Below are 57671 nucleotides of genomic sequence, written 5' to 3'. Positions count from 1 at the left end.
GCTGTGGATAAAGTTTTTGCAGCCCAGTGCCAAGCACGGCAATCGTCTGCCCTCCGACCTCCAGCGCCGCCCGATGAGCGGCACCATCAACGCCCAGCGCCAGGCCACTGGTGATGGTGAAACCCGTTTGCGCAAGGGCACGCGAAAATGCCCGAGCGGTGTCCAGAGCCGGAGGTGAAGCACGTCTGCTACCCACAATGGCCAGCTGCGGTTGCTCCAGGCAAGCGGGGTCGCCTGCGACGAACAACAGGGGCGGCGGGTCGTCCGTTTCCGCCAGCAACGCGGGGTAACCGGCACCGTCCCACATCAGTAAATGCTGGCCTGGACGCTCTAGCCAGGCCATTGCAGCCAAAGCACCCTCGCGTACCTGCGCACAGCGGCGCGCATCGATACTGGCTTGCGCAAGGCCAAGGGCACGCCAGGCACTGGCCGGTGCACTCAGCGCCGAAGACGCCGTTCCGAAGGCCTCCAGAAGGCGCTGAAAGCGACGCAGTCCTATCTCGGGCAAGCGGTGCAGACGTAATCGCGCCTCCAGTTCGGCAGGCGGACAATTCGATGAATGGTGAGTCGACATGGGGATCATCCTTGATCGGAAGAGGGCCATAAACGTGGCACAACCTGTGGATAAGTTTGTTGATAATACTTTGACAACCTGTCCATCGAATGACGTTGAAGTCGTCTCCTGAAACCGTAGCCGAGCTTTGCCAGGTGCCGAATCCCCCGATTCCCTTTATTATGTGTGCTCAGTTTTCAACCGAACGCACAGTGACTGCCTGACCCTATGGCCATCTTGAACATTCTCGAATTCCCGGACCCGCGCCTGCGCACCATTGCCAAACCGGTGACGGAGTTCGACGACGCCCTGCGTCAGCTGATCGACGACATGTTTGAAACCATGTACGAAGCGCCTGGCATCGGCCTGGCCGCCACCCAGGTCAACGTCCACAAGCAAGTCGTGGTGATGGACCTCAGCGAAGACCGCAGCGAGCCGCGGGTCTTCATCAACCCCACGGTCGAAGAGCTGACCCACGACATGGGTCAGTATCAGGAAGGCTGCCTGTCGGTACCGGGCTTCTACGAGAACGTCGACCGTCCGCTGCGTGTCCGGGTCAAGGCCCAGGACCGGGATGGCAAGCCCTACGAGCTTGAAGCCGAAGGCTTGCTGGCGGTGTGTGTCCAGCATGAATTCGATCACCTCAACGGCAAGCTGTTCGTCGACTACCTGTCTCAGCTCAAACGCGACCGGATCAAGAAGAAACTGGAAAAGCAGCACCGCCAGCAAGCCTGATCCATTCCTTCCAGAAGGCTTGCTCCGGCAAGCCTTTTTCTTTTTTGAAGCGAGAACTCCATGCGCATCGTCTTCGCAGGCACTCCAGAGTTTGCCGCCGAACACCTCAAGGCCCTGCTCGACAGCCCCTATGAAGTGGTGGCCGTCTACACCCAGCCCGACCGCCCTGCTGGCCGTGGCCAGAAGCTCATGCCGAGCCCGGTCAAGCAGCTGGCCGTAGTCCACGACATTCCGGTGTTCCAGCCGCCAACCTTGCGCAACGCCGAGGCCCAGGCGGAGTTGGCGGCACTGCAGCCAGACCTGATGGTGGTGGTCGCGTATGGCCTGATCCTGCCGCAAGCAGTGCTGGACATCCCGCGCCTTGGCTGCATCAACAGCCACGCCTCCTTGCTGCCCCGCTGGCGAGGCGCCGCGCCGATCCAGCGCGCCGTGGAGGCTGGAGACGCCGAGAGCGGCGTGACCGTGATGCGTATGGAAGCGGGCCTGGACACCGGCCCGATGTTGCTCAAGGTGGTTACCCCGATCAGCGCCGACGACACTGGTGGCAGCCTGCACGACCGCCTTGCCGAAATGGGACCGCCGGCCGTGGTGCAGGTCATCGCAGGCCTGGCCGACGGCACCCTGCAGGGTGAAGTACAAGACGATGCCCTGGCCACCTACGCTCACAAGCTGAACAAGGACGAGGCCCGCATCGACTGGAGCCGCCCAGCCGTCGAGTTGGAGCGCCTGATTCGCGCGTTCAACCCATGGCCGGTGTGCCACAGCACCCTGGATGGCGAGAGCGTCAAAGTGCTGGCCGCCAACGTGTCCACAGGCAAAGGCGCCCCGGGTGAAATCCTTTCCGCCAGCAAGGACGGCCTGGTCGTCGCCTGTGGCGAGCAGGCCTTGAGCCTGACCCGCCTGCAATTGCCCGGCGGCAAGGCCCTGGCCTTCAGTGACCTGTTCAACAGCCGCCGCGAGAAGTTCGCCAGCGGCAAGGTGTTGGGCCAATGAACCCACGCCTGGCCGCCGCCCGCGCCCTGGCCGCTGTCCTGAGCGGCAAGGCCTCGCTGAACAGCTCGTTGCCGGCACAACTGGACAAGGTCAATGAGCGCGACCGAGGCCTCACCCAGGACCTGGCATTCGGCACCGCCCGCTGGCAGCCTCGCCTGGACCTGCTGGCTGCGCAGTTGCTGCAAAAGCCGTTCAAGGCCGCCGACTGCGATGTGCAGGCATTGTTGCTGGTCGGCCTGTACCAGCTGTTCTACACCCGCATTCCGGCCCATGCCGCCATCGGGGAAACCGTTGGCTGCGCCGATAAGCTGAAAAAACCGTGGGCCAAGGGCCTGCTCAACGCCGTGCTGCGCCGCGCCCAGCGCGAAGGCGAAGAACTCCTCGCCGGCCTGGAGCGCGATCCGGTGGTGCGCACCGCTCACCCGCGTTGGCTGCAGAAATCGCTGAAAGCCTTCTGGCCCGAGCAGTGGGAAGCCATTTGCGCCGCCAACAATGCCCATCCGCCGATGATCCTGCGGGTCAACCGCCGTCATCACAGCCGTGATGCCTATCTTGGCCTGCTGGCCGAGGCGGGCATCGCCGCCACCCCGTGCCGGTTCAGCCGCGACGGTATCCTGCTGGCTGAAGCCTGCGATGTTCGCCAACTGCCGGGCTTCGCCGAAGGTTGGGTCAGCGTACAGGACGAGGCCGCGCAGCTGTCCGCCGACCTGCTGGAACTGGCCCCAGGCCAACGCGTGCTCGACGCCTGCTGCGCCCCTGGCGGCAAAACCTGCCACCTGCTCGAAGCCGAAGCGGGCCTGGCCCATGTCGTGGCCATCGACCTGGAAGCCAAGCGCCTGACCCGTGTGCGCGAGAACCTCGACCGTCTGCAACTGGACGCCGAGCTGATTGCCTGCGACGCCCGTGACACCGCCAGTTGGTGGGATGGCAAGCCGTTCCAGCGAATCCTGCTCGACGCACCGTGCTCGGCCACGGGCGTGATCCGCCGTCACCCGGACATCAAGCTGACCCGTCAGGCCGACGACATTCCGGCCCTGGCCACTCTGCAAGGCGAATTGCTCGATGCTCTGTGGCCGACGCTCGAAGTGGGCGGCATCCTGCTCTACGCCACCTGCTCGAGCCTGCCGACGGAAAACACCGAAGTGATCGACGCCTTCCTCACCCGCACCCCAGGTGCCCGTGAACTCGACCTGGCGACCGAGGCCGGCCTGCGCCAGCCTCACGGGCGCCAGCTGTTGGCCCAGGAAGGCGGCCATGACGGCTTCTACTATGCCAAGCTGATCAAGATTGCCGCCTCGCGTGGCTAAGTGAAAAAAGGTTAGGGAGTAGCGGATGAAGATCATCATCCTCGGCGCAGGGCAGGTCGGCGGAACGCTGGCCGAACACTTGGCCAGCGAAGCCAACGACATCACCGTGGTCGACACCGACGGCGAACGCCTGCGTGACCTGGGCGACCGCCTCGATATCCGCACGGTGCAGGGTCGCGGCTCGTTACCCACCGTGTTGCGCCAGGCCGGAGCCGACGACGCCGATATGCTGGTGGCGGTGACCAACAGCGACGAAACCAACATGGTGGCCTGCCAGGTCGCCTACTCGCTGTTCCATACCCCGACCAAAATCGCGCGGGTGCGTGAGTCTTCCTATCTGACCCGTGAAGAGCTGTTCGACAACGACCATATCCCGGTGGACGTGCTGATCAGCCCAGAACAGGTAGTGACCAACTACGTCAAACGCCTGATCGAACACCCCGGTGCTCTGCAGGTGATCGACTTCGCCGAAGGCAAGGCGCAACTCGTTGCGGTGAAGGCCTACTACGGCGGCCCGCTGGTGGGCCAGCAGTTGCGACAGATCCGCGCGCACATGCCTAACGTCGATACCCGCGTGGCGGCGATCTTCCGCCGTGACCGGCCGATCACACCGAGGGGCGATACCGTGATCGAGGCTGACGACGAAGTGTTCTTCATCGCGGCACGCAAGGACATTCGCGCCGTCATGGGCGAGCTGCGACGCATCGACGAGACCAACAAGCGCGTGGTCATCGCCGGCGGCGGCCAGATCGGCGAGCGTCTGGCCGAAGCGATCGAAAGTCGCTACCAGGTCAAGATCATCGAGATGAGCCCGGCACGTTGCCGACACCTCTCCGACACCCTGGAAAGCACCGTGGTGCTGCAGGGCAGCGCATCGGACAAAGACCTGATGCTGGAGGAGAACATTGCTGACGCCGACATTTTCCTGGCCCTGACCAACGACGACGAGGCCAACATCATGTCGTCGTTGCTGGCCAAGCGCCTGGGTGCGCGCAAGGTGATGACCATCATCAACAACCCGGCCTATGTCGACCTGGTGCAAGGCGGCGAAATCGACATCGCCATCAGCCCTCAGCTGGCCACGATCGGGACCTTGCTGGCCCACGTGCGCCGGGGCGATATCGTCAGCGTACACTCACTGCGCCGTGGCGCGGCCGAAGCGATCGAGGCGGTTGCCCATGGTGACGCCAAGTCGAGCAAGGTAGTTGGCAAGGCCATCGAAGACATCGCCCTGCCGCCGGGTACCACCATCGGCGCGATCATCCGGGACGAGGAAGTGCTGATCGCCCACGACGACACCGTGATCGAGACGGGCGACCATGTCATCCTGTTCGTTGTGGATAAGAAACACATCCGTGATGTGGAGAAGCTGTTCCACGTCGGCTTGACCTTCTTCTAAGGAGAAACGGCATGCGCGAATCGCTGGAAAAAATGCTGGCCAAGGGTGTGGATAACCCGTTGCTCAGGTTTGGCCTGGGCAAGGCTTGGCTGGACGAAGGCAAGGGTGCCGAGGCGGCGGTTCATTTGGCGCGGTGCGTGGAGCAAGACCCGAAGTATTCTGCAGCCTGGAAGCTGCTGGGCAAGGCGTACCAGCTGCAGGGTGACCTGGCGGCTGCGCGCAAGGCCTGGGAGGAGGGGATGGTGGCGGCGCAGGCCCATGGCGACAAGCAGGCCGAGAAAGAGATGGCGGTGTTCCTCAAGAAATTGAGCAAAACATCGGCTTCGTAACCGTGCGGGCGGGGGGTCACCCGCGAACGCGCCAGCAAATCCAAGACCGCATTCGCAGGTAACCCTATCCACAGGGAGCGCCTTCTCAATACCAGCGCGCTTCCCCGGCCGGGCGCTTCTTGAAGCGCTTCATGCTCCACATGTACTGGCTCGGGTACTCGCGCACATAACGCTCGACCACCTTGCTCATGGCCGCCGCCGATACGGCCACATCCTCGCTGTACATCTCCTCCGGCGCCGCCTCGAGGAAGACCTTGAACCCGGAACCGTCCGGTAGCCGCAGTGCATGCAGGAATACCCCGACTGCCTTGCCACCGGCCAGCATGTTCGGCACGAATTTGCTGGTCAGCGCCTGGGTACCCAGGAACGGCACGAAGACACCGGCAGACTCGGCGGGCTCCGGATCGGCCGGAATCCCCACCTGTCCACCACGGCGTACTTCCTTGATCACGCTCAGGATGCCTTCCTTGGTCGAAGGCGCCACACGGTTGCCCATCTGCACCCGCTGCTCGCGCAGCAGGTCATCCACCGCCTTGAGCTTTGGCGGGCGGTAGAAGATGATCGGTTTGCACTGGTTGCAGTAGAAGTGGTTCAGCACCTCCCAGTTGCCCAGGTGGCTGGTGATGCCCACCACGCCCTTGCCCGAGGCCAGGGCCTTCTCAAGCACTTCCAGGCCGTGGACTTCCTTGACCAGCTCCAGCGAACGCTGCGGCGGCCAGATCCACGCGCAGGCGCTTTCGACGAATGACTTGCCAATGTCTTTCAACGCTCGGCCAACCAGTTGCTCACGCTCGACCGGGTCCATCTCCGGAAAGCACTTGGCAAGGTTGATACGCACCACGTTGCGCGACCCATTGGGGATTTTCCACATCAGCCAGCCGATACCGGCGCCGACGCGTTGCACAGCTCCCCAAGGCAGCTTGGCGAACAGTCGCAGCACCCCGACCATCAGGGCGCCCTTGAACTTTTCCACAGGCAGATTCCTTATTTCAGCAAGGCGCGCATTGTAACGCTCAACGCAGCAGCGCGGCGTAGCGATCACAATCGGTGGTGTGGTCCATGACCATGCCAGTGGCTTGCATGAAGGCGTAACAAATGGTCGGGCCAACGAAGGTGAAGCCGGCTTTCTGCAGGGCCTTGCTCATGGCCTTGGCCTCGTCGGTCACGGCCGGGATTTCCTCACGGGCCTGGAAATGGTTGATCCTGGGCGCACCACCGACGAACGACCAAAGCCACTGCGCCGGGTTATCCACAGCCAGCCAGGCCTGAGCATTGCGCCGGGCCGCCTTGAGCTTGAGACGGTTGCGAATGATGCCGGTATCGAGCATCAGTTCCTCGATCCGCTCGTCGCTCATCTGCGCCAGTCGAACCGGGTCGAAACCGTACATCACCTCCCGGTAGCGCTCGCGCTTCCTCAGAACGGTGATCCACGACAGCCCAGCCTGGAACCCTTCGAGCAAAAGCATCTCGAAGAGCAACGCCGGGTCGCGCTGCGGTGTCCCCCATTCCTGGTCGTGGTAAGCCTGGTACAACGGATCGTCGGTACACCAAAAGCAGCGTGGCATAAGGCTCCAATTGAGTAGAGGGAGAGGCGAATCAGGTTATACTCCCGCTCTTTACATCCGCATCCCCAGATACAGGTGAATTTCGTGAGCCAGCCTACGCCAGCCGTGCGTACCTTCCAAGACCTGATCCTCGCCCTGCAGAACTACTGGGCCGAGCAAGGTTGTGTGGTGCTTCAGCCCTACGATATGGAAGTAGGCGCCGGCACTTTCCACACCGCTACATTCCTGCGCGCCGTCGGCCCAGAGACCTGGAACGCCGCCTATGTGCAGCCTAGCCGTCGCCCTGCCGACGGGCGGTATGGCGAAAACCCCAACCGCCTGCAGCACTACTACCAGTTCCAGGTGGTGCTCAAGCCGAACCCGGCCAACTTCCAGGAGCTGTACCTCGGCTCGCTGAAAGCGATCGGCCTGGATCCGCTGGTCCACGACATCCGCTTCGTCGAAGACAACTGGGAATCGCCAACCCTGGGCGCCTGGGGCCTGGGCTGGGAAATCTGGCTCAATGGCATGGAGGTGACCCAGTTCACCTACTTCCAGCAGGTCGGTGGCATCGAGTGCTACCCGGTCACCGGTGAAATCACCTATGGCCTGGAGCGTCTGGCCATGTACATCCAGGGCGTAGACTCGGTGTACGACCTGGTCTGGGCCGACGGCCCGTTCGGCAAGGTGACCTACGGCGACGTGTTCCACCAGAACGAAGTGGAGCAGTCGACCTACAACTTCGAACACGCCAACGTCGAGAAGCTGTTCGAGCTGTTCGATTTCTACGAAAGCGAAGCCAACCGCCTGATCAAGCTTGAGCTGCCGCTGCCGACTTATGAAATGGTCCTGAAGGCATCCCACACCTTCAACCTGCTGGACGCCCGCCGCGCCATCTCGGTGACCGAGCGCCAGCGTTACATCCTGCGCGTACGTACCCTGGCTCGGGACGTAGCGCAAAGCTATCTGCAAGCCCGTGCACGCCTGGGCTTCCCGATGGCCACCCCTGAATTGCGTGACGAAGTGTTGGCGAAGCTGGAGGCTGCACAATGAGTGCTCAAGATTTCCTGGTAGAACTGGGCACCGAAGAGCTGCCACCGAAGGCCCTGGCCTCGCTGGGCGACGCCTTCCTGGCGGGCATCGAGAAAGGCCTGCAGGCTGCGGGCCTGAACTACACCGGCAAGCAGGTATACGCAGCGCCGCGCCGCCTGGCCGTGCTGATTCGTCAACTGGACGTGCAGCAGCCGGACCGCAGCATCAACATCGACGGCCCGCCCATTCAGGCGGCGTTCAACGCTGAAGGCCAACCGACCCAGGCTGCTCTGGGCTTCGCCAAGAAGTGCGGAGTAGAGCTGTCGGAAATCGACCAGAGCGGCGCCAAGCTGCGTTTCTCCCAACACATTCCAGGCAAGGCCACTGCCAGCCTGCTGCCGACCATCGTCGAAGACTCGCTCAACGACCTGCCCATCCCCAAGCGCATGCGCTGGGCGGCCAGCCGTGAAGAGTTCGTCCGCCCGACCCAGTGGCTGGTAATGCTGCTGGGCGACCAGGTCGTCGAGTGCACCATCCTGTCGCAGAAAGCCGGCCGTGAATCCCGTGGTCACCGCTTCCATCACCCGGAAAACGTGGTCATCACTACCCCGGCCAACTATGTCGAGGACCTGCGCAAGGCCTATGTACTGGCCGACTTCGCCGAGCGTCGCGAGCTGATCAGCAAGCGCACCGCCGAGCTGGCCATGCAGCAGGAAGGCAGCGCCATCGTACCGCCAGCGCTGCTGGATGAAGTCACCGCGCTGGTGGAGTGGCCGGTGCCGCTGGTCTGCTCGTTCGAAGAGCGCTTCCTCGAAGTGCCGCAGGAAGCCCTGATCACCACCATGCAGGACAACCAGAAGTACTTCTGCCTGCTGGACAGCGAAGGCAAGCTGCTGCCGCGCTTCATCACCGTCGCCAACGTCGAGAGCCGCGATCCGAAGCAGATCGTGCAAGGCAACGAGAAGGTCGTGCGCCCGCGCCTGACCGACGCCGAGTTCTTCTTCAAGCAGGACAAGAAGCAGCCGCTGGAAACCTTCAACGAGCGCCTGAAGAACGTGGTGTTCCAGGCTCAGTTGGGCACTGTCTTCGACAAGGCCGAGCGCGTTTCCAAACTGGCCGCATTCATCGCACCCAAGATTGGCGGCGATGCCGCGCGTGCCGGTCGCGCCGGCCTGCTGTCCAAGTGCGACCTGGCCACCGAGATGGTGGGCGAGTTCCCTGAAATGCAGGGTGTCGCCGGTTACTACTACGCGCTGAACGATGGCGAGCCGGAAGACGTCGCCCTGGCCCTGAACGAGCAGTACATGCCTCGTGGCGCCGGCGCCGAACTGCCGCAGACCCTGACCGGTGCAGCCGTGGCCATCGCCGACAAGCTCGACACCCTGGTCGGCATCTTCGGCATCGGCATGCTGCCAACCGGCAGCAAGGACCCGTATGCCCTGCGCCGTGCCGCCCTGGGCGTGCTGCGCATCCTGATCGAGAAGCAGCTGGACCTGGACCTGAATGCCGCCGTCGAATTCGCGGTCAAGCAGTTCGGTGCCAAGGTGAAAGCCGCCGGCCTGGCCGAACAGGTGCTGGAGTTCGTCTTCGACCGTCTGCGTGCGCGTTACGAAGACGAAGGCATCGACGTCTCGACCTACCTGTCGGTGCGTGCCCTGAAGCCGGGTTCGGCCCTGGACTTCGACCAGCGCGTACAGGCCGTGCAGGCCTTCCGCAAGCTGCCGGAAGCCAACGCCCTGGCTGCGGCGAACAAGCGAGTATCGAACCTGCTGAGCAAGGCCGAAGGTGCTATCGCCGACCACGTCGAACCGAAGTACTTCGACAATGCCAACGAGTTCTCCCTGTACTCGGCCATCCAGCAGGCCGACCAGGCCGTGCAGCCGATGGCTGCTGCGCGTCAGTACAGCGAAGCACTGGCCCGCCTGGCTGCCCTGCGTGACCCGGTCGACGCCTTCTTCGAGGCCGTGATGGTCAACGCCGAAGACGCCAAGGTCCGTGCCAACCGTTATGCCCTGCTCAGCCGCCTGCGTGGCCTGTTCCTGGGCGTTGCCGATATTTCGCTGCTGGGGTAAGCCTTGAAACTGCTGATTCTCGATCGTGACGGGGTGATCAATTACGACTCCGACGCCTATATCAAGTCGCTGGAGGAGTGGATTCCGATTCCCGGCTCGGTCGAGGCTATCGCGCAGTTGAGCAAAGCCGGCTGGACGGTGGCCGTGGCCACCAACCAGTCCGGCATTGCCCGCGGCTACTACCCGTTGGAAACCCTTGAAGCCATGCATGCCCGCCTGCGCGCGCTGGTGGCCGAACTGGGTGGCGAAGTGGGTCATATCGTGTATTGCCCGCACGGGCCGGACGAAGGCTGCGATTGCCGCAAGCCCAAGCCTGGCATGCTGCGGGCGATCGCCGAGCACTACCAGGCCGACCTGCGCGGCGTCTGGTTCATCGGCGACAGCAAAGGTGACCTGGAGGCCGCCCTGGCCGTCGGTGCACAACCCGTGTTGGTGAAAACCGGCAAGGGCGAGCGGACCCTGGAAAAGGGTGTGCCGGAAACTACACTGATTTTCGACGATCTGGCTGCTATCGCCAGAGAACTAATTTAAACAGTGCGCCTTCGGGCGCATTTTTCTCAGGCGGGCGCGCCCCGCAACGGTACATGCCACTATGTCGATCCTGCAGGCGATCAGAATCTTTCTTTTTTACCTGCTGCTGGGCACCAGTTCGCTGTTGTGGTGCTCCCTGAGCTTTTTCATCGCGCCATTTTTGTCGTTCCCCAAGCGCTATCGCTTCATCAACGTCTACTGGTGCCGTTTCGCCGTGCTGCTGGCGCAAGTGATCCTGGGCATTCGCTACAAGGTCACCGGTGCCGAGAACGTGCCGAATGAGCCCTGCGTGATCCTGTCGAACCACCAGAGCACATGGGAAACGTTCTTCTTGTCCGCCTATTTCTCGCCACTGAGCCAGGTGCTCAAGCGTGAGCTGCTGTACGTCCCGTTCTTTGGCTGGGCCATGGCCATGCTGCGGCCGATCGCCATCGACCGCGACAACCCCAAGGAAGCCTTGCGCCAGGTTGCAAGCAAAGGTGATGAGCTGCTCAAGCAGAAGGTATGGGTGCTGATCTTCCCGGAAGGGACCCGCGTGCCCTTCGGTACGGTCGGCAAGTTCTCCCGTGGCGGCACCGCACTGGCGGTCAACGCAGGCCTGCCGGTGCTGCCGATCGCACATAACGCCGGCAAGTTCTGGCCGAAGGAAGGCTGGGGTAAACGCTCGGGCACCATCGAGGTGGTGATTGGCGAGCCAATGTATGCCAATGGCACCGGCCCGCGTGCCATCGCCGAGCTCAATGACCGCGCAGCCGCGTGGAATGAAGCGACCCAACGTGCCATGGGTTCACTGCCGCCAGCAGATGAAAAAGCCCAAGAGCAGATCGCCTGACGATCTGTGGATAACTTGTGTGCAATTTTTGGATGGAATGCTTCAAATAGATGCTAAGTGATTGAATTAGCTAATTATTTCTGTGTATGACATTTTTCTGAAAATCGTGCATAAGTTTTTTCGAGGTATAAGAAAACCGGCTTTTACAGCCGGTTTTTTTATGAGCCTTGCAGGCCAGCCGTCTTGTCAGCGGCAGGGCCCGTGAAACACCTCAGACCTTGTCGATATCCACATCCTTAGTCTCTTTGAGGCAGAAAATCCCCACGACCAGGCTGATCCCTGTCACCAGTACCGGGTACCAAAGGCCGTAGAAGATATCCCCGGTGTATACCACCAACGCGAACGACACCGTGGGCAGGAAGCCGCCAAACCAGCCGTTGCCGATGTGGTAGGGCAGGGACATCGAGGTGTAGCGGATGCGGGTCGGGAACAGCTCGACCATCACGGCTGCCAGTGGGCCGTAGGTCATGGTCGCGATCAGGATCATCGCCACGATCAGCACCACGACCATCACCTGGTTAACATTGGCTGGATCAGCCTTGGCCGGGTAGCCCGCCTGTTCGACCGCAGCACGCATGGCCGCTTCGTCGAAGCCGCTGATGGTCTTGTCACCAATGCTCACCACCACCTCGGTACCCTGCGCATTCACCGAACTGTAGGGCAGGCCTTGCTTGACCAGGAAGGTCTTGACCTTGTCGCATGGGCTGTCGAAACGCGCCTTGCCGACCGGGTCGAACTGGAAGGTGCAACCTTTCGGGTCCGCTGTGACCACAATCGGCGCCTGGCGGCTGGCCGCGTCGATTTGCGGGTTGGCGTAGTGGCTTAGCGCTTTGAACATCGGGAAGTACAGCACCGTGGCCAGCAGCAGGCCCAGCATCAGGATCGGCTTGCGCCCAACCCTGTCCGACAACCAGCCGAAGAACACGAAGAATGGCGCACCGATCACCACGCTGATGATCAGCAGGGTATTGGCCTGAGCAGGGTCCATCTTGAGCATCTGCGTCATGAAGAACAGCACGTAGAACTGCGCGGTGTAGAAGGTCACCGCCTGGCCCGCGTTGATGCTGAACAAGGCTGTGAGCACCACCTTGAGGTTTGGCCAAGAGGTGAACGACTCACGAATCGGCGACTTGCTGACCTTGCCCTGGGCCTTCATTTTCACGAAAGCAGGCGACTCGTGCATGCTCATGCGAATCCACGTGGAAATGGCCAGGAGGAAGATCGACAGCAGGAAGGGCAGGCGCCAGCCCCAGGTCTCGAACTGATCCCCACTGATGTAACGGCTAGCCAGCACCACCAGCAACGACAGCAGCAGCCCAAGGGTGGCGGTGGACTGTATGAAACCGGTGTGGAAACCGCGCTTGCCAGGTGGCGCGTGCTCGGCCACGTAGGTGGCTGCACCACCGTACTCGCCGCCCAGGGCCAGGCCCTGGAGCATGCGCAATACCACCAGAATGATCGGGGCAGCGATACCGATGCTGGCGTAGGTGGGTAGCAGGCCGACAGCGAATGTCGACAAGCCCATTAGCACGATGGTGACCAGGAAGGTGTACTTGCGACCGATCATGTCACCCAGACGGCCAAACACCAGCGCACCGAAAGGCCGAACGAGGAAGCCGGCGGCAAAGGCCATCAAAGCGAAGATAAAGGCGGTAGTGTCGTTCACCCCAGCGAAGAACTGCTTGCTGATGACCGCTGCCAGTGCACCATAGAGAAAAAAGTCATACCACTCGAACACCGTCCCGAGGGATGACGCGAAAATGATCTTGCGTTCCTCACGGCCACTGGAGCTGCTGGCCGCCGCACCCTGCTCTTGAATGTAATCCGACATCGTTGCTGTCCTCGGCCCGAAGGCCACAGTGATTATTCTTGTTGTTCCACTGTCGGCAGCCTCTGACCGCAAGCTGCCGGTACTGCACGCACCCGGGTCAGGGCGTCGGTATTGCGTCTTCGTTGAAGCTGGTCTGGGTGGTAGCCCCCTTGAGAATGAGTTGGGCCGCCTTCTCGGCGATCATGAGAGTGGGTGAACAGGTATTGCCGGAGGTGATCTGCGGCATGATCGACGCATCCGCCACGCGCAGCCCGGGGATGCCATGAACGCGCAACTGGTTATCCACAACGTCCAACGGGCCATTGCCCATGCGGCAGGTACCGACCGGGTGGAAGATGGTGGTGCCAATCTTGCCAGCGGCTTCGAACAGTTCTTCTTCGGTTTGCAAGGCCGGACCGGGCAGATACTCGCGGGGTTCGAATGCGGCCAGGGCAGGGGCCTGGACGATGCGCCGGGTGAGGCGAATGGCATCGGCGGCGACGCGCAGGTCTTCGGGGTCGCTGAGGTAGTTGGGGTCGATCAGCGGCGTCGTGTTCATGTCGGCAGAGCGGATGTCGATGCGTCCACGGCTTGCTGGGCGCAGGTTGCACACCGACGCGGTGAAAGCCGGGAAACGGTGCAGCGGCTCGCCGAAGCGCTCCAGCGAAAGGGGTTGCACGTGATACTGCAAGTTGGCGGTGGCCTGCGCAGGACTCGAGCGTACGAAGGCCCCCAGTTGGCTCGGTGCCATGGCCAACGGGCCACTGCGGTCGTAGAGATAGCGCAAACCCATACCCAGCTTGCCCCAAAGGCTGTTGGCCATCTGGTTGAGGGTACGGGTATTGCGGATCTCGTAGATCAGGCGCAGCTGCAGGTGGTCCTGCAGGTTGCCGCCGATGCCAGGCATATCGTGGCGAACTCCGATACCGAGGCTTTCCAGCAGCTTGCGCGGGCCAATTCCTGAGCGCTGCAGGATGCCAGGAGAGCCTACGGCACCGGCACAAAGAATGATCTCGCGGCGTGCGGAGAACTCGTGCCAGGCACCCTGCCATTGCGCTTTCACCGCCCGAGCACGGGTATTGTTCAATAACACCTGGTCGACCTGCACATCGGTCAGCACGGTCAGGTTTGGGCGATCCTTGATTGGCCGCAGAAAGGCCTTGGATGCATTCCAGCGCACACCACTGCGCTGGTTGACTTGAAAGTATCCACAGCCTTGGTTGTCGCCGGTATTGAAGTCATCGACCTTGCCGATGCCGCTCTGCTCAGCCGCATCGCGGAAGGCATCGAGGATAGGCCAGCTATAGCGCTGGCGCTCGACGCGCCACTCACCGTCGGCACCATGGTGATCAGTGCTGCCGGCAAAATGGTTTTCACTGGCCTTGAACAGTGGCAGCACATCCTTCCATGCCCAGCCTTCGTTGCCTTGATCGGCCCAGTGGTCGTAGTCGGCGGCTTGGCCACGCATGTAGATCATGCCGTTGATCGAGGAACAACCACCCAGCACCTTGCCGCGAGGGTAACCCAGGCTGCGCCCCCCCAGGCCGGACTGCGCCTCGGTCTTGAAGCACCAGTCGGTGCGCGGGTTGCCGATGCAGTAGAGATAACCGACAGGGACGTGGATCCAGGGGTAGTTGTCGCGCCCACCGGCTTCAAGCAACAGCACTCGGCAGGAGGGGTTGGCCGACAAACGATTGGCCAGCAGGCAACCGGCAGGACCGGCCCCAACGACCACGTAGTCGAAGACAGAATCGGCTGATGGCATGTGAAACCTCGCCTGATTATTGTTCTTGTCGTCCTACATCTTATTGATTAATTTCGACGAGGAAACACGAGATTTCACGCAGCGGTTGTGCGTTTTCGTTCAACGCAATGCCTGTGCGGGTCGCTTGCATTGCCCCGAAAAGCACCGCTGTATCCGTGGGAGCGGGTTCACCCGCAAATAGGCCACAACGGACGGCCTGAAAGGACAAGCATGTTCGACTGGAATGATCTGCGGTTTTTCCTCGAGTTGCAGCGCAGCGGCCGGCTGCTCACCGCCGCCAAGCGTCTGAACACTACCCACAGCACCGTGGCCCGGCATATCGAAAGCATCGAGAAAAGCCTTGGCACGCCGCTGTTCGTGCAGCACGCCCAGGGCTATGAACTGACCAGTTCCGGCCAGGCCCTGCTCAAGCACGCCGAAGCCATGGAGAATGTCGCCTTGCTGGCGCAGGAAGAAATCACCCAGGCCATTACACCGTTGGGCAAGATCCGCCTTGGGGTGACTGAGGGCATCGGCATCATGTTCTTCACCCCACGCATGAACGCGTTGTTCGAACGATACCCAGGCCTGGAAGTTGAACTGGTGGCAGTACCGCGCTTTGTCAGCATCCTCAACCGCGAAGCTGAAATCAGCATCCACCTGGAGCGGCCCAATGCCGACCTTCTGATTACCCGCAAGCTCACCGACTACCGCTTGGCCCTTTACGCCAGCCAAAACTATCTCGACCGGGCGCCACCGCTGCGAAACCGCGATGACCTGGCTCGTCACAGTTGGATTGGCTATGTCGATGACTTGCTGTTCAGTCAGGAACTGCTGTTCCTCAACAGCTTCTGCCGGGCGCCCAACGTGGTCTTTCGCAGCACCAGCGTGATCGCCCAGCAGCATGCCGCCCGCGCAGGCTTGGGCATCGCCGTGCTGCCCAATTACATGGCCCGCCACGACCCGACGCTGGTCCGCCTATTACCCACCGAGACCATCCAGCGCAGCTACTGGATCTGCACGCGCAGGGAGCTGCACAAGTCGGTGCGCCTGCGGGTGGTCTGGGACTACCTGCTGGCGCTGTGCGCTGCGGAACAAGCCGAGCTGTTAGCCGAGTAGCGCCTTACCGGCCAACAGCAGGGCCGCGAACCAGCCGGCCACGGCAAACATCTGCTGCAGGCGCGGCCCGGCAAGCCTGGCCGCCATTGGCCGCGCCAGCAACAAGCCAAGTACCGCACCGATGGCGAACGGAGCACCGATCCGCCACTGCATCACCCCTGCCAGGCTGGCGCTGACAACGCTTGCCGCGGACACCAGGGCGATTACCGCCAGCGATGTCGAGACAATGCTCTTCATGCGCAGATTGGTGTAACGGTTCAAGGCGGGAATGATCACGAAGCCCCCGCCCACACCAAGCAGGCCCGACAGCAGCCCGGACAATGCCCCCGTCATGGCCAAGGCACGGGCGCACGGCAGCGTCCAGCGCAAGCGGCCCTGCAATGGGTTGAGCACGCACGGTTCGATGTATCGATGAGCATCATTGTGCTCGCCACGCAGTTCGTTGCTGGCCTTGCGCCAGATGCGCAGGCAGGCGTACACCAGTACCCCGGCGAAGGTCAGTGCCAACGGCGTGTTGGGCAAGCGATGCGCGAGCATCAGCCCAAGGGGTGCAGCAGCGATGCCGATCAGGGCAATGAACAGTGCGGCGCGATAACGCACCAGCCCCTCGCGCAGGCCGAGCACGGCCCCCACGGATGCGGCGAGCCCTACGGCAAGCAAGCCGATAGGCGCGGCCTCGACCATCGACAGGCCAAGGCCGAACACCAGCAGCGGCACCGCGAGGATACCGCCGCCCGCGCCGGTCAGTGCCAACACTCCACCGATGATTGCGCCCAACCCAGCGCCCAACAGTTGATGCTCGATCACCGCGTACCCTCGACCACCAGCGGCTGAGGCCGTGCCAGCCATTCACGCCCCTTGAGCATGCCTTGCCAGTAAAGAGGCGGCAGTACCCTTGCCTTGAGCAGCCAGGCCAGACGGGTTGCCTGACGACCATCGAGCAGCCAACGGGGGAAGCTTGGAGCAACCTTGCCCCCGTAGGTGAATTCGGCAAGCACGATCTTGCCGCGTTCGACGGTCAATGGACAGGAGCCGTAGCCGTCGTATTGGGCAAGGGTGCCGAGCCTGCCCAACGCTACCAGAACATTGTTGGCCACGACCGGCGCCTGCTTGCGGGCGGCGGCGGCAGTCTTGGCGTTGGTGGTGTTGGCGACATCGCCAAGGGCGTGGATATTGCCAAACGAGCGGTGACGAAGGGTATGGGGATCGACATCGACCCAACCCGCCGCATCCACCAACGGACTGTTGCGAATGAAGTCCGGAGCGACCTGTGGGGGCACCACGTGCAGCATGTCAAAGGCTTCGGTGCGCCTTTCGCTGCTACCGTCAGGCAATGTGCGAATGAAAGTGGCGCGCTTGTTCGGCCCGTCCACCGCCACCAGTCGATGCGAGTAATTGAGATCAACGCCGTACTTGTCGATGTAGGCCATCAGCGCAGGGACATAGTCGGCGACCCCGAACAGCACCGCGCCAGCATTGAAGAAGCTGGCTTTCACATCACCCAGCTGCCCATTGCGAAGCCAATGGTCACAGGACAGGTACAACGCTTTCTGCGGCGCGCCGGCACATTTGATCGGCATCGGTGGCTGGGTGAACAAGGCACGACCTTGCTTGAGGTTCTGCACCAGCGACCAGGTGTAGGGAGCCAGATCGTATCGGTAGTTGGAGGTCACCCCATTTCGACCCAAGGTTTCGCTCAGCCCTTCGATGGCACTCCAATCGAGTTTCAGGCCTGGGCAGACAACGAGTTGTTCGTAGCTGACGGCACGGCCGTCTTCGAGAATGACCAGCTGCGCCTGAGGGTCGAAGCCTTCGACTCGCGCCTTGATCCACCGCACACCTCGGGGGATGGTCGAAGCCATGGTGCGCGCGGTACTGGTCGACTTGAATACACCAGCGCCCACCATCGTCCAACCAGGCTGGTAGTAGTGAACATCGGCGGGGTCGATCAGGGCGATATCCAGCGATGGGTCGCGGCTGATGAGACTGGAGGCAGTGGCGATACCGGCAGCTCCGGCACCGACGATCACCACTTTGTGGTGATCCGCATTGGATGTTTTGGCGGGGGACAGCAAGGCAGGCATGGCGGTACGTCCTGGAAATCTGGTTATGGGCAAAGACGATCAGAGCTTGTTCAGCGGAATCTTCAGGTAGCTCACCCCGTTGTCTTCGGGCTTGGGAAAATGGCCGCTGCGCATGTTCACCTGCACCGAAGGCAGGATCAGCACAGGCATTTCCAGGGTTTTGTCGCGGGCTTCGCGCATGGCGACGAAGTGGTCCTCATCGACCCCCTGGTGAATGTGGATGTTGTGGGCGCGCTGTTCAGCCACGGTAGTGACGTAGCGCATTTCCCGCCCCCCCGGCAGGTAGTCATGGCACATGAACAGGCGGGTCTCATCTGGGAAGGCAAGCAGGCGGCGAATGGAGCGGTACAATGTACGTGCGTTGGCACCTGGAAAATCGCAACGCGCTGTCCCGTAGTCCGGCATGAACAATGTGTCGCCGACGAACAATGCTTTCTCACCCGCGTCCTCGACCAAGTAGCTCATGCAGGCCGGGGTATGCCCAGGGGTGTGCAGAGCGTGCGCTTGCAAGTTGCCGATGCGAAAACCTTGTTCGTCCTTGAACAGCACATCGAACTGGCTACCGTCCCGGGCGAAATCCGATTCGGCATTGAACAGCGCACCGAAGACTTTCTGCACCTGGGTAATGTGCGCACCAATGGCGGTATGGCCACCGAGTTTCTCTTTGAGGTAAGCCGCCGCGGAAAGATGATCGGCGTGCACATGGGTTTCCAGAATCCACTGCACCTTGGCATTCAGTGCTTTTACCCGGTCGATCAAACGGTCGGCCGACGCCGTGCTGGTACGTCCAGACTTCGGGTCGTAGTCCAGAACGCTGTCGATCAACGCGCACTGAAGCGTCTCGTTGTCCAGGACCAGATAGCTGATGGTCGAGGTCGCCTCATCGAAGAAGGCTTCCACGTGAAGGTTGTTGCCGATGATCATCACGTTCTCCAAATAATCCACCGCGCCTTATATGAGGCGTAGGCAGTGATTGGAGGTTTATCAAGATGCATGCCAGAAGATTTGGCCCTGGTTTTGTGGTCGATCCCGCGTATTCATTGGGTTTGCGGGACTGGCAGACGAACGGGTGACAGTGGTTGTGGCAGTCGACTGTCAGCTAATGGCAGTATTTGGCAGACCTCGCTACTCTGCGGCAGGTCAATCCATCGGTGCCCCCATGTCTGAGCTTCACGCCACAGCCTCCCATCCGGCTATTCTCGCGCTGGTGTCCTACCTCGAACACGATGTACTGCCAACCATCGTGCTGGGCACCGACTACAACATTCTCGCCGCCAACGCAGCCTATCGCCGTCAGTTCGGCGGTGACGGGCAGGCGCCGGTCGGCCAGAAGTGCCACCGCGTCTCGCATCACTATGCCGTGCCCTGTGACCAAGCCGGTGAACACTGTCCGATGCGCAAGGCATTGGACAGCAAAGTGCCAGAGCGTGTGCTGCACATCCATCACACGCCGCGTGGCCCTGAACACGTGGATGTGGAGCTGCGCCCGATCCTCGACGAACAGGGCAATGTCGTGGCCTTCGTCGAACGGCTCACCACCATCACGCTGGCATCTGCACAACCTCAACAACAGGGGTTGGTCGGCCGAGCGCCAGCCTTCAAGGCCGCCTTGGCCAGCCTGCAGCGTGCGGCCCCTGCGCAAATTCCGGTACTGCTGCAGGGCGAGTCGGGTACTGGCAAGGAATTGTTCGCACGGGCCATACACATGGGAAGCCCGCGCGCCAATGGCCCGCTGGTCGTCGTTGACTGCACCGGTCTGACCGAATCACTGTTCGAAAGTGAGCTGTTCGGTTACGAGAAGGGCGCCTTCACGGGTGCCAATCAACGCAAGATCGGCTTGGCCGAGGCGGCCCACGGTGGCACGCTGTTCCTCGATGAAATCGGCGAGGTGCCGTTGGCGATGCAGGTCAAACTGCTGCGCTTGATCGAGTCGGGGAGCTTTCGACCGGTCGGCAGCCTGCGCACCGTGCATTCAGATTTCCGCCTCGTGTCGGCGACCCATAAACCGCTGAAGAAGATGGTGGCGGAGGGTACGTTCAGGGAAGATCTTTATTACCGCATCAGTGGTTTCCCGATCCGGCTGCCGGCGTTGCGCGAACGTGTGGAGGATTTGCCTCTGCTGGCTGAGAGCCTGCTGCAGCGCATGAGTGGCAAGCCGACAAGTTTGACCGAGCAGGCGCTCAAGCAGCTTGGCCTGCATGCGTTCCCGGGCAACATCCGCGAACTGCGCAACATTCTGGAGAGGGCCCGGTTATTTGCCGATGATGGTCTGATCCGACCTGAGCACCTGCCAGAGGATGTGGTGCCGCAGCAGGTCAATGTCAACAGTGGGCGAGGGCGCAACGACCTGAGTGAAGTGGCCCAAGCGCTGGAACAATTCAAAGGGCCACGTAGCGAACTGGCCCGTCATCTTGGCCTGAGTGAGCGAACCTTGTATCGACGGTTGAAAGCGCTCGGCCTCAGTTAGGGCGAGGCGAACTTTACCGGATCTTTACCACTGTCCTGACATTAATTGGAACAAACCATGGTCTGATCAGTTAACCGCACCAGGCGCACAGCAGGTCATCGCCGGGCGTTAACCAGCAGAGAATCCGCACATGAAGAAAACCCTGACCGCAGTCTGCGCCGCGCTTGCGTTCAGCGCATCCTTGGCCAGTTTCGCTCAGCCGGGCCCACCTGGCCCTGACCGTCACGACGGTGGCCCTGGCCCATCCCATCAGTTCGATCCGCACCACGGCCAACCCGAACGACATGACCAACATGACAATGGTCGATACCCGGCCTACCACAACCCGAACTTCCGACCCGATGCAGGCATGCCGATGCCACATCGCCAATGGCATCGTGGCTATGTCGTAGAGCCACGCTACCGCGACGACCGCTATTGGGTAACCGACTGGCGTGCACGTCACCTGTACGCGCCTCCCCGCGATCACCGCTGGTTGTATGTGAACGGTGACTACGTTCTGGTAGCGATCGCCACGGGCGTGGTCGTCAGCGTTCTTTCAGGCTACTGATTTTGCGGGCATACAAAAGCCCGCATCAGCGGGCTTTTGTAGTTGGCAATGTCATAAGTTCCACGTGGAACATCGCGTGCTCAAAGCACGACCTGCGCCGTGTCGCCGCTCACCTCGAGACGCGTATCGAAGCCTGCGCACAAGGCAGCAAAGCGCTGCAAAATGGCCCTGGCCTGCTGTCCTGAGGCCAATCGCGGCCGCCCCCGACGGTGGATGGCTTCGCCAAACCCCAACTGCACTGGATGCAACTCGATGCGTGTAAGGGTGCGGCCATCGAAGGTGCAGATCGGCACAATGCTCTCCCAGAATCGCGCATCGGACGGGAAACTGCGCGTGCCATTATGGGTACGCTGCAAGAACACCTTGGACGGGGTCTGCTGGCGGTCTACGCGGAACTGCTCATAGCTGTCCACCGGCAGACGTTCGACCAGTTCGTTCTGGCCGATGAAGTTACCCAGGCTGTAGAAGATAGGTTTGCCTTGGTAAATCTCCATGCCTCGCAACAGGTGCGGACCATGGCCTACGACGATATCGACGCCAGCGTCGATCAGCTTGCGTGCCACCGGCTGGATGAATTCGGCAGGTACTTCCAGGTCCCATTCCCCCGCTGGGTTGTAGCCCAATTCATGAGCATGAAGGCTGACCAGCACAATGTCCGAGGTCAACCGTGCTTCTTCGACCCAACGCAAAATGCCATCCAGGTCTCTTTTTCGGGCGAGCGTACGCAGCCGGGTATTGGCACCTTCACGGAACAACAGTGGGGTGAATGGCCCGAATATCGCGAGCGACGGGTCAGGCAGGGGATGGGCGAAACCGAGGTCCACCGCCCCCTGGTAAAGACGATCCAGTCCCAGGTCGGCAATCAGCTGGCGTACCTGTGCCATCTGCTCGGTACTGACCTCATGCAGAGTGTCGTAACCCAATGGGTTGAGGCCCGGACGGCCAGGCATGTCTCGACTCTGGTCGCTGGCCTCCTGACCCTTGCCGTAGGTCGAACTGCACGCCAGCAACGCGACAGTACCCGCCGGTTTGCTGCAGTACACCGGTCGGCGGGCCTCTTCCAGGTTGCGCCCGGTGCCAGCGAACAGCAGCTCACGTTTGCGTAATTGCTCATGGGCCGCATGAAGCCCGCTGATGCCGTAGTCCAGGCTGTGATTGTTGGCCGTGGAGAACAGATCGAAGCCACCTTCGACCAGTTCATCGAGCACCCAGGACGGGGCACCGAAATGCGAGCCACCGCATTCTAGCGCGGGATCACCGGCGAAGTCGTTGGGCAATACCTCAAGGTTGGTGAAGCTCACGTCTGCTGCGCGGATCAGGTCGAACAAAGGGCTCAGCGCCTGGTCATCCCGGCTGTGCAGACGGCGCTGCAGGATACTGTCGCCAGTCAGGGCAATCTTCATGGTCTGCCTCGGAAGGTTGAATTCCGTCCGGACTATAGGCCAAGACCGCGTGGCATCAGATTGAATATGGTTCATCCCGATAGCTGCCGGTTATCGACAGTCGCCACCCTCTCATTTGGCTATGGGCATCACTTTTTTTCAGAAGCCGCCGCTGTGACTCGCTGCTTACCATGCAGACGCCCCCGCCGAAGGGGAGGCTTTCTCATGAACAGCAAGTTCAAGGCGCAGAGCACTTATGAAAAAAACAATGACCGGCGTCGCGGGCCCTCGGCTTCGCGTACTTCCGCTGGGAGTCAGCCTGGCACTCGCGGCAACCAGCGCACAGGCCGTTACCTTCAACATCGGGGAAATCGAAGGGCGTTTCGATACCAGCCTGTCCATTGGGGCCAGCTGGGCCATGGACAGCCCGGACCGCGCCTTCATTGGCACGCGCAACGGAGGCACGGCCTCTACCCAGACTTCCGACGACGGCCGCCTGAATTTCAAGAAGGGCGAAACGTTCTCGAAGATCTTCAAGGGCGTGCACGACCTCGAGCTCAAGTACGGCGACACCGGTGTGTTCGTGCGAGGCAAGTACTGGTACGACTTCGAGCTCAAGGATGAAGGTCGCTTGCTTGAGGACATCGATGACAACCACCGCGACATGGCCGCCAAGTCTTCGGGCGTCGAGTTGCTGGATGCCTTCGTCTACCACAACTACACCATCAACGACTTGCCAGGCACCGTTCGCGCTGGCCGACAGGTGGTCAGCTGGGGTGAAAGCACCTTCATCCAGAACGGCATTAACAGTATCAACCCGGTCGATGTCTCAGCCTTGCGCCGTCCAGGCTCCGAGGTCAAGGAAGCACTGATTCCAGTCAACATGCTCTATTTCAACCAGGGCCTGACCGACAGCCTTTCGTTCGAAGCCTTCTACCAGCTGCAATGGGAAAAAACCGTCGCCGACAACTGCGGTACTTTCTTCAGCAGCGATGTGGTCGCCAAGGGCTGCGACAACAACATGGCAATCAACGGCAGCGACTTTGACCGCGACGTCGACGGTACCGGGATACCCGGTGGTTATGGTTATGTGCCACGCCTTTCCGACAAGGACCCACGCAACAGTGGCCAGTTCGGCGTGGCCCTGCGCTGGATGGTGCCTGAACTCAACGACACTGAGTTCGGTGTCTACGCCATGAACTATCACAGCCGTACCCCGACCAGTACGTGGAGGGTCGGCCGTGGCGCCTTGCTCGACCCGGTGGGCGGCTTGGCAGGGCAGGGTGGTGTCAGCACGGCACGCTACTACCTGGAGTACCCGGAAGACATTCGCCTGTACGGCCTGAGCTTCAGCACGACGGTCGGCGCCACCGCCGTGGCCGGCGAAATCAGTTACCGCCCGAACATGCCGCTGTCACTGAATGCCAGTGATGTGTCGGCAGCCGCCACCCTCGGCGCGGCTGCCACCAATCCGCTGGTCAACGCCGGCCTGCCGGTCTTCCAGACCGGTTTCGCAAGCTCCGCCTACGGCTCGCTGATCAACGGCTACGTGCGCAAGCCGTTCACCCAGGCACAAGTCACCCTGACCCGCACCATCGACCAGTTGACCTTCATCGGTGCGGATCGCCTGACACTGGTGGGCGAAGTCGGTTACAGCCACATCGCCGACTTGGGCGCGACCGATGGTTCGGACCTGCGCTTTGGCCGCAGCAGTGTCTATGGCAACGGCGAATTGTCCACCGCCGGTAGCGCCCCGTTGCTTGGTGGTATTTCCGGAAACAACCTGTGCCGTCAGGTCGCCAACTCGGCCAACCCGGACCAGTGCAACAGCAAGGGCTTCTATACCGCCGACTCCTGGGGTTACCGAGTGCGCGCAATGCTGGAGTACGCCGACCTTATCGGCGGTGTGGTGCTGCGCCCAAGTGTGTCCTTTGCCCATGACGTCGAAGGTTTTGGCCCGACGTTCAACGAGGGAGACAAGTCGGTGAGCATCGGCGTGGATGCCGAATACCTCAACCGCTACAACCTCGCCATCAGTTACACCGACTACTTCGGCGGTGACTTCAACACCAACACAGACCGCGACTTCCTCGCCGTCAGCCTGGGCGTGAGCTTCTGACGCTCCTTTGTTCCTGGAGGTAGACCATGTTTCGCAAAGCCTTGATCCGCAGCAGCTGCCTGGTCCTTAGCCTGTTGGCCAGCCAGGTGATGGCGGCCGTGTCCGAACAGGAAGCAGCCCGCCTGGGAGGCGAGCTGACCCCTATCGGTGCCGAGAAAGCCGGTAATGCCGACGGCAGCATCCCAGCCTGGACCGGCGGCTTGCCGGCCAGCACCGGCTCAGTGGACGCCGGTGGTTTTATCCCCAACCCCTACGCCAACGAGAAGCCCTTGTTTGTGATCACGGCGCAAAATGCCGAACAGTACAAGGCACGCCTGACACCCGGACAGCTGGCGATGTTCGCACGGTTTCCGGACACCTATCGCATCCCGGTGTACACCACACATCGCAGCGTCACTTTGCCCCCAAAAGTGTTCGCTGCGGTCAAGGAGAACGCTACTCGCACGACCCTCGCGGAAGGCGGAAACGGCCTGCAGAACTTCAAGATGTCGATCCCTTTCCCGATCCCCCAGTCCGGCCTGGAAGTGATCTGGAACCACATCACCCGCTACCGGGGTGACTCGATCCTGCGCAACACCGCACAGATAAATCCGCAGGAAAACGGTACCTACTCCATCAGCATGATGAAAGAGCAATTCGCCTTCCCGTTCGGCCTGAAGGATTACGACCCGCAGAAAATGGCCAACATCCTGTTCTACTTCCGCCAGGAAATCCTTTCGCCCCCGCGGCGAGCCGGCAGCGTGATGCTGGTACTGGAAACCCTCGACCAGGTCGCCGAGCCGCGCATGGCCTGGATGTACAACGCCGGCCAGCGCCGAGTACGCCGTGCGCCGCAGGTCGGCTACGACAGCCCTGGCGCTGAAGGAATGCGCACCTACGACGACTTCGACATGTTCAACGGCGCACCCGATCGCTATGACTGGAAGCTGGTGGGCAAAAAAGAGGTCTATATCCCCTACAACAGCTATGCCCTGGACTCACCGAAGCTCAAGTACGACGACATCATTCGCCCAGGCCACCTCAACCCCGACCATACCCGTTACGAACTGCACCGGGTCTGGCATGTGGTCGCCACCCTCAAGCCCGGCCAGCGCCATATCTACAGCAAGCGCGACCTGTACATTGACGAAGACAGCTGGCAGGTGGCTGAAGCCGATGCCTACGACAGCCGTGGCAACCTTTGGCGGGTTTCCGAAGGGCATGCACGATTCTTCTACGATCAGCAATTCCCCTGGTTGACCGCCGAGACGCATTACGACGTGACCACTGGCCGCTACACGGTCTCAGGCCTGCGCAACGAAGAGAAAAAGAACAGCTACGACTTCTCGCTGAATGCATCGAGCAAGGAGTTCACCCCGAACGCCTTGCGTGCTACCGGGATTCGCTGACCGACAGTTGCGCCCATGGGATGCTTCCAACCCTGGGCGCTGACTCGTCGGTCGCGGCATTTTATGCTCTAGTTCGCATCCCCTCAGGTTCAGGTGTATGCCATGAAGTTGCATCAACTGCGCGCCATCGTCGCGATCTGCGAAAGTGGCAGTATTCAGGAGGCCTCTCGGTTACTGCATATTTCTCAGCCGGCCTTGTCGAAGAGCATCAAGGAGCTGGAGTCGGAGCTGGGCGTACCTCTGCTGGTGCGATCCAACCGTGGGATCACCGTCACCCCCTACGGTGAACATCTAGTGCGCCGAGCGCGGTTGGTGGTGGAGGAGGTACGTCGGGCTCGGGACGAGATCGAGACGCTCAAGGGCACCATGGACGGTCGGGTGATCATCGGCGTGTCCCCTGTCACGCCCAGTCAGCAGTTCGCCAGTTGCATCCTCAGCTATCGCAAGCGCTACCCGAAGGTGCAGTTGCAGATTCTTGAACTGCGTCCGGCCAAATTGCTGGAGGGTCTGCGTGAAGGGCAGCTGGACTTGGCGCTGACGTCACACCCACCCGCCCGCAGTGTCGAAGGCTTCGAGTGGCATGAACTGTACGCCCAACCCACTACCCTGGCCGTGCGCAAAGGGCATCCCTTGTCGAAGGCCCGTTCGTTGAACGAGTTGCTTGACCTGGAATGGCTGCTGCCCGACACGCTGGACATTTCACTGGCCGGACGCATGTTCGAGGAATACGGCATCCAACCACCAGAGCGTACGATCATCTGCGCATCGGTGGTGCTATACGCCGAGCTGGCCGCGACCACGGATGCCGTCAGTATCTGGTCGCGTCGTGTCTTCGACTTGCCCGTCGTGTCTGGCAACCTCGACATGCTGCCGATCGCCGAGCGGGTACCAGGCACCGACATCTCCCTGGTTTGCCGGCCCGCAGAACTGATGACGCGGGAAACGCAGATGCTTGTCGACGACATCATCTACGCCTTCAAGAACCCGCAAACCTTGCGCTCACCGCTCCATAACCAACTTTGATAAGCATGCCGATAGATCATTATTCAGCGAGCAGCGGCTACGGCATCCTGCCTGCATGACCTCTGGAGTAGCCCTGTATGCCGTTCTCCCATCGTAATCTCGTGCTGGTCATGCTGATGGCTGTGATGATCATCAGTGTGCTGGACAAGAGCATCTTTGCCTTCGCCGGCGCCCAGATCATTGATGAGCTTAAGCTCACACCCGCCGAATTCGGCTTCATCGGCAGTGCGTTCTTTTTCCTCTACTCGATCTCCGGGGTGGCGGTTGGCTTCCTGGCCAACCGTTTTCCTAGCCGCTGGATACTGGTAGGCATGTCATTGGTGTGGATGGTCTCGCAACTGCTGGTAAGCGTCAGCAGCAGCTTCGCCGCACTGGTGCTCAGCCGCTTGATGCTCGGTGCCGGTACCGGCCCCGGCACTGCCGTGACTCAGCATGCCTGCTTCAAATGGTTCGGTCCTACCGAACGGGTGATGCCTGCTTCGCTGATCCAGGTGTCGATCATGCTCGGCGCCGTATTGGCCGCAGTCAGCCTGCCGCTGCTGATTGCCCAAGTCGGCTGGCGCATGGCCTATCTTGCGCTGGCACTGATTGGGCTGCTGTGGATGCTGCTATGGTTGGCCTTCGGCCGCGAGGGAACACAAGTGGATCCGGTAATCAACCGTACCGGCCACCCCTTGCCAGGCTATCGCCGGTTGCTGCTCAACCGGACCTTCCTCGGCATCACCCTGATAGGCTTCATGGGCTTTCTGCCCAATGCACTGGTCTACAGCTGGGTACCGGTCTACCTGCAGAAGGGCCTGGAGATGACCGCGATGCAGTCGGGCTACGTGGTCATGGGCGTGACCCTGGCCGTCATTCTGTGCAACCTCGGTGTCTCGGCACTCTCGCAACGGGCACTCAAGGAAGGCGCCAGCCCGCAACGGGCCATGGTGGCATTGCCACTGGCCTGCAGCCTGATCGCGGGCTTCGCTTTCCTGCTGATCACCCAGGCCCATGGCCACACTCTGACGACCCTTGCGCTGTATGCGACCGGGGCAGTGTTGATCAATGTACTGCCGACATTCGCCAACACCATCGTCGCGTTCATTGCGCCGGGCGAGCGCCGGGGCTCCATGTTGTCGATCCACATCGGCGGGGTGACCAGTGCCGGCATGCTCGCGCCGTGGCTGGTCGGGCAATGGGTCGCCGTGCGTGGCGGGGATATCGCGAATGGCTTCGAGTCTGCGCTGGCGGTAATCGGCACAGCCATCATTGTCTTCACGCTGATTGCCTTCTGGCTGGTCCGGCCAGAGCAAACCCGCATGCACCTGCAAGCCCACGAATCGTCTCTGCAGCCAGCACTGCACGCCGGCTGAACGCCAGACCGCAGACTCACGAACTTTTCCCTTTCACTTTTACTGGCCTCGGGCCGGCCGGTAGGCGGCTGCCCGCTGTCCGGTCCAACCCAGGAAAAAACCGGAGCTGAAATGAATCCTGCTGCCTGCTTCTCACAGACGTACGCACAAGCGCGACAAAAATTCCTAAAGGCCTGTGCTGATCGGGGTCTGTCGGTCGAATCCCACCGGCACCCGCTACGCGGTGCCGAAGGCGAGGAGTTGGCCATCGACGTGGCTCGCAGCGGCCCGATCGATGCCGAGCATGTATTGCTGATCAGCAGTGGATGCCATGGTGTCGAGGGCTTCTGTGGCTCAGCTGTGCAGATTGCGCTGTTGCAGGATGAGAACTTTCAACGTCAGGCCAGCGACGCCCGCTGCGCGGTGGTCTACCTGCATGCGGCCAACCCTTACGGGTTTTCCTGGCTACGTCGCTGGACCCACGAGAATGTCGACCTGAACCGCAACTTTCGCGACTTCAGCCAACCCCGTTCGCCTAACCGCGACTATCCAAGGCTCCACTCGCTGATGATTCCCGAGCGCTGGCCAGTCACCTTGATCAATCGCCTGCGACTGCTTTCGCATCTGGTGAGGCTGGGGCGCAAGCGTCTACAGGAAGCAATATCTGGGGGACAGCACAGCCACCCCGACGGACTGTTCTATACGGGGATCTCACCCACATGGAGCAACGATGCCGTACGTAGGATCCTCCACCAACAGGCCAACCGATGCGAGCACCTGGTCTGGATCGATATCCACACAGGGCTTGGCCCCAAGGGGCATGGTGAACGTATTTACTCTGGACCAGCCAATTCCCCCATGCTGAAACGGGCTCGGCGCTGGTGGGGGGAGGGCGTTCGCTCCTCGCAGGAAGGCCAGTCAGTGTCGGTGCCGCTGAACGGACTGATGGTGTACGGCACGATGGAGGAGTGCGCTCCGGCGGCGTTCACGGCCTTGACGCTTGAGTTCGGTACCTTGCCGGGGCAACAAGTACTCGATGCCTTGCGGGCTGAACAGTGGCTGCATAACAACCCAGGCACTAGCGAGCAGCGGCGCCAGCAGATCAAACGGCAACTGCGCGACGCCTTCTATGTCGACGAACCACAGTGGAAAGAGGATGTGTTGCGCCAGGCGCGCGAAGTGGCACTACAGGCCATCTGCGGCTTGAATGAAGAGGCCCTTGTGGCCCAATAGCCGCGATTTCCGTGAAACAGCAAAAAGCCCGCTTTCGCGGGCTTTTCTGTTGGAGCGGCAACTGTAGGCTCACAAAAAAGCTGACATCTGCGGTCCACTGTTTTCAGCTAAAGCTGCATCTTTTCTGTGACTCATCAGCAGAAATTTCACAGAAAAAATGAGAATTGCCTACCGCATTCACAAATAAGCTGATGCATCCAAAACGGCGGATCGTCGTCTGCAACCTCAGCGTCGATTCTACCTAGCTTGGTTCTGACAGCCCCCGGCAACAACGAGCGCAAAAAAGGCACCCACGGGTGCCTTTTCAATATGTCCGAGGAGTAGTCGCAGCGATCCTTTAGCTCCCAGTCTAATGACCTTGGGTTCAGAATCCGACAGGCTAGGCCAGTCGTCACTACTTCAGAGAAACCAGCTTTCTCTGCTGCCAAAAATGCCGGGGGGGCCTTTGCTGGTACCCAGTCACGACGAATGCGCGGTTGCAGTCCTCCGCTACGACGTTACCCGAGGAGGTAAGCTCGTTCAATCACATGCGATGAAAGGCTCAGATTCCTCACAACAGCCGAGGGTTTGGGGTCGAAAGCGGTGGGTCGTGACTTCCTCAGGGCGTGAAGCGGCCTGTCGCGACGGGCAACTACTGGCCAGAAGCGGACAGTCAGTCCAGTAAATAGATCTGCCCCCTTTTTTCTTGAACGGGCAAGACAAGCCAAGTGCGCGCTTTGTTTTAAGCCCGCATTCTTTGAATTCAGGCGATTAGTTTGGCGTAGAAAAATGAACTATTGATCAATCATAAGTGCGGGCCAGAAGGCCTGATTAATAGCCAAGCTCACAAGCCCCGCCTTGCGCTTAATGCCATCCAGAAGCGCCTTGTTGTAACTGAAGTCGTAGATAAACTTTGGCTCATCTGAGTTCATCTTAATTCCAAGAAACCCATACCACAGCAAAAGATCAAGAACATTAGCGGTCTGCGACTCATCAAGGCCAGACTCTTTTAGCTTGCTCAAAACATCGACTTCGGAAAGTACTGAGCTTGACGCAACAAATGCATAGAGGATTCCGTCAGCATTACCGGAAATGTCACGCAACTCGTATCCAATATCACGAAGCAAGTCAGAAGAGTAAGCGGCAATTCCCTTCTCTATATCAGTTGCATCAATAATTTCGTGATTGAGGTTGATTGCAAACCCCTTACACTGATTGATCAAATTTAGTAGAAATCTGGGGCGCATCAGCGACCTCTCAATAAGAAACTGAGATGTTTCCTCCCCTTTAAAGTGACTGACAAAGACACTAAGCCACGCCGTCTTGAAATCAGCATCCTCATCCAAACCGTTTGAAACAATGCGGAGGCGCACCATTTCTCGAAGAAGATCAGGATCTGTCCAATCCAGAACAACGTTGGCTTCTTTTCCGCGATCAGAAGTCTCTTGAACCAATAGCTCATAGACATCATTGCGCAAAAACACCACTGAGTGCACAGAGAATTCATCAGAGCCAAACTGCCTCTCAATCTTCCTGGTGGCCTCAATGAGCGCTCGAATAATAAGTAAATCTTCGTGTTGTAAACCTGAGGTAGGCCAACCATTATCTATATTATCGAACAAAAGCCAAAGTACTTCTTTATTCTCCAGGTACTTACCTAACTTATTTTTTAGCTGCTTAACATCATGCTTATACAGGAGTTCTGTAACCTGCGCAGCACTCAGAGAGGTATTCTCTTTATCGCCGTACAATGACTGATACTCGGAGTATATTTTCTCCATAAGAACGGACATGCGCTCGGAAAAATCTCCTTCTGAATCATAACCTTCTGCATGGTAAAGCTCTGCCAGCTCTCTATAGCCATCATAAAGCCTATGATCATGAATGTGACGAGCCTTATCCTTCTCTAGAACTTTATAACAAATCTCAAGAAGAAGAACATACTCCCAGAAGGCAGTGACAGTGTGCTGATAAGTGCCCTCTGCAAGAAATTTCAAAATTCTTTCTTTAAATTTAACAAGCTTGTAACCATCCGGCTTCAAGTCGAGCACGATGTTTTTATTTCTGCTCTTTTCGCGTTCGGCATCCCTGATCTGTATGAAAATAGCGGATTTTCCTGATCCTTTACGACCTACTACCAGATGGGCCTCTCCTCTTAAAGACTTTAGGAATTGATCCGTCTCGAGGTAGTAGCGATCCAAATCACGCATCTCATTTTCGGCAGAAGTTGCACCAAGATTAAGCCTCTTTAGAAAAGACCTTTCCTGCTTGAAGTTTGCATTCTCTACCAGCTGGAATGCCTGGGTTACTTCAACAGCGAACGCCTCCACTACAACATTCACATCATCAGGGTGGTAATTGACGCTAACAAAATCCCTGTAATCCAGAGGGACAGGGTCATCACCCCACTGGAGGATACGAATAACTTTCCCCATGCCCTCTGCTAAACCCGCTATGAAGGCTGCGCGGAGATTATGGATTTCCCACCCTTGATAATTAGAGCCTAGCAGAGGAACAATCACCCCATAGGACTGTGCTACTTGCGATATTGCATCATTAGCCGAAAGCCTTGGGATCTCATTAGGATCAAAATTCCTAAAGGTAAACCCGGCCTTTTTGATCCTAGAGATAATCCGGGTAGACCAATCCGACTTTACTGGCAAGTCCAGATAATAAACCGGGGCTTTCAAGTTCATTGGGGCAGACACGTCCAAAGCCTTTGCAGTAGAAGCACCAGCAATAAATGCGGCAAGATCAGTAGAGTTTTGGTACTCCCGATACCCCAACGTGTCGAATATACCTACCTTGGCGATAGTAACGCCCTGTGTGGCAAGCGCTTTATTTCTTACAAGTAGGATTCGCTTGCCCTTACCAATCGCATATCCAATTTCGTAAGTAACATTGAAATTTAGCTCAGTGATGTCAGCCAATAGAAAATCAGCCTCGTCAATTCCAGCCAAAACCTCATTGCTAATAAAGTGACCGACAATATCAAGAGCAGCCCAGGTTTTAACCTTAACTTCTGAGCAAGTATTAGACACGATACCAACAGCACGCTCAATTACTTGCCCTATGTCTGAAGGTTGCGAAGCATAAGCAAAAAAACCGTTAGAGTTTCTCATTTTATCGATTTCCCTATCGCAGGAGATGGCTCACGGCCACAACATAATGAGTCAGACTAGCGGGCAAAAATCCTTAGGTAAAGGTAAGGTTGCTACGCTGACCAAATTTTCTGAAAAAACTTTGGTGCAATTAGGTAGGAGGGTGGTTGGTCGCCCCGGGGTCGTGGCGTGCTCTGGATATGCTGAGCGTTAAGCGGAGAATTGAAGTGCCGCTCATGTCCTTGGCTCGACGTCATGCAGGATTTTGCGCAGTCAAGCCTGACTCGCGTGTCTGAGAGCCCCTATCTTGCTGAAATGGCGCTCGCCATTGGCAGCTATTGGCCGATTCCTGCCCTTCGTGAATCGTAGCTATGGGTCGAAAGCTGTCACTCGCGACCGGCAGATTTGGACCCAGAGCAGTCCTTCGCGAAGCACAGCAAACGGCCGATTCCTGCCCTTCACGAATACCTGCCATCGGCCAATAGCGGACCTTTCGGCCCTCCGTGGTCGCTGAAGCAGGCCGGCCCGCTGCATTAGGCGCGTCGAGAGCTACAGATACTCGTTAGGCTGCACATAAAGCGGTGATCAGCGTTTTTACCAGTTCTACCGCGAAATAAATGACTAGTACCGAGGCAGCAGAAAGTCCGGTAATTACAGAGGTGGCGAAAAACCAGATCCACCATCTATGCCCTTTCGCGCTGAATGTGCTGCCTAAGGTTTGTAGCTCCGATAGTGTATGGCGACCTCGTGGTTTACCCAAAATTTTTTGCACCTCATGCAAGTACCTGCCAGTCCAAAACGCCTTGATTAATTCCCAAGCAATAAACAAGGTCAGTGAGAGGGTCATCAACAGACCGCATAGCGCGAAAATCCACTGCGGCAGTTTGGTTACCAGCGTTGACCAGAATGCGAAGTATCCAGCATAGCCAGCAACCATGATGAGGTTGGTATAACTCGCCTGGTGATTCATCTGCTTTTCTTGCAATTGAATCAATGCGTCAACTTGTTTATCCGTCGCGCTGTTGACTTTGAGGGCATGTACATCCTCATTCAGAGTCTGAACCGACCTAGTAATCTGATCGGACCATTCTTCAAAGGGTAGATGGCTCATATATCTTTCCTTTTCGATGAGGGTGGAGGCGCAGGGCTGCGTTGCAGGTGGAAGGCTGCAGCTCATGCTAATGTGCCATCAGGAGGAAGCCGAGTAAAATCCGTGAAGCTGTGTCGGTGAATGTCAGTTATGCGTCGTTTTCAGCCTGTTGCCGAGGCTGCAACCATTGGGACTATCTTAACCAACCGAGATGTCCTGGTGGAACAAGGCCCCCTTCTTCAATAGGTACCTCCACCGATGCCATCGCCCGCGGGCACGCTCCGAGGCATTGATGAATTCATTTTGACGGCTGCCGAGATTAGTGAATGAAAGAGATTGCTGCGCCGATGTTCAATCTAATTGCATTGTCGCTTCCACGAGGGTTGGGGTTTGGGGACAACCCGCCTTTAGGGGCATGGCTTAGTGAGGACGGACTTTCTTGTGCCGCTCTAACCCGAAATATCCAATCCGGCAGCTTCGGAGTAGTCACCATGCGGCGTCGTGTCGATAGCGTGTGGGTGCCCCTCAGCCATGGTGAGGGCACCGCTCGCGAGTCCGAAGCACGCGCCTCAATCAGCCATTTTCTCAATACCGAAGCGCATCCGCTTCCACTCCCTTCAGGCGAACGACGACGTGCTCCTCTAAGCCGAATGGGTAAGCGCACACCAAGCGCGGTGTTCAAATCACTATTTGATCCAAGCCGCCGTATTGGGGCGTGGGCGCTTAATCAACTGTATCTCGCACTGCCATCCCCAGACAGAAATTGGGTTCCCGATTGCCAGACTGAGAATTTTCACACCCGCCTTTGGGAGGCTCACCTATTAGCGATTTTTCGTGAACAGGGACTCTTGGTCACCCAGCCTGAAGAATCACCCGATTTTCACATCGAGAATAGGCTGGGAGGCGAGGCATGGGTTGAAGCAGTGACAGCCAACCCGGAAGAGCGGTATGAGCATTTTGGAGCCTCGCCGGTCCCCCCACCAGCTGACCGACATGAGCGCTTCTTAGGAGCGGCTGCAGAAAGGTTTGCGAGGACCATCCAAAACAAATTGGACAAGCGTTACGAATCCCTACCGCACGTGGGTGGTAAGCCGCTCATTCTGGCCTTAGCCGATTTCCATGCGCCCAGTTCAATGCTGTGGAGCAGGGAGTCGCTCATCAGCTATCTCTATGGTTTTTCAGTTCACTCATCTGCGCATAATGGAACGCACCTGATAACTGTGGAGGAAGAGACATCTCTGCTATCAGGGCGCCCCAACGGCCTATTTACGCTAAGGGAAAATGCCCATATTTCAGCAGTCATTTTCACCAATGCCTGCACAGTGCCAAAGCTCAGCCGAGTGCCGATCTCAGGTGGAGCTCATCTAGACGGGTACCGATACTTGCGGTTTGGTGAGTTTTTCGACCGTTCTCCAGGAGCATCACGAGGTATCCCATTTCTGTTGGATGTAGCGTCTAGCGACTACGGTCAGCTCTGGCCGCAATATGGCTACGAGCCGTGGTCTGCTGAAGTGGAGGTCTTCCATAACCCTATGGCACTACATCCGGTGCCTAACGAGCTGATACCAGAAGTCACCCACTGGAGAGAAGTGAATGGAAGAGTCGAGTGCGAATCTTTCTATGACGTATCCATACTCCGATCCAGGACACTCGTCCTCAGTGCTAACGCTAAGGTTCCGTCACTTGATGAGTTACTGACAGCAGCCAGTCCTCAATAGATTGACGGCGACGGTGTGGCCGCATCTTTGCCACGCAGGTAGATGAGGATTTCTCAGCAAGCTACCCCGCCAGGGAAGGGCATGAGACCCCTGCGCAATTCATACCGTTGAAGCGTCACCTCTCTTCGGGTAAAAGCGTGACCTTCTTACAACGTTACAACAGCGTCATCCACGAGAGCATAGGAAGAGAAATGTCGACCCAAGGAATAAATCGATTCATCGGACGCAAGATTCACGCAGTGATAATGATGGCCCCACTTAAGCGGGAAATGATACGCCTCGGCATATGCACCGTCATGGCAATAGTTCTGAATATCATACTGTATACCGGCGTTGAAGTAGACGGCACCATCAAGCCGTGGGCAGAAACGCCGATAAAGCTATTTGCTTCATCTATGTTCTTCGCCTTCATGATCAAGGCATTTCTACCACTTCTCGGCTGGACAATTCTGAAAGCAGTACTACTGAGCGCGAATAATGCTTTTAGCGGCATCTTGAGTTTTTTAGGAAATCAATTCACAGGCGTCATGTACTGCACCGGAATCATCCTGGGATCTATCACAGTTAAACAGTATAGCATTTCTGGTGTTTTAGATTCTGAACTAGCCTTCCTATCCATAATCGTATTTTTCTCAGGAATAATGTACTTCTTCATACTACAATGTGCCATTCAAAAAACAATGCATCCGGCTCTGCTCGCACCGGCAACACCGCGCTCAAGCACTAAGCTATGACGGTTTTTTCTAATATTCAGCAGACTACTACTCATCTGTCACGCTTTGCACCACCCTACCTTGACAGCCACAAGAAGCTGGACTATTTACATAGTTGCATTCAACAGTCGAAGCGAGAAGGAAGTTTTGCATGAGTATCAAACCAGGTCCTAAGCGCACCAATGAAGATGGCACTCCAGACAAAAGGCAGCGAGTTACGCCTGAAAAGCAGAAAGATCATCCAGACCTGAAACCTCACAAGCACAAAAAGGGGGAGTAAGAAAAAAGCAGCTCTCGGGAGCTGCTTTTCTTTTGGCACTAACTTCTGTCATAGAGAAGCAATTTTCGAATATTCAGTTGATTAAGCTTGAATAATGACGACCCATAGCTCTGAGCTGGTACTCGTTTACAGCTCGAAATTGCGACTCCGCTATTTGGCGTAGCCGCTCGATTTCTTGTTCAGGTCGAGCCGAAGCTTGAGCCTCGTGGTACCGTTTCATCGCATCGACCGCATCAGTGTACATCTGATGGTCAGCATCAAGGACGGGCAATTTTTGTGTCATGACGAAAGCACCTTAGTGAATGATCGAAGGTGGCTTACCGGCGTTCACGAGCTGAACGTCAATGACGGCCTGATAAAGTGAGTCCGCCAATAGCTGAAGGCGCTCTACCTCGTGCTTTGCCAACCCTAGGGTCTGTATGAAAAGCCTTGAGACGAAGGTCAGGCAAGGCAAAAACAGCCGAGGAACGGCCGGGGTCGCGCTCGACTTTACGGGTTGTAAATGAGCATTCCGAGGCTGTTTTCAACGCAGCATCACCGAGTATCAAGGTTTTTCATACAGAGCCTAGGACCTCCGCTGCTTGAGCTTCGCGGATGGCTTGAAGCGCTTGCCGCATCAGCGGCTCGCCTGCTTCGACCATCCCAATGAATGTACGCTTCACAGCCATGGTGCTTGTCCACATGATGCCGAATGATAATCAGGGCCAGTGACCACGATGTTAACCACTTTTTTTCACTGTAAACCACTGTGGTTTACAGTGAAAAAAAGTGGTTAACAAGCGGTGACCCAGCTCCAGCAGGCCGCCCACCCATACCCAGTTTTCCGCTCACTCTGGCCAATCTGCAGCGGGGAAGATCATCAAACATTGCGGGATAACCAGCCGTTGGGAAAACGGCACACATAATCGATGAATCACATCCCGAGCCCCCGACGCCCGGGACGTTGGCAGCACCCTGGACTGTAGAGGCCAGGGCATCATGCTGGCCTCTATCTCAACATAGTTCACAATTGGCAGTGGAAAAGCAGTTCACATAGAGCCCATGATCAAGCCTGTGGCCGGTCCAACAGATCGCCCAACTCTTCCCGAGCCCACTGCACCCTATCCATTCTGCGATAAGGATGATCAACGGGCATCCGAATGAGAGATTCAAACCAAGCCGGGTCGAATTTGATGATTTCTTTGTGGATGTGCTCAAGCTCACCATTGCGAGGCTGCGACACTACGAACTCCATGCTCTCTAGCAATCCGGACGCTTCGCTGTCTTTGACGATTCGATGGCGGATAAAACTCATTTTGAGATCAAAATATGGCGCCTTCGAACCGGGTACGTTCTTCGACCCCAGCCGGCCAGCACTGCTGATTTCCGCCCCTGGCACCTTACTGCCAATGGCTTTCACCAGCTCAGCATTTCCGCTGACCTTCTGGCCAAACAGACGGGTGGCGTCCGACATGTAAGCAAAGATCCAAGGCACATTACGAAGCGTCGCACCTGTATAGAGGTAGCCGCGCTCCCCTTTGTAACGCTGCAGCATGCCTCTCAACGCGTTCTCGGAGAGGACCAAGTGGGTTTCTTTCTCCAAGATGTAAACCACGCGGTCAAACTGTTCGATCAATAGCTTGAGAAGCTTCCGCGGCACTCCGTCAAACCTGGTCTTCCGCTCAGTTTTCTTATGCTGGCGAGGCTGGAAGTACGGGCAATCGTTACGAGCATCACCATCAAATGGAGCGATGCCGCGAATGCTCCTCGTAGCATGCTTCCCAAATGGGTTCTTCACGTTGGGCGGTAATTCATACAATCCAACCAGCTGGACAGGGTTGTCGCATGCCGGGCATACAGCAAACTGAGCTAGCTTGCCTGCGCTTCCGGGCTGGTACCATGGCTCTCTGCGGAAGGTCTCAGCCTCGAAACCTTCCTTGTCGATGATCTTGCTTTCTGTGTCTTCGATGCGAAGCTTATAAACATCCATCTTTGCTGAAACCGTTTCAATAGAGGGTTTCTTGATGGTAACGAGCGAGGGTAAGCAGCAGTAGGCCTAACTGACCCTTTTGGCGGTCATCCAATCGTTTAAGGCCCAGCTCAAACACGCTCTGACCGAGCTAGGTGACCCCAGAAATAACTAACCCCTGATGCGCAGTACAGGTGTACGACCTGCCCGATCCGTGGGGCTATTTTTGCAGCGACATTCCCAGCTGGTTCGGGAAGGCTCAATTGGTTGGTAACGCTTGTCCGGCATTTCCAACCGTGAGCCACCGATGCCCCTCAACCGGGATTAACGTCAAATCGGATCAGTTGGGTCCGCTACCAGCGGCAGTACAGATTTCGAAGCTACGTTGCGCTTCTCAATACTGCGCTCGAGGCCGCGATTGGCAGGATGGCTGCGTCGGGAGGGGGAGGAGTGAGCCAGTGAAGCACCAGGGCGGACAGGAGGCTTGCGATGGTGTTCACAGATATTGCGACTAGAGCGTTACGCATTCTGGAGCATCCAATTTTTGAAGTGGACCTCTATTTAATGCGCATAAACTGTGTGTCACCACCACCCCAAGAAAATTTCGTCACGCCCCAAAATGGGAATTGTGATTCGGGCGCATCACGTTTTATCTCGTGCCAGTAGCTCTCTGTCCCCTATTAGCTAAGCGAGCCAGGACTCGACTACGTCGGCACCATACTCGTTTTTCCAGGCCTTGAGTGTGCGCTGATTACCACCCTTGGTTTCAACGATCTCACCGCTGTGTGGATTCTTGTAGACCTTCACCACACGTGCTTTACGAAGAGCCTTTGGTTCAATCGAAGCGGAAGCCACCGCTTGCGGATCAAGGATCATCACAACTTGCCGCACGCCATAGCCATACTCGTTGAGTAGGGCGCGAAGCTTCGTTTCAAATTCCATTTCCTGCTTCAGGGAAGTGTCATTTTTCAGCGCTTCCAGCTCGGCCAGTTGGGCTGCGAGCTGTTGTTCGAGTAAGCGAAATTCAGCGAGACGGGACATAGGATTCTCCAGATGATGTTCGGTGATTTTAGCAACCAAAAAAGAGAGCTTGCTAACTATCTTGATCCCACATGCTTGAATCGGCTATCGCGAGGCTGAGCGATCGGCGTGGATAAAAGGGTGGTGGCGTCTGGGTCGTCGCTCTGCATCGCCTCACCCATTAGGTATTCAATCAGTTTTTTGCTTCTCACCCATACGTACTGCCGGCATGCTGCATTTGGTATGGTTGGTCCAGCAACGGGGCGAAACCTAGCCTCCCAAAGGAGTTTGAACGCTTCCTTGGTCGACTTTCCCAGGTACACAGCGATCTCTGGTCCCAAAATATAGCCTCGCCTGAATCTTTCGATCGCTTGGGGCTTAACCACCAGTTGCGTACGCCTGCCGTGTTCGACGTTGGTGCTCCAAAGCAGGCCAAGCCGAACAAACGCGTAAGCGCATTCTTCTTTTACACCCAATCGCAATGAATTCGGTGCCCGCCCAGCAAAGCATGCCGCGAGGGCGTGTCAGGATTTCCACCAGCACCTGGTTTGGTCATAAGTTCGTTTTGCCGGCACTGTCACCATTGCTGGAGCTCTATCCACACCTTTCGGTGGAGGTGGATTTCGACGATCGAGTTGTGGATATGGTGAAGGGGGGATACGACATCCGCGATTCGCGGTGGACACATTCCAGATTCGGCGTTGATTGCTCGACCGGTATGTCCTCTCAGGTCAGTGTTGGTCGCGTCACCCGAGTATCTTGCCCGCAGAGGTATTCCGCAGAAGCCTGAGGACCTGACTTCTCACAAACTGATTGGCCAGCGATTCCTCGGTGGCAGCGTTGCGCCCTGGAGTTTCGAGCTGGACGACGGAACCATGGTCACCTTCGACCCGGCCCACACCGCTTCGCTCACGCTCTCATCTTCAGGATCACTGATCGAAGCTGCGCTCGATGGGGTAGGTATCGCCCAAGTGGGGGTACTGCCAGCTTGGGACGCGATGAATGCCGGCAGGCTGAAGATTCTGCTTTTCGATCAGCATGTGCCAGCGGAGTACAAAATGGTTATGCACTACCCACACCGGGGACTGCTGGCTTCCCGGGTGGAAGTCACACTGGATCATCTGGCGATGTGTTTTGAGCGAGACGAAAATCTGCAGGTCCCAATGAGTCGCCTTTCAGAGTTCGCAGCTTAATCGGTCGGGGAGATGAACCAATCAGTCGCAAATTCAAGCTTTGAGCTACCTGGGGCCGATTAAGCCCCCCATCGTTAGCCAATGGGAATTCCTAATGCGGCAAACGCGGCAACAACTGCGGCATAGGCTTCAGAAGCCGAGCCGAGGGTTTGGACAGTCGTCGCTAAACCGGAGCAGAGGGCAGTAATGAAGCCTTTATTCGGCTTTTCACTGTCGATCTCCTGGATTGTTTTCCCGATGTAATCTGCAGCCTCCTGGCGACGTGAAGGAGGCATGTCAGATGACTTCACATCCTGCAGCAAGGCTTCAAGTGCAATTTTCAGATCCGCAAAGGAGTTTTCCGAGGATCCCTGATTCACGTTAGCCAAGGAGCCCGCGCCCGTCTGGACAGCACCGACTTTCGCATGGAAGGTATACGAATGGTTAATCACCGAAGGGGAGGCAGGCTTAGTCATCAAATCTCTCCATTCATCAAACCGTAGTCCTTTGCACACCCGAAGCCCATGATTGGGAGTGAAATCAGCCCGAAGGTACCGTTTTGCTGAGAGGTCCTCCAGTACCGCTACGAGCACACTTTTATGCTGCGCCAATGACAGATCGAGGTATCGCTTAACGGCAGCATTGAGGTCGGAGTACATCAACCAATTGCCGCTCAACGCACTGAGCAATTTGAAGAGAATCTCCTCCAAATCCTCAGGCACGAGAGCCTCGGAATCAAGCTTGGTTACAGATAAGCCATTGTTCGTCATCTCCGCCTGCAGGCGACCTTCACGAGCCGATCTCAACCAATCCGCAGCGATCGCTAGCTGATAGTCATGGGGGTCACTAGGCCCCTTGCGCCAGTTGCGCTGCTCTTCCCAAATTTTCGCTTTCCAAGCCAACCCATTCGCTACGCCCGGGATTAAGCCTGCCAGCTCCATGATTAGAGCATCAAGCTGTGCTTCACCCTGACTGAGAAGGTGTAAGGCTCTCAACATATCTTGGTCCACGTGGTTCTCCCATCGGCACCTTGCGCAGGTCTTGCACATAAAAAAGAGGCGACGAACGGTTAGCTCAGCCCTCGACTTAGAGCAGCTGCGGCTTAGCGAGCGAAATGACATCGCTCGGCCTGGCTCGAAAAGGTCTCAGCTGCAGCAACCGTGTCCAGTCGTTTGCTAGTGTGTAAACCTAGCTGTAAACTGTCAATCAAAGTGTCAAGCTGAGTAATTGAGATGGGAAGGAAATACGCAAACGCCCCGGTCTACTTCACCATCGGCCAGGTGCGTCACAACCCCCTGCTGTCGCTGAAAAGCTACCTGCCGGCGATCCAGGAGCGCATGCGCAAAGCTGGTTACCCTGATTTCGTAAGCGCTCAGCAGATGCAGTTCTCGTTTGGTGCGGTGACGGGAGGCGATGACACGCAGCCTTTCAAACCAGGCGTCCAACAAATCGAGAGCTATGCATTCTCCAATCTGGAGGGCACGCAAGGCTTCTTGCTTGAACCGGGCGCGCTCTCATTTCGCTGCACCGAATACGAGACCTTTCCCGAATTCTACGCTGAATTGGAACGAGGGCTGAGCATTCTGGATGAGGCAGTCGAAGGCCTCGCTTATTTTGAGCGTTTAGGCCTGAGATACCTCGATGCAATAGTTCCCGCAGAAGGGGAAACCTTGCAGCAATACCTTGCTCGTGAGCTGTGGGGCACACCGGCATCACTGGATCTCAGCCAGATCTACCAGTTTGAAGGGCAGCCACTGACTTACAATCATTCCTTTGCCGAATCGTCGGCCAGCATCCCCAGCATTGGGCATGTTGTTTCACGAGTGATCATCCAGAACAGCGATCTGCGCTTCCCACCGGATCTGTCGCTCGAACCACTGAAAGTCGGTGAGCGCTTCAGAGGCCTAAATGGCCATCACGCAACCGTTGACGTCGACGCGAGCTTTGCTGAGCGCCAGAAGTACAACTCGACCGAAATTAGAGATAGGTTCCAACACCTTCACGACCTCGTTAAGTTGTTCTTTGACGCGACCGTGACGGACCACGCACGGAGAGCATGGAGTTAACCTATGAACATGATGTACGCCCCGTCCCCAAGCCCAGGCTTGGCAAATCGATCCTTCGAAGTAGCGAGCCGACAGCTGGAATGTGAGCGGGAGAAGGTCAAGCGCCCTACAGGCAGTACTGCGCTGGCCTGGGGTTATGGCCTGACTATGGCCTTCGCCCTTTGCCTCGGCACCCTATCACCGCAACCCCAACCTCGTGAGAACCGAGCCAGCAAGGAATACAAGGAGTCGATCCTAGGACTTGCCAAGCATGAGCCTGCGGTTGCTCCGCGGACGGCTGCAGAAGCTTTGTCATATGTACGCACCACCCTGAAGCCAGCGGTGACTGAATTGGCGACTATCTTCGGCGTTTCGAGACAGGCGATCTATAACTGGCAAGCCGGCGAACACATTTCAGAAGGCAACCAGGCTTTGCTTTATGAGCTTGCCGCGGCCGCAGACCGGATAGTTGCTCACCCCTTAGCAGGTAAGGTAAGCGCCAAGCGAAAACTCCCTGGCGGGAAGTCATTGTTTGAAGCTGTTGCCGACGGCATGCCTGGTGTAGAGGCTGCTGGGAAACTCATCACCATGGCTGAAAAAGAAGGCGCACAACGCGCGGCCATGGAGTCGAGATTGAAAACTCGAAACCGAGCTGCTGTAGACCTCGCGTCGGTCGGCTCGCCGCACTTGCAAGACAGAGCATGAGGTAGCAGTTGATGGTGAGCTGGAGTCGAACTACACCATGGCGGCAAGGTTACATTGTCGATAGTAAAACCCTCACCCAGCTCGGCATCACCCTCGACGGCGATGACCATGAATCGATCATCGCTGTCGTTGCTACGCACGACTGTGACCTTGCTCAGCTCGCTCCTGGGGAACCGGAAGTCGAGCTGATCCTGGGCAAAATTCTGGAAGATAAGCTTGATGGGAATTACACCCACTGCAAAACCGCCAGGCGCCTGCACATCGAACTGACTGGTACAGATCAGTACCTGAAGTGTGAGTTTGATGCCAGCAAGCGGATTCGAATTCTCAAGGAACATGAGGATCCTTCCAGGGCTTTCGTGTCGTACGATCCCGCTCGCAACTGGGTTATGAACGGTCAAGAACGGAGCATCTTCCAACGCTGGTTGGCGGCAAGGTATCGTCGATCATCGTTCCCTGACGAGTTCGATCGCAGGCTGCGTGACACGAAGGTAGCCGAGCGACTCGCCAAGCTGTTCAAGGAAACAGGCAACCACATCCCCGCAGTGTTTTTTGATCTTGACCAGGGAATTGAGAGGACGAGAGAAGGGGCGGATGACCTCTATGAGCTCTCTATCACTGTTCTCTACAAAACGGATGAGGATCCAGAGGCGGCCGAAGAAGCGGCCTTGGGCGCCGCAGAAGCGATAAAAGAGCTATTTGAAAAGCGCTGCAAAAACGCGGCTGGCACTGATTGGGAATGGATCGAGCTTCTAGACATCGACGTGATTTCCGATGAAGCACTGACTTATGGGCAATCACTCAATCTCACCCGCTGGCACGCAGACTACGTGAGCTTGCGCACAGATCCAGAACAGCCAATTTTTGACGACTGAGCCCGAACACGTCAGCTTTTCAGGCAAGGGCCTGAAAATCAACGAAAAAAAGAGAGGAGAGGGTTGACACCAGATTGATATGACGGGATACTTATAATTGCCGATAGTTATTTCTATCGACAAAAAAGCCCACCAATGTTTGCAGCATTGGCAGGCCCTTTGAACCGTGCAATGGGTGTTTTTGCAGAACCCCAAAGCACAATTAGAAAACAAACCCGGAGGTCAGGTTTCCATACTCGGAAAGAGATTCTACGTACATCTTTATCTCTTTACAACACCTGCTTGACTAGCGGCATTTGCAGTGCCGCAGGTATCTCCGGGTTCTCTCATTAGGAGACCCCGTATGACAATGATTTGCAGGCCCTTCATTACCCTCCGCAACGGCAAACGCCTTTTCGCACACGAGGTTGGTAAAACCGCGTTTTGCTTTGAGGTAGATGAAGTTCGGAAGGCTAAGCCACCTGAAGGGGCCGGTGAGCAAGGTACGCTCGACCTTGAGCATGATGACGTACCTTCCAAGCCTCACTGATGTAACAAGAAGCCCGGTAAGCGTCAGCTTACCGGGCTTTTTTGCGCATCGAATTCAGCGGTTGATCGTTCTAGCGTCAATGCATTTTTATGGAGAGCTTCACAGAGAGCTCCAGGTTTGTGTTTATCTCCGCGGCAGGCGCTACCGCAGTGGGCACGGCATGATCAGTAGCATTCGGTAGCGCTTGATTTATCCACAGAAGCACCACACCGCTGAGAATGCGTGCGACGGTGATCTTTGAAATTGTGACGAAGGCTTTGTGCATTTGGAGGTCCATTTCAGAAGTGGACACCCATTAGATAGCTCTTGAGGCCGTGCCACCACCACCCTACGAAAATATGCTCAAGTCCCAGAATGGGACTTGAGGATTCTCCATTTACACATCATCTCCCAAAGCTTGGGCTATCCAGACTCGGCGCATGCCTGTAGAGCCTCCGCGTCGCTGTGGTGAGCCAGTCTCCACGTGAGGTAGTCGAGCAATTTTTTGCTTCGCGACCACACGTACTGTCGGCAGTAAGCACTGACCAATGTGGGGCCGGCGACCGGCCTGAATCGAATGTCCCATAAATGCCTCAGCGAGTCCCTCGGCGACATGCCCAAGTAAGTCGCAATCTCTGGTCCCAGGATGTACTTGCGCCTGAATGTTTCGATCGCCTTGGGCGCTATCCGTTGCTGGGTGCACCGGCCAATTTTCGTAGAGATGCTTTCAAGCAGGCCCAATCGCACACAAGCGTAGGCAACCTCTTCCTTAATCCCCAGTATCACTGCCGCCTTGGGGACCGACAATCCTGAAAACTCCAGATTGCTCCCTTGGAATCGCTCCTCCATCCAGGATGTTAGATCGGTAGGCCTCATCAACCAAGCGCCCAACGCTGCAGGCTCATCCTGATCGCATCGATAGGCCTGCAAAGCGCCAGTTTTGATTGCCTGAATCAACTCAACGAGGCCACCGCCTGCAGGCAAGTAATGCTTGGCAACAAAGCTGATCGTTACCAACCCCGATCCTGAAGCCTGGCGTACCTCACTCGACACCAATTCAGTGAGCGAATCTCTAGCTATCAGCCACGGGCTACGGCCCACCTTGTGCTCTCCGAAGAATTCGAGAAGGCCAGCCGACAGGAGTTGGCGAACGCGGGTCCCACTGAGATTTAGGATCTTAGAAGCACCCTCCAACGTAACAGCTGATTGTCGGTGAGACGACGCCTCCTGTAGTTGGCCTAGATGAACGACCCTCAGTAACCGAGAACCTCTCTGCACCTCCCGGTGGTCAATGAGCCCGCGCTGGCACAGGGTCACAACCGCGGCTCTCGTGAGCCCTGTCGCTTTGGCACCAACTTGAACAGGTACCCAGAGATGATTCTCCACGGCTTGGTGGCTGAGATAGCGATTTCGATTCGCTAACGGCGCCACCCATTCCTCCAAGAGGTAGGACTCGAATTCGTCCCGGACAAAGCTGAAACACTGTGCATTCAGATCATGATGGATATCGCGATAAATCGGCCCAAACGCGTTGGTCAATTTCCAGTCGTCGCTATTGGAATAGGTAGCCTTTAAATCACTGAGCAGCTGCCGGAAAGCTGTCGGCCACTCCATGAGGATCCTGGCTGCAGCATCTGCCAACTTTCTAGAAACACTCACCGAAGCAGCTTCCGGTAGCCTTAGCTGCATAAGTGTCTCAGCTCTCGTGCTTCGCACCCCCAAACGCCCGGCCAACTCGTGCAGGTCCATATAAGACAGTCCCCTCACTCCAGCAGCTGTTGGCTTGGAAAGTGAATGGAGTGCAGTCTCCAAAGCCAAGGACAACCATTGGCACGGTTCACTGGCGAGACTAGAGCTTCCTTTTGAGTTCTGGCCAGCAAGAGACAATCCGCACGATTTGCAGCTGTTATCGAGCATCGAGCTATGGCAGGTTTTCGCACTGCAATTCGGGCATCTGTCTACCAGCTCAGTTCTATGCTTGGTACAAGAGGTCACCAAAGTGATTTCCCAGGTTTCCCGCCAATAGCCTATTTCAGCCAAGCACTGCGTACAAAACTTGACGCTGCGCGTTGACCACGTTTTGAAGCACCTATTAGTGGGTGAGCGAAGCTCGACCGCAGCCTCATACCAACTACAAGGCGAATCGAAGCGGCCGATCCACGCTTCAACGTCCGGGTCGGCGGACCGCTTGAACGCCTTGAGCGCGTCCGTTCCTGTTAATCCGTTAGCCCTGGCGAGCCTTTGCAAATAGCCAGAAAGGCTTTCGTCGTGATGAGGCCGCATTTTTATTAGAAGACCAAACATTCCTAAACATCCATGAAAACGAAGACAAACCAACAGAAGAGTAGGGCTGGGTGTGACCCAGCCCTCGCCGTTAGCACTAGAACTCCTCGAACTTCTCAAACGGCTCGTACTTCCCAATCAGCGGCTGGAAATTGAAGGTCGCACTGAAGGGGTTTCGCTCATCAGTGGAATTGCTCCACACCTCGTCCTCGAAGGCCTCTGCTAGTACTGGCAGCTCAATGCCAGCAAGGCCTCTGTAGTGCACAAGCCAAACGGCTCGATCCACGATTTTCATCAGGTAGTCAATCAAGCCATACGAGGCTAAGTGGAAACGCTTGATCATCGTGGCCTCAGTGAAGCTTACAGTCTGAACTGGCAGTTCACCCTGGATTGCCCGAAGCAGCATGACGAAATGGACTGAGGATTTAGCAGTCAAGGTGAAGCGGTCATAATCCACCGTGGCGGAGAATCGGCGACGCAGTTGCTCGTTCGCAGTCAGCAGCCCCTCGGTACGCTTCAAACCAAGCAGAACGAACGTGATACTGGTTTCATTCATCAAGCTCTTGATCCAGTCTGCTGCCTCATAGGCTCCGTTGCGGCGATAGTCGACCAAGTGCTGTACCTCATCGAGAGCCACCACCTCTACACCGAGGTTCTTCAAGAGAAGGACCACACGGGCGAATTTCACCTCAGCTGAATGTCCCCGCGCAGTTGCGAATGGATCCTTCAGCGCTGTCAGCATGGCTGCCGCCAGATTCTTCTTGGTGGGAGACGAAGGTATCTCAACAAACAAGACAGTCCTTTTCCCATCGTCAACGCTGCCGATTTCTTCCAAAGACCGGATGTACTCCAAGATCAATGTGCTTTTACCCACGCCACTGGGCCCTTTGATGAGCAACCCGTTACTTGCACCCGTGCGGCGACTATCCCTGTGAACCTCACTGAGACGGGTCAACGCTCGTACCGCCTGAGGGCTGTGGATAAACCGATGTCGTAGCGAGAAGGTGAGTTCTTGCGACTCCGTGGCGTTCATGACTTATTACCCCCGGCAGGCGGGCGGTACGAAACTTTGAAAGCATCGTCCGGCGGTATCTGAGGAATCGAATCGTCGGTCCATACCATTTCGCCGACTACTTTAGGAAGAGGTATGACCTCGCTCATACGACCTTCCTTATCAATCTTCGCCCGGGCAGCTTCGCGTCGCTGTCTGAGCTTCTGCGAACGGCGAGCCTCTTCTGCATCCACCATGATTTCTTGGTAGCACTGGTGGGTGGCCTCGAAGCTGGGCTGCTCACCGTTTTTTTCCCGGAGCGCTTTTTCTGCTGCCTTCCAAAGCTCCCGACTCTTGCCGACCATGCGCTCATCTTTCGCCGCTACCTGGAAGTACAAGTTCCTGAAGCGATCGTGAACCCAAATATGCCCGGCTTCGTCCCGGTATCGAACATTGACCTTCTCACCCTCTGCCAGGCGCATGCGCAGTTCAGCAAGCTCCGTAGAGTGATAGAACAATTTCCCAACCTCGATTCCATAATGATGAACCTTCACCGAGCTGCGCTTGGCCAGGATGCATTCCAAGGAATCAAGATCGACGGGGAGAGAGATAACGTGACTCGCCTCGCTGATCGCCCAAACCTCGGCGGGAGTCCGCAAGTCTAGTCCGCGGTGCGGCGTCTGGTGATACCCATCCACGATCCATTTCACCAACACCGCTTCTAACTGGGGCAGCGTGAAGCAGGCATTCTTTTCGGAGTCGTAGTCTCCGCGTTTTTGGACATTCGAGAACGTGGTTCCAGGCAGGTTATGAATCAGCCCTAGGTTCTGGGTACTGAAAAAGCGCTCTACCGCTCCTTTCTTCTGAGGAGCCCTAGAAGCGGGGTACATAATCTCAATACCTAGCTCGTTGAACCCCATGATGAGATCACCAGCGTGAAATTCCGCTGCGTTGTCCGGAACGATCCGGGTGGGTAAGCCTCGGGCCCACCATTCATTCCGAACTTTGGGAAAGCGCGTTAGCAACTCGGCTTTGGGACGAATAGCGCGTTCGATGACCCGAAGAACGGTCTCTGTGTTCGGAGCCGAGAGGTGAAGCAGATAGCCCATCACCATTCGGGAGAATCGGTCCATGACAATCGTCAGGTAGGGGCGTCCGATGCAAAGCCCGGTGGTTTCATCCACCAGCTGCACGTCTAACTGTGTGTGATCTATCTCCCACCGCTCCAGAATCTCATGGACGCGCAGCATACCTATTGCCGTACGGTGCTTTTGCTTGGCAGCATGCTTCCCTAGCCTGGCTTCATCAACCAGGTATGGGTCCAGCCGTGCGAGGTACCTCCGGAGGGTCATTCCACATGGCATCTTGAGCTGATCCGAAGGCAAGCGAGACAGATTTTTCTTTTCTACTTCGGATTTGAACTCAGCAAGGACCTTACTAACCTTCGGCAGCTCTTTCTTAAGGTAATAATCGTTGATCACACCATCGAGAATATCCTTAAGCTCCCCTTGGATCGCAGGAGCCCGCCCCTTTTTGGCGTGGTGAGGGATAAGCTTTATGAGATTAGTGCCTATGTATTTTGAGGCCCAACGTCGAATGGTTGATATAGAAGGTGCGCAGGCATCTCCAATTTTCTGAGCGATTTCTTTGATATGTTCAATCATCTCATCTTCACTCGGCAGCTTGTTATTTCCGCGCCCAGTTAAGGCATCCAGATATTTGCGGCGGCGCATCGCCTCATCCCCGTGTTTTTGGGGGAAGCATGAAATGTCTGGAGGGATGTTCCGGACATACGGAACCTTCCCGAGGTAAGGCTGATCAGCGGAGACCTCAATCTCACGCTTCTCGTAGCCCTCATAAAACTCTTTCTCGGACAGCTTCGTGGGTTCGCCAAGCTCATCGAAAAAGAGCAACCTCCGGTCAATAAGCCTCTTTTCCAGGACCATTAGAACGCCACGCACAATGACGACCAATTTCGCTTTAAGGGAAAAGGTCTGCATGGCGGTGCCCTCCCTTAAGGAAGATTGGGGAGCCATTGTCGAGCGGCCTCGTGAGTTCAATACCCACAATGCCCAACCCAAGAAGACGCCAAGCCGGCGTCTCACCCACAGCTAACAAAAGATCGGAAACCGTCCTGGGGGCCAGTTCATTGAGGACTGTGAACATCTCCTCAAGCTTCTCATCCGAAGGCACCGGACCACGCCGGTGGGACATCAATCGAAGGAGGTTGCTTGCAAGCGGCTCTTCTTCAATTAACTTGTCAGTAACGACCGAAAAGCTACGGCCGGTGGAGATGAAATAGCGCTCAACTGCTTCCAGCCTGTCTCTCACTCTGGCTATATTCAGGCGGTCGTACGGCTTCACTTCAAACCACCAATCCCGGCCATCCGCGAGGAAAACCCGTACGTCCGGGTAGTACTTGAAATACCCCTGCGCTGAAGGAATACGCTCCTCACTAGGCTGGACGACGTAGCTGATGACCGCTGGCGACAGCTCAAGAATCCGAAAAAAAGCACCTTCTAGCTGGGATTCCCAAGGCACAGGCTTCTTATTTTTTAGCGATGGAAAATATCCGCGGTAGTGGTTGGACCGACGCGTGACTACCTTTCTCACCGTCATGAAACACCTCCGAAAATCTCGAAACGAGCGCAGCTGCTGCGCCAAAAGCAAAGGCACAGGGCAGGCGCGGGGAGGCCTTTCAACAGGCAACACTGTGCCGTCGAGTGGCCTCGCTAAGGTCGAAAAGAGGGGAGAGGATTGACAGGGGCTTCGAAAAAGCAGACATTGCGGTTTCTCACGTCGCAAGTCCGCTTCGCTAAGCGCGGTCAGAACCTCTCGGTTTTGGTCGCGTTTTTCTACATTTGGGCCTCCTTTTTCTACTGGAACGGTCTGGATTTCATGACTAATCAGAATTTCCAGAGGATGGCTTGATCTCTTTCTTTCTAAGCAAGACGCTTGTCACTGCGCCAGCACCTTCGACTTGATCTTAGATTCTAGCTTCAACTGTCTGATTGGCGTAAACATCCAATCGGGAAGCCAAAAAATACGGTCATAGATCTTATTCCAACACTCCATTGAAATCTACATTTAATCCAACTAGCAAATTTGGAATTTCTTATAGTTCTCTGTTATCCGTATTAAATTAATACAAGTAGATTTAAATAACTGTTGTATATGTTTCGCCGCTTTTTTAAACCTTGATGGATTCGCGACTCCCATCCAGATCCTTTGGCCGAGCCCTTCGGCCTGACCTTCCTTTCCCAGCCAAGCGCACGCAGCCAGAATGCGACGAGCCCGTGGGAGGAGGGTGAACACAGGAATTTGAGGTAAAAAAAAGCCCGCTAGTGCGGGCTTGATGGTGACCGGCGGAGACCAGGCTTTTGGCCGGGCCAGTCATCTATTTGTGAAAACGTGCAGCTTTTCTGTGAACCTACAGCAACGGATCAGAAGTCGAGGTTCGACACCGACAGCGCATTGCTTTCAATGAAGTCACGACGTGGCTCAACCGCGTCGCCCATCAAGGTATTGAACAGCTGGTCAGCAGCAATCGCGTCTTCGATGGTGACCTTGAGCATACGGCGCACGGTGGGGTCCATGGTGGTCTCCCACAGCTGCTCAGGGTTCATCTCACCCAGACCTTTGTATCGCTGGATGGTATGACGCTTGGTGCTTTCGTTCATCAGCCAGTCCAGCGCTTCCTTGAACTCGCTGACTGCCTTGCGGCGTTCACCACGCTGTACATAGGCACCTTCGCCGAGCAGGGTAGACAGATTGCCACCCAAGACGACGATCGAACGGTAGTCGTTGCTGCCAAAGAAGTCGCGGTTGAACGTGACATAGCTGGCCAAGCCGTGGGAAGTGATTTCAACTTCCGGCAGCCAGAGGTTGCGCTCTTTGTCCTCGCGCAGGCTGGCCTTGTACACCAGACCAGACTTCTGACTGTTGTTCAGGCGCTCCTGGAACTTCGCCAGCCATCCCTGCATGACTGCATGATCAGCCAACTGGTCAAGCGTGACTTCAGGCAGGTAGATGAAGTGCTCGGTGAGCTCTTCCGGGTACAGCCGCGACAGGCGCTTGAGCGTCTTCATCACACCACGGAACTCGTTCACCAGGTTTTCCAGTTGTACACCGGATACAGCTGGCGCCGACTCATCCAGGTGCAGACTGGCATCTTCGAGGGCCGACTGGGTCATGTACTCTTCCATGGCCTCGTCGTCCTTGATGTACTGCTCCTGCTTGCCTTTCTTAACCTTGTACAGCGGTGGCTGGGCAATATAGATGTAACCGCGCTCGACCAGCTCCGGCAACTGACGGAAGAAGAACGTCAGCAGCAGGGTACGGATGTGCGAACCGTCAACGTCAGCATCGGTCATGATGATGATGTTGTGATAACGCAATTTGTCGATGTTGTACTCTTCACGACCGATACCGCAGCCCAGCGCGGTGATCAGCGTGCCCACTTCCTGGGACGAGATCATCTTGTCGAAGCGCGCTTTCTCGACGTTGAGGATCTTACCCTTGAGCGGCAAGATCGCCTGGGTGCGGCGGTTACGACCTTGCTTGGCCGAGCCACCCGCAGAGTCACCCTCCACCAGGTAAAGTTCGGAAAGAGCAGGGTCCTTTTCCTGGCAGTCGGCAAGCTTGCCCGGCAGACCGGCGATATCCAGTGCCCCCTTGCGGCGGGTCATCTCACGGGCTTTACGCGCGGCTTCACGAGCACGGGCGGCGTCGATCATCTTGCCGACAACGGCCTTGGCCTCGTTCGGGTTTTCCAGCAAGAAGTCGGCGAAGTACTTATTCATCTCCTGTTCCACGGCGGTTTTCACCTCCGAGGAAACCAGCTTGTCCTTGGTCTGGGAGCTGAACTTCGGATCAGGTACCTTGACCGAAATGATGGCGGTCAAACCTTCGCGGGCATCGTCACCGGTGGTGGCGACCTTGTTTTTCTTGGCCAGACCTTCCTGCTCGATGTAGCTATTGAGGCTACGAGTCAACGAAGAGCGGAAGCCCACCAGGTGGGTACCACCATCGCGTTGAGGAATGTTGTTGGTGAAGCACAGCAGGTTTTCGTTGAAGCTGTCGTTCCACTGCAACGCCACTTCGACACCCACGCCATCGTCGCGCTGGACGTTGAAGTGGAACACCTGGGAGTTGATCGGTGTCTTGTTGGTGTTCAGGTACTCGACGAAAGCCCGCAGGCCACCTTCGTACTTGAAGAACTCTTCCTTGCCGCTGCGTTCATCCTTGAGCAGGATGCCAACCCCGGAGTTCAGGAAGGACAGTTCACGAATCCGCTTGGCCAGGATGTCCCAGCTGAAATGGATATTCTTGAAGGTCTCGGCAGATGGCTTGAAGTGAATGTGGGTACCCGTGGACTCACTCTCACCGACAACCGCCATCGGCGCTTGTGGAACACCGTGGACGTACGTCTGTTCCCAGATCTTGCCACTACGGCGTACGGTCAGGACCAGTTTCTCGGAAAGGGCGTTCACCACGGAAACGCCTACACCGTGCAGACCACCAGACACCTTGTACGAGTTGTCGTCGAACTTACCGCCAGCGTGCAGCACGGTCATGATGACCTCGGCTGCCGAAACGCCTTCTTCTTTATGCACGTCAACCGGAATGCCGCGACCGTTGTCGCGCACACTGATGGATTCATCCGGGTGAATGATGACGGTGATGTCATCGCAGTGACCGGCGAGGGCTTCGTCGATCGAGTTGTCGACCACCTCGAAGACCATGTGGTGCAGGCCGCTACCATCATCGGTGTCGCCAATGTACATGCCGGGACGCTTGCGCACGGCATCCAAACCTTTCAGCACCTTGATGCTGGAGGAGTCGTACGTTTGATTTTCGCTCATGCCTTCACTCCCGATGGTCGTGGGTCTGGGTGATACGGCCTTGTTCCACGTGGAACAAAGCAACTGGCGTTTCCGTCTGCCAGCCTTCCCTCAGTAATTCGTGATCTACACAGGTGATGAACACCTGGCAGCGTAATTCTTCAAGCAAGCGGCATAGCGCGCGGCGATGCTGCTCATCCAGCTCGGATGGCAAGTCATCCACGAGATAAATACAGTGACCGCGGCGAGCCTGACTCACGAGATGGCCTTGTGCTATGCGCAATGCGCACACCACAAGCTTCTGTTGCCCCCGCGACAAAATGTCGGCCGCGTTGTTGGCAGCCAATCGCAGACGCAGATCAGCACGTTGTGGGCCGGCCTGGGTATGGCCCATTTGCTGATCTCGAAGAAGAGAAGAAGCGAGAACTTCATTGAGTTCGCGGTCTTTGTCCCAGCCTCGGTAGTAGCTCAGGGTTAACCCGTCCAGCTCGACCAGTTCGCTCAGGGTTCGCTCGAAGACAGGCTTCAAGGCCTTGATGTAGTTGCGACGGTATTCATCTATTTCCGCGCTGGCCAGGCACATTTCCCGGTCCCAGGCGGCTTGCGAAGCTGCGTCAAGTGTACCATGACGCAACCATGAGTTCCGCTGCCGCAGCGCCTTCTGCAGACGCTGCCAAGCTGTCATGAAGCGTGGTTCCACGTGAAACACGCCCCAGTCCAGAAACTGCCGGCGGATCTTCGGAGCACCTTCGAGCAGCCTAAAACTGTCGGGGTTGATCAATTGCAGTGGCAAGAGCTCGGCAAGCTGAGCCGTACTCTTGGCATTCTGCCCATCGATGCGAATGGTGAACTCCCCGTGCCGATCACGGGATATCCCCAGGTTACTGGTGCCACCTTCCGTCAGCTCGACTTCGCCAAACACCGTGCAAGTGGGCTGTTCGTACTGGATGACCGGGTTGAGCCGGGTACTACGAAACGAGCGCGCCAGTCCAAGCAAATGCACGGCTTCAAGCACGCTGGTTTTGCCGCTGCCGTTGGTGCCGTAAAGGATATTGATGCGTGGGGAAGGTGAGAGGGTCACCGGGTGCAGGTTGCGCACCGCGGTGACCATGATACGTCGAAGGGACATTGGGCCTGCTACGTTTACAGACGCATCGGCATGACAACGTAGGACGAGTCGTCATTGCCGGCTTCCTGCAGCAGGGCACTGCTGTTGGAGTCGGACAGAATCAGGCGGACCTGTTCAGTCGTCATCACACCCAGCACGTCCAGCAGGTAGCTGACGTTGAAACCGATTTCCAGCGAGCTGCCGTCGTAGTCGACGCTGATTTCTTCTTCAGCTTCTTCCTGCTCAGGGTTGTTGGCCTGAATCTTCAGTTGGCCAGCGGCCAGTTGCAGGCGAATACCGCGGTACTTCTCGTTGGACAAGATCGCAGTACGGCTGAACGCTTCACGCAGCGCCTGGCGATCGCCGATAACCAACTTGTCCCCCCCCTTGGGCAGGACGCGTTCGTAGTCAGGGAACTTGCCGTCGACCAGCTTGGAGGTGAAGGTGAACTCGCCGGTCGTCGCACGGATGTGGTGCTGACCGAGGACGATGCTGACCATGCCTTCCGGCTCGGTCAGCAAACGCGCCAGCTCAAGGATACCCTTGCGTGGCACGATCACCTGGTGGCGGTCGGCCTGTTCGATCGGTGCACTCATCGCGCACATCGCCAGACGGTGGCCATCGGTCGCGACAGCACGCAGCGTACCGCTGGATACCTCCAGCAGCATACCGTTGAGGTAGTAGCGCACATCCTGCTGAGCCATGGCGAAACTGGTGCGCTCGATCAGGCGGCGCAGCTTGCTTTGCTCCAGGTTGCAGGTCAGCGAGCCTGGGCCCTCTTCCACGGTCGGGAAGTCGTTGGCCGGCAGGGTCGACAGGGTGAAGCGGCTGCGGCCGGCCTTTACCAACAGTTTCTGTTCGTCGACTTTGATATCGATCAGGGCGTCGTTCGGCAGGCTTTTGCAAATGTCCATCAGCTTGCGCGCTGGAACAGTGATTTCGCCAGGCTCAGCCGAGTCTTCCAGTTGCACGCGGCCTACCAGTTCGACTTCCAGGTCGGTACCCGTCAACGAAAGCTGCTGGCCTTGCACGACCAGCAGAACGTTGGACAGGACCGGCAAGGTCTGACGGCGCTCGACGACACCGGCGACCAGTTGCAGGGGTTTCAACAGGGCTTCGCGTTGAATGGTGAAATGCATGGTCTAGTCCCTTGCCTTCAAATAGCTGCGCTGACGGCCATCAGGTCGTCAGCGTCCGCAGCAGGTTCTTGTAGTCCTCGCGGATGTCCGCGTCGGATTCCTTCAATTCGTTGATCTTGCGGCAGGCGTGCAACACGGTGGTATGGTCCCGGCCACCAAACATATCGCCGATTTCCGGCAGACTGTGATTGGTCAGCTCCTTGGACAAGGCCATGGCCACCTGACGCGGACGTGCAACAGAGCGCGATCGGCGTTTGGACAACAAATCGGCGATCTTGATCTTGTAGTACTCGGCAACGGTACGCTGAATGTTATCCACACTGACCAGCTTGTCCTGCAGCGCCAGCAGGTCTTTCAGCGACTCGCGAATCAGTTCGATGGTGATGTCGCGACCCATGAAGTGCGAGTGAGCGATCACACGCTTGAGGGCACCTTCGAGTTCACGCACGTTGGAGCGGATACGCTGGGCAATGAAGAAAGCTGCATCGTGTGGCAGCTCGACCTTCGCCTGGTCGGCCTTCTTCATCAAGATGGCCACGCGTGTTTCAAGCTCCGGCGGCTCGACCGCCACGGTCAGCCCCCAACCGAAGCGCGACTTCAAGCGTTCTTCCAGGCCCTCGATCTCCTTGGGGTAACGGTCGCTGGTCAGAATCACCTGCTGGCCGCCTTCAAGCAGAGCGTTGAAGGTGTGGAAAAACTCCTCTTGAGATCGCTCCTTGCGGGCAAAGAACTGGATGTCATCGATGAGCAGTGCGTCCACCGACCGGTAGAAGCGCTTGAACTCGTTGATGGCGTTCAGCTGCAACGCCTTGACCATGTCGGCGACGAACCGCTCGGAATGCAGGTAGACGACCTTGGCATTCGGATTCTTCTTCAACAGGTGGTTACCCACAGCGTGCATGAGGTGGGTCTTACCCAAACCCACGCCCCCATAAAGGAAGAGAGGGTTGTAGCCATGCTTGGGATTGTCCGCGACCTGCCAGGCAGCTGCGCGGGCCAATTGGTTGGACTTACCTTCGACAAAGGTTTCGAAGGTAAAGGTGCGGTTCAGATAGCTGGTGTGCTTGAGCGCACCTTCGACCTGGACGGTACGTTGCTCGGTTCGACCTGCCGCTGCCGGTGCTGGCGACGCGTCACCCATTCCGTCGTAAGTGTCACGTGAGGACGACTCAGCCAGTTCATTGACCGCGACCGATTCAACCACGGTTGCGCTGATCGGTTCGGCAATGGGAGCAACCGGTGCTGACTGTTGCGCATGGTTCTGCGCGATGGACGCGGCAACGGCGGCACTGACAGGTGCGTTAGGCGCAGCCCGGGGGGCGGAGCTGCGACGGCTGCCTATTAATAAGGAAAGGGCAGGCGCAATACCGTTGCCTTGCTCACCCAGGAGTTCGAGCAGGCGGCCCAGGTACTTTTCATTGACCCAATCGAGAACGAAACGGTTAGGCGCATAGACGCGCAACTCGTCGCCTTCGGCTTCGACCTGTAGCGGACGGATCCAGGTGTTGAATTGCTGGGCAGGCAGTTCATCGCGCAAAAGCTCTACGCACTGCTGCCAAAGTTCCACTGACAC

Annotated in this window: 49 protein-coding genes and 1 pseudogene (1 of these 50 running past the window's edge); 25 read left to right on the top strand and 25 right to left on the bottom strand. The window is 57.4% G+C overall.

Going from position 1 to position 57671, the window contains the following annotated elements; all coding sequences use genetic code 11:
* Nucleotides 1-574, bottom strand: the 5' portion of a protein-coding gene (gene dprA / locus IF103_RS00240) for a DNA-processing protein DprA (RefSeq protein WP_023377963.1). The gene continues 524 nt to the left of window position 1, outside the view; the window shows 574 of its 1098 coding nt (coding positions 1-574); it begins with the start codon at nucleotides 572-574; its stop codon lies beyond the left edge, outside the window.
* A gap of 207 nt (nucleotides 575-781) precedes the next feature.
* On the opposite strand from dprA, the gene def reads away from it, so the two are divergent.
* The 5 genes from def to IF103_RS00215 are packed head-to-tail and all read left to right on the top strand — an operon-like array spanning nucleotide 782 to nucleotide 5316.
* On the top strand, nucleotides 782-1288 hold the full coding sequence (def, locus tag IF103_RS00235) for a peptide deformylase (protein WP_011531480.1): 507 nt from the start codon (nucleotides 782-784) through the stop codon (nucleotides 1286-1288).
* A gap of 60 nt (nucleotides 1289-1348) precedes the next feature.
* Nucleotides 1349-2281, top strand: coding sequence for a methionyl-tRNA formyltransferase (gene fmt / locus IF103_RS00230; RefSeq protein WP_023377961.1), 933 nt, complete (start codon nucleotides 1349-1351; stop codon nucleotides 2279-2281).
* Nucleotides 2278-3588 (top strand): 16S rRNA (cytosine(967)-C(5))-methyltransferase RsmB, encoded by a 1311-nt coding sequence (gene rsmB / locus IF103_RS00225; RefSeq protein WP_202675788.1) that lies wholly within the window; start codon nucleotides 2278-2280, stop codon nucleotides 3586-3588. Before fmt ends, rsmB begins: the two co-directional genes overlap by 4 nt.
* 25 nt (nucleotides 3589-3613) lie before the next feature.
* Nucleotides 3614-4987: a Trk system potassium transporter TrkA gene (gene trkA / locus IF103_RS00220; RefSeq protein ID WP_023377959.1), complete on the top strand. Its 1374-nt coding sequence runs from the start codon at nucleotides 3614-3616 to the stop codon at nucleotides 4985-4987.
* Between the two features lie 11 nt (nucleotides 4988-4998).
* Nucleotides 4999-5316: a tetratricopeptide repeat protein gene (locus IF103_RS00215; RefSeq protein WP_023377958.1), complete on the top strand. Its 318-nt coding sequence runs from the start codon at nucleotides 4999-5001 to the stop codon at nucleotides 5314-5316.
* A gap of 85 nt (nucleotides 5317-5401) precedes the next feature.
* Here the strand turns inward: IF103_RS00215 and IF103_RS00210 are convergent, their stop codons facing one another.
* Nucleotides 5402-6289, bottom strand: coding sequence for a lysophospholipid acyltransferase (locus tag IF103_RS00210; RefSeq protein WP_023377957.1), 888 nt, complete (start codon nucleotides 6287-6289; stop codon nucleotides 5402-5404).
* Nucleotides 6290-6329: 40 nt separating this feature from the next.
* Nucleotides 6330-6881: a DNA-3-methyladenine glycosylase I gene (locus tag IF103_RS00205; protein WP_023377956.1), complete on the bottom strand. Its 552-nt coding sequence runs from the start codon at nucleotides 6879-6881 to the stop codon at nucleotides 6330-6332.
* A gap of 84 nt (nucleotides 6882-6965) precedes the next feature.
* Between IF103_RS00205 and glyQ the strand changes: the two genes are divergently transcribed.
* From glyQ to IF103_RS00185, 4 genes are all read left to right on the top strand, one after another.
* Complete coding sequence (glyQ, locus tag IF103_RS00200) at nucleotides 6966-7913, top strand: glycine--tRNA ligase subunit alpha (protein ID WP_023377955.1); 948 nt, start codon at nucleotides 6966-6968, stop codon at nucleotides 7911-7913.
* On the top strand, nucleotides 7910-9964 hold the full coding sequence (gene glyS, locus IF103_RS00195; protein WP_023377954.1) for a glycine--tRNA ligase subunit beta: 2055 nt from the start codon (nucleotides 7910-7912) through the stop codon (nucleotides 9962-9964). The genes glyQ and glyS overlap by 4 nt, the downstream gene beginning before the upstream one ends.
* A 3-nt stretch (nucleotides 9965-9967) precedes the next feature.
* Nucleotides 9968-10495, top strand: coding sequence for a D-glycero-beta-D-manno-heptose 1,7-bisphosphate 7-phosphatase (gene gmhB / locus IF103_RS00190; protein WP_104881039.1), 528 nt, complete (start codon nucleotides 9968-9970; stop codon nucleotides 10493-10495).
* A gap of 61 nt (nucleotides 10496-10556) precedes the next feature.
* On the top strand, nucleotides 10557-11327 hold the full coding sequence (locus IF103_RS00185; protein ID WP_023377952.1) for a lysophospholipid acyltransferase family protein: 771 nt from the start codon (nucleotides 10557-10559) through the stop codon (nucleotides 11325-11327).
* Between the two features lie 211 nt (nucleotides 11328-11538).
* Here IF103_RS00185 and IF103_RS00180 read toward each other — a convergent pair whose 3' ends face one another.
* Nucleotides 11539-13158, bottom strand: a complete 1620-nt coding sequence (locus IF103_RS00180) for an MFS transporter (RefSeq protein WP_023377951.1) — start codon at nucleotides 13156-13158, stop codon at nucleotides 11539-11541.
* Nucleotides 13159-13255: 97 nt separating this feature from the next.
* Nucleotides 13256-14902 carry a GMC family oxidoreductase gene (locus tag IF103_RS00175; protein WP_027906646.1) on the bottom strand — a complete coding sequence of 549 codons (1647 nt, stop codon included), beginning with the start codon at nucleotides 14900-14902 and terminating at the stop codon, nucleotides 13256-13258.
* Nucleotides 14903-15112: 210 nt separating this feature from the next.
* Between IF103_RS00175 and IF103_RS00170 the strand changes: the two genes are divergently transcribed.
* Nucleotides 15113-16000 (top strand): LysR family transcriptional regulator, encoded by an 888-nt coding sequence (locus IF103_RS00170; RefSeq protein WP_023377949.1) that lies wholly within the window; start codon nucleotides 15113-15115, stop codon nucleotides 15998-16000.
* On the opposite strand, the gene IF103_RS00165 is transcribed toward IF103_RS00170, so the two are convergent.
* Genes IF103_RS00165 through IF103_RS00155 form a run of 3 tightly spaced genes read right to left on the bottom strand, consistent with a single transcriptional unit; the run spans nucleotide 15989 to nucleotide 19008 of the window.
* Nucleotides 15989-16807: a sulfite exporter TauE/SafE family protein gene (locus tag IF103_RS00165; protein WP_202675787.1), complete on the bottom strand. Its 819-nt coding sequence runs from the start codon at nucleotides 16805-16807 to the stop codon at nucleotides 15989-15991. The two genes, IF103_RS00170 and IF103_RS00165, sit on opposite strands and share 12 nt — an antisense overlap.
* Nucleotides 16804-18084, bottom strand: a complete 1281-nt coding sequence (locus tag IF103_RS00160) for an NAD(P)/FAD-dependent oxidoreductase (protein WP_023377947.1) — start codon at nucleotides 18082-18084, stop codon at nucleotides 16804-16806. Before IF103_RS00160 ends, IF103_RS00165 begins: the two co-directional genes overlap by 4 nt.
* A gap of 39 nt (nucleotides 18085-18123) precedes the next feature.
* The gene (locus IF103_RS00155; RefSeq protein WP_023377946.1) at nucleotides 18124-19008 is read right to left on the bottom strand and encodes an MBL fold metallo-hydrolase; all 885 of its coding nucleotides are present in this window, start codon (nucleotides 19006-19008) and stop codon (nucleotides 18124-18126) included.
* A 235-nt stretch (nucleotides 19009-19243) separates the two neighbouring features.
* Between IF103_RS00155 and IF103_RS00150 the strand changes: the two genes are divergently transcribed.
* A complete protein-coding gene (locus IF103_RS00150; RefSeq protein ID WP_023377945.1) occupies nucleotides 19244-20551 on the top strand; it encodes a sigma-54 interaction domain-containing protein in 1308 nt (435 codons plus the stop codon).
* Between the two features lie 130 nt (nucleotides 20552-20681).
* Nucleotides 20682-21101 carry an RcnB family protein gene (locus IF103_RS00145; protein WP_023377944.1) on the top strand — a complete coding sequence of 140 codons (420 nt, stop codon included), beginning with the start codon at nucleotides 20682-20684 and terminating at the stop codon, nucleotides 21099-21101.
* An 80-nt stretch (nucleotides 21102-21181) separates the two neighbouring features.
* On the opposite strand, the gene IF103_RS00140 is transcribed toward IF103_RS00145, so the two are convergent.
* Nucleotides 21182-22504 carry a CapA family protein gene (locus IF103_RS00140; protein ID WP_202675786.1) on the bottom strand — a complete coding sequence of 441 codons (1323 nt, stop codon included), beginning with the start codon at nucleotides 22502-22504 and terminating at the stop codon, nucleotides 21182-21184.
* A 235-nt stretch (nucleotides 22505-22739) separates the two neighbouring features.
* On the opposite strand from IF103_RS00140, the gene IF103_RS00135 reads away from it, so the two are divergent.
* The 5 genes from IF103_RS00135 (at nucleotide 22740) to IF103_RS00115 (ending at nucleotide 29580) form a co-directional block, all read left to right on the top strand.
* Nucleotides 22740-24602 (top strand): DUF1302 domain-containing protein, encoded by a 1863-nt coding sequence (locus IF103_RS00135; protein ID WP_041925425.1) that lies wholly within the window; start codon nucleotides 22740-22742, stop codon nucleotides 24600-24602.
* Nucleotides 24603-24628: 26 nt separating this feature from the next.
* Nucleotides 24629-25990 carry a DUF1329 domain-containing protein gene (locus tag IF103_RS00130; protein ID WP_023377941.1) on the top strand — a complete coding sequence of 454 codons (1362 nt, stop codon included), beginning with the start codon at nucleotides 24629-24631 and terminating at the stop codon, nucleotides 25988-25990.
* Between the two features lie 102 nt (nucleotides 25991-26092).
* On the top strand, nucleotides 26093-27013 hold the full coding sequence (locus tag IF103_RS00125) for a LysR substrate-binding domain-containing protein (RefSeq protein WP_023377939.1): 921 nt from the start codon (nucleotides 26093-26095) through the stop codon (nucleotides 27011-27013).
* Nucleotides 27014-27090: 77 nt separating this feature from the next.
* Entirely contained in the window at nucleotides 27091-28368 is a 1278-nt protein-coding gene (locus tag IF103_RS00120) for an MFS transporter (RefSeq protein WP_202675785.1), read from the top strand.
* A 111-nt stretch (nucleotides 28369-28479) separates the two neighbouring features.
* Complete coding sequence (locus IF103_RS00115) at nucleotides 28480-29580, top strand: M14 family metallopeptidase (RefSeq protein ID WP_202675784.1); 1101 nt, start codon at nucleotides 28480-28482, stop codon at nucleotides 29578-29580.
* Nucleotides 29581-30353: 773 nt separating this feature from the next.
* Here the strand turns inward: IF103_RS00115 and IF103_RS00110 are convergent.
* Nucleotides 30354-32681, bottom strand: a complete 2328-nt coding sequence (locus IF103_RS00110; RefSeq protein ID WP_202675783.1) for a P-loop ATPase, Sll1717 family — start codon at nucleotides 32679-32681, stop codon at nucleotides 30354-30356.
* 541 nt (nucleotides 32682-33222) lie between these two features.
* Entirely contained in the window at nucleotides 33223-33771 is a 549-nt protein-coding gene (locus IF103_RS00105; protein WP_202675782.1) for a hypothetical protein, read from the bottom strand.
* 305 nt (nucleotides 33772-34076) lie between these two features.
* Here IF103_RS00105 and IF103_RS00100 point away from each other — a divergent pair, with 305 nt between their 5' ends.
* From IF103_RS00100 to IF103_RS25095, 3 genes are all read left to right on the top strand, one after another.
* Entirely contained in the window at nucleotides 34077-35468 is a 1392-nt protein-coding gene (locus IF103_RS00100) for a hypothetical protein (RefSeq protein WP_252189426.1), read from the top strand.
* A 191-nt stretch (nucleotides 35469-35659) separates the two neighbouring features.
* The gene (locus IF103_RS00095; RefSeq protein WP_202675781.1) at nucleotides 35660-36202 is read left to right on the top strand and encodes a hypothetical protein; all 543 of its coding nucleotides are present in this window, start codon (nucleotides 35660-35662) and stop codon (nucleotides 36200-36202) included.
* 130 nt (nucleotides 36203-36332) lie between these two features.
* Nucleotides 36333-36461 (top strand): hypothetical protein, encoded by a 129-nt coding sequence (locus IF103_RS25095; protein ID WP_003253468.1) that lies wholly within the window; start codon nucleotides 36333-36335, stop codon nucleotides 36459-36461.
* Between the two features lie 73 nt (nucleotides 36462-36534).
* Here the strand turns inward: IF103_RS25095 and IF103_RS00090 are convergent, their stop codons facing one another.
* The 3 genes from IF103_RS00090 to IF103_RS00080 all read right to left on the bottom strand — a co-directional run bounded on the left by IF103_RS00090 (nucleotide 36535) and on the right by IF103_RS00080 (nucleotide 39450).
* The gene (locus tag IF103_RS00090) at nucleotides 36535-36744 is read right to left on the bottom strand and encodes a hypothetical protein (RefSeq protein WP_202675780.1); all 210 of its coding nucleotides are present in this window, start codon (nucleotides 36742-36744) and stop codon (nucleotides 36535-36537) included.
* Nucleotides 36745-37506: 762 nt separating this feature from the next.
* Nucleotides 37507-38430 carry a hypothetical protein gene (locus tag IF103_RS00085; RefSeq protein ID WP_202675779.1) on the bottom strand — a complete coding sequence of 308 codons (924 nt, stop codon included), beginning with the start codon at nucleotides 38428-38430 and terminating at the stop codon, nucleotides 37507-37509.
* A 663-nt stretch (nucleotides 38431-39093) separates the two neighbouring features.
* A complete protein-coding gene (locus IF103_RS00080; RefSeq protein ID WP_202675778.1) occupies nucleotides 39094-39450 on the bottom strand; it encodes a histone-like nucleoid-structuring protein, MvaT/MvaU family in 357 nt (118 codons plus the stop codon).
* Nucleotides 39451-39910: 460 nt separating this feature from the next.
* On the opposite strand from IF103_RS00080, the gene IF103_RS25170 reads away from it, so the two are divergent.
* Together IF103_RS25170 and IF103_RS00070 are read left to right on the top strand one after the other, a co-directional pair.
* Nucleotides 39911-40219, top strand: coding sequence for a LysR substrate-binding domain-containing protein (locus IF103_RS25170; protein WP_353843716.1), 309 nt, complete (start codon nucleotides 39911-39913; stop codon nucleotides 40217-40219).
* Nucleotides 40131-40622, top strand: a complete 492-nt coding sequence (locus IF103_RS00070; protein WP_202675776.1) for a LysR substrate-binding domain-containing protein — start codon at nucleotides 40131-40133, stop codon at nucleotides 40620-40622. Before IF103_RS25170 ends, IF103_RS00070 begins: the two co-directional genes overlap by 89 nt.
* Before the next feature lie 74 nt (nucleotides 40623-40696).
* Here the strand turns inward: IF103_RS00070 and IF103_RS00065 are convergent, their stop codons facing one another.
* Nucleotides 40697-41611 (bottom strand): hypothetical protein, encoded by a 915-nt coding sequence (locus tag IF103_RS00065; protein WP_202675775.1) that lies wholly within the window; start codon nucleotides 41609-41611, stop codon nucleotides 40697-40699.
* Between the two features lie 222 nt (nucleotides 41612-41833).
* Here IF103_RS00065 and IF103_RS00060 point away from each other — a divergent pair, with 222 nt between their 5' ends.
* From IF103_RS00060 to IF103_RS00050, 3 genes are read left to right on the top strand one after another with little or no spacing between them, the layout of a single operon-like run.
* Complete coding sequence (locus IF103_RS00060; RefSeq protein WP_202675774.1) at nucleotides 41834-42667, top strand: TIGR04255 family protein; 834 nt, start codon at nucleotides 41834-41836, stop codon at nucleotides 42665-42667.
* A gap of 3 nt (nucleotides 42668-42670) precedes the next feature.
* Nucleotides 42671-43351 (top strand): Cro/Cl family transcriptional regulator, encoded by a 681-nt coding sequence (locus IF103_RS00055; RefSeq protein WP_202675773.1) that lies wholly within the window; start codon nucleotides 42671-42673, stop codon nucleotides 43349-43351.
* Nucleotides 43352-43362: 11 nt separating this feature from the next.
* Entirely contained in the window at nucleotides 43363-44226 is an 864-nt protein-coding gene (locus IF103_RS00050) for a hypothetical protein (RefSeq protein ID WP_202675772.1), read from the top strand.
* A 605-nt stretch (nucleotides 44227-44831) separates the two neighbouring features.
* Here IF103_RS00050 and IF103_RS00045 read toward each other — a convergent pair.
* The 10 genes and pseudogenes from IF103_RS00045 to dnaA all read right to left on the bottom strand — a co-directional run bounded on the left by IF103_RS00045 (nucleotide 44832) and on the right by dnaA (nucleotide 57671).
* The gene (locus IF103_RS00045; RefSeq protein WP_202675771.1) at nucleotides 44832-45020 is read right to left on the bottom strand and encodes a hypothetical protein; all 189 of its coding nucleotides are present in this window, start codon (nucleotides 45018-45020) and stop codon (nucleotides 44832-44834) included.
* Nucleotides 45021-45157: 137 nt separating this feature from the next.
* Complete coding sequence (locus IF103_RS24835; protein WP_252189425.1) at nucleotides 45158-46348, bottom strand: hypothetical protein; 1191 nt, start codon at nucleotides 46346-46348, stop codon at nucleotides 45158-45160.
* Nucleotides 46349-46750: 402 nt separating this feature from the next.
* Nucleotides 46751-47017: pseudogene (locus IF103_RS25165) on the bottom strand (hypothetical protein); the annotation flags it as partial.
* A gap of 97 nt (nucleotides 47018-47114) precedes the next feature.
* Nucleotides 47115-48050, bottom strand: a complete 936-nt coding sequence (locus IF103_RS00035) for a TniB family NTP-binding protein (RefSeq protein WP_202675769.1) — start codon at nucleotides 48048-48050, stop codon at nucleotides 47115-47117.
* Nucleotides 48047-50008: a TnsB C-terminal domain-containing protein gene (locus IF103_RS00030; RefSeq protein WP_202675768.1), complete on the bottom strand. Its 1962-nt coding sequence runs from the start codon at nucleotides 50006-50008 to the stop codon at nucleotides 48047-48049. Before IF103_RS00030 ends, IF103_RS00035 begins: the two co-directional genes overlap by 4 nt.
* Nucleotides 49989-50627 carry a TnsA endonuclease N-terminal domain-containing protein gene (locus IF103_RS00025; protein WP_202675767.1) on the bottom strand — a complete coding sequence of 213 codons (639 nt, stop codon included), beginning with the start codon at nucleotides 50625-50627 and terminating at the stop codon, nucleotides 49989-49991. The genes IF103_RS00030 and IF103_RS00025 overlap by 20 nt, the downstream gene beginning before the upstream one ends.
* Nucleotides 50628-51451: 824 nt before the next feature.
* Nucleotides 51452-53872, bottom strand: coding sequence for a DNA topoisomerase (ATP-hydrolyzing) subunit B (gene gyrB, locus IF103_RS00020; RefSeq protein ID WP_023377930.1), 2421 nt, complete (start codon nucleotides 53870-53872; stop codon nucleotides 51452-51454).
* A 4-nt stretch (nucleotides 53873-53876) separates the two neighbouring features.
* Nucleotides 53877-54980, bottom strand: coding sequence for a DNA replication/repair protein RecF (gene recF, locus IF103_RS00015; RefSeq protein ID WP_202675766.1), 1104 nt, complete (start codon nucleotides 54978-54980; stop codon nucleotides 53877-53879).
* Nucleotides 54981-54994: 14 nt separating this feature from the next.
* Nucleotides 54995-56098 (bottom strand): DNA polymerase III subunit beta, encoded by a 1104-nt coding sequence (dnaN, locus tag IF103_RS00010; protein WP_023377928.1) that lies wholly within the window; start codon nucleotides 56096-56098, stop codon nucleotides 54995-54997.
* Between the two features lie 40 nt (nucleotides 56099-56138).
* A complete protein-coding gene (gene dnaA / locus IF103_RS00005; protein ID WP_023377927.1) occupies nucleotides 56139-57671 on the bottom strand; it encodes a chromosomal replication initiator protein DnaA in 1533 nt (510 codons plus the stop codon).

The sequence above is a fragment of the Pseudomonas sp. SK2 genome, assembly GCF_016772395.1.
In the GTDB taxonomy this organism is placed as follows: domain Bacteria; phylum Pseudomonadota; class Gammaproteobacteria; order Pseudomonadales; family Pseudomonadaceae; genus Aquipseudomonas; species Aquipseudomonas taiwanensis.
This window is presented reverse-complemented; position numbering and strand designations above follow the sequence as displayed.

Coding starts and splice junctions, on each gene's coding strand:
- IF103_RS00085 (WP_202675779.1), bottom strand. CDS start 38,430: ATGGATGTTTATAAGCTTCGCATCGAAGACACAGAAAGCAAGATCATC.
- IF103_RS00095 (WP_202675781.1), top strand. CDS start 35,660: ATGTCGACCCAAGGAATAAATCGATTCATCGGACGCAAGATTCACGCA.
- recF (WP_202675766.1), bottom strand. CDS start 54,980: ATGTCCCTTCGACGTATCATGGTCACCGCGGTGCGCAACCTGCACCCG.
- IF103_RS00055 (WP_202675773.1), top strand. CDS start 42,671: ATGAACATGATGTACGCCCCGTCCCCAAGCCCAGGCTTGGCAAATCGA.
- IF103_RS00030 (WP_202675768.1), bottom strand. CDS start 50,008: ATGCAGACCTTTTCCCTTAAAGCGAAATTGGTCGTCATTGTGCGTGGC.
- IF103_RS00110 (WP_202675783.1), bottom strand. CDS start 32,681: ATGAGAAACTCTAACGGTTTTTTTGCTTATGCTTCGCAACCTTCAGAC.
- fmt (WP_023377961.1), top strand. CDS start 1,349: ATGCGCATCGTCTTCGCAGGCACTCCAGAGTTTGCCGCCGAACACCTC.
- IF103_RS00045 (WP_202675771.1), bottom strand. CDS start 45,020: ATGCACAAAGCCTTCGTCACAATTTCAAAGATCACCGTCGCACGCATT.
- IF103_RS00180 (WP_023377951.1), bottom strand. CDS start 13,158: ATGTCGGATTACATTCAAGAGCAGGGTGCGGCGGCCAGCAGCTCCAGT.
- IF103_RS00035 (WP_202675769.1), bottom strand. CDS start 48,050: ATGAACGCCACGGAGTCGCAAGAACTCACCTTCTCGCTACGACATCGG.
- IF103_RS00175 (WP_027906646.1), bottom strand. CDS start 14,902: ATGCCATCAGCCGATTCTGTCTTCGACTACGTGGTCGTTGGGGCCGGT.
- IF103_RS00135 (WP_041925425.1), top strand. CDS start 22,740: ATGAAAAAAACAATGACCGGCGTCGCGGGCCCTCGGCTTCGCGTACTT.
- IF103_RS00130 (WP_023377941.1), top strand. CDS start 24,629: ATGTTTCGCAAAGCCTTGATCCGCAGCAGCTGCCTGGTCCTTAGCCTG.
- IF103_RS00090 (WP_202675780.1), bottom strand. CDS start 36,744: ATGACACAAAAATTGCCCGTCCTTGATGCTGACCATCAGATGTACACT.
- IF103_RS00120 (WP_202675785.1), top strand. CDS start 27,091: ATGCCGTTCTCCCATCGTAATCTCGTGCTGGTCATGCTGATGGCTGTG.
- IF103_RS00140 (WP_202675786.1), bottom strand. CDS start 22,504: ATGAAGATTGCCCTGACTGGCGACAGTATCCTGCAGCGCCGTCTGCAC.
- IF103_RS00050 (WP_202675772.1), top strand. CDS start 43,363: ATGGTGAGCTGGAGTCGAACTACACCATGGCGGCAAGGTTACATTGTC.
- trkA (WP_023377959.1), top strand. CDS start 3,614: ATGAAGATCATCATCCTCGGCGCAGGGCAGGTCGGCGGAACGCTGGCC.
- IF103_RS00080 (WP_202675778.1), bottom strand. CDS start 39,450: ATGTCCCGTCTCGCTGAATTTCGCTTACTCGAACAACAGCTCGCAGCC.
- IF103_RS00215 (WP_023377958.1), top strand. CDS start 4,999: ATGCGCGAATCGCTGGAAAAAATGCTGGCCAAGGGTGTGGATAACCCG.
- IF103_RS00145 (WP_023377944.1), top strand. CDS start 20,682: ATGAAGAAAACCCTGACCGCAGTCTGCGCCGCGCTTGCGTTCAGCGCA.
- dnaN (WP_023377928.1), bottom strand. CDS start 56,098: ATGCATTTCACCATTCAACGCGAAGCCCTGTTGAAACCCCTGCAACTG.
- IF103_RS00105 (WP_202675782.1), bottom strand. CDS start 33,771: ATGAGCCATCTACCCTTTGAAGAATGGTCCGATCAGATTACTAGGTCG.
- IF103_RS00205 (WP_023377956.1), bottom strand. CDS start 6,881: ATGCCACGCTGCTTTTGGTGTACCGACGATCCGTTGTACCAGGCTTAC.
- IF103_RS00170 (WP_023377949.1), top strand. CDS start 15,113: ATGTTCGACTGGAATGATCTGCGGTTTTTCCTCGAGTTGCAGCGCAGC.
- glyS (WP_023377954.1), top strand. CDS start 7,910: ATGAGTGCTCAAGATTTCCTGGTAGAACTGGGCACCGAAGAGCTGCCA.
- IF103_RS24835 (WP_252189425.1), bottom strand. CDS start 46,348: ATGGAGTGGCCGACAGCTTTCCGGCAGCTGCTCAGTGATTTAAAGGCT.
- gyrB (WP_023377930.1), bottom strand. CDS start 53,872: ATGAGCGAAAATCAAACGTACGACTCCTCCAGCATCAAGGTGCTGAAA.
- def (WP_011531480.1), top strand. CDS start 782: ATGGCCATCTTGAACATTCTCGAATTCCCGGACCCGCGCCTGCGCACC.
- IF103_RS00125 (WP_023377939.1), top strand. CDS start 26,093: ATGAAGTTGCATCAACTGCGCGCCATCGTCGCGATCTGCGAAAGTGGC.
- IF103_RS00150 (WP_023377945.1), top strand. CDS start 19,244: ATGTCTGAGCTTCACGCCACAGCCTCCCATCCGGCTATTCTCGCGCTG.
- IF103_RS00060 (WP_202675774.1), top strand. CDS start 41,834: ATGGGAAGGAAATACGCAAACGCCCCGGTCTACTTCACCATCGGCCAG.
- IF103_RS00185 (WP_023377952.1), top strand. CDS start 10,557: ATGTCGATCCTGCAGGCGATCAGAATCTTTCTTTTTTACCTGCTGCTG.
- IF103_RS00115 (WP_202675784.1), top strand. CDS start 28,480: ATGAATCCTGCTGCCTGCTTCTCACAGACGTACGCACAAGCGCGACAA.
- IF103_RS25170 (WP_353843716.1), top strand. CDS start 39,911: ATGAATTCGGTGCCCGCCCAGCAAAGCATGCCGCGAGGGCGTGTCAGG.
- IF103_RS00025 (WP_202675767.1), bottom strand. CDS start 50,627: ATGACGGTGAGAAAGGTAGTCACGCGTCGGTCCAACCACTACCGCGGA.
- IF103_RS00155 (WP_023377946.1), bottom strand. CDS start 19,008: ATGATCATCGGCAACAACCTTCACGTGGAAGCCTTCTTCGATGAGGCG.
- rsmB (WP_202675788.1), top strand. CDS start 2,278: ATGAACCCACGCCTGGCCGCCGCCCGCGCCCTGGCCGCTGTCCTGAGC.
- IF103_RS00100 (WP_252189426.1), top strand. CDS start 34,077: ATGAAAGAGATTGCTGCGCCGATGTTCAATCTAATTGCATTGTCGCTT.
- IF103_RS25095 (WP_003253468.1), top strand. CDS start 36,333: ATGAGTATCAAACCAGGTCCTAAGCGCACCAATGAAGATGGCACTCCA.
- IF103_RS00160 (WP_023377947.1), bottom strand. CDS start 18,084: ATGCCTGCCTTGCTGTCCCCCGCCAAAACATCCAATGCGGATCACCAC.